This window comes from Lelliottia sp. SL45 (assembly GCF_026672535.1).
GTDB classification, from domain to species: domain Bacteria; phylum Pseudomonadota; class Gammaproteobacteria; order Enterobacterales; family Enterobacteriaceae; genus Enterobacter; species Enterobacter nimipressuralis.
In genome coordinates this window covers 690,518-746,028 of record NZ_JAPPRH010000001.1, presented here as the reverse complement: position 1 = coordinate 746,028, position 55,511 = coordinate 690,518, and the positions used below count along the sequence as shown (strand labels likewise).

65 protein-coding genes and 2 pseudogenes (2 of these 67 running past the window's edge) are annotated in these 55,511 nt (G+C 55.4%); 45 read left to right on the top strand and 22 right to left on the bottom strand.

The features are described from left to right. From OVA10_RS03635 to OVA10_RS03620, 4 genes and pseudogenes are all read right to left on the bottom strand, one after another. A protein-coding gene (locus OVA10_RS03635; protein WP_248859380.1) for a DUF3748 domain-containing protein crosses the window boundary here: on the bottom strand, positions 1-235 show its beginning. Its footprint begins 992 nt before the window's first position; the window shows 235 of its 1,227 coding nt (coding positions 1-235); its start codon is at positions 233-235; the stop codon falls past the left edge of the window. Positions 236-286: 51 nt separating this feature from the next. Continuing rightward, positions 287-1,622 (bottom strand): annotated as a pseudogene (locus OVA10_RS03630) (MFS transporter). A gap of 86 nt (positions 1,623-1,708) precedes the next feature. Then, positions 1,709-2,842, bottom strand: coding sequence for a galactonate dehydratase (gene dgoD / locus OVA10_RS03625; RefSeq protein WP_268195376.1), 1,134 nt, complete (start codon positions 2,840-2,842; stop codon positions 1,709-1,711). A gap of 230 nt (positions 2,843-3,072) precedes the next feature. Further along, positions 3,073-3,675 carry a helix-turn-helix domain-containing protein gene (locus tag OVA10_RS03620; RefSeq protein ID WP_268195311.1) on the bottom strand — a complete coding sequence of 201 codons (603 nt, stop codon included), beginning with the start codon at positions 3,673-3,675 and terminating at the stop codon, positions 3,073-3,075. Between the two features lie 180 nt (positions 3,676-3,855). Between OVA10_RS03620 and OVA10_RS03615 the strand changes: the two genes are divergently transcribed. The 16 genes from OVA10_RS03615 (at position 3,856) to OVA10_RS03540 (ending at position 12,274) form a co-directional block, all read left to right on the top strand. Next, positions 3,856-4,092 carry a helix-turn-helix domain-containing protein gene (locus OVA10_RS03615; protein WP_268195309.1) on the top strand — a complete coding sequence of 79 codons (237 nt, stop codon included), beginning with the start codon at positions 3,856-3,858 and terminating at the stop codon, positions 4,090-4,092. A 38-nt stretch (positions 4,093-4,130) separates the two neighbouring features. Then, a complete protein-coding gene (locus OVA10_RS03610; protein ID WP_268195307.1) occupies positions 4,131-6,083 on the top strand; it encodes a Mu transposase C-terminal domain-containing protein in 1,953 nt (650 codons plus the stop codon). Between the two features lie 34 nt (positions 6,084-6,117). Next, positions 6,118-7,011, top strand: coding sequence for an AAA family ATPase (locus OVA10_RS03605; RefSeq protein ID WP_268195305.1), 894 nt, complete (start codon positions 6,118-6,120; stop codon positions 7,009-7,011). An 11-nt stretch (positions 7,012-7,022) separates the two neighbouring features. After that, entirely contained in the window at positions 7,023-7,265 is a 243-nt protein-coding gene (locus OVA10_RS03600; protein WP_268195303.1) for a hypothetical protein, read from the top strand. 76 nt (positions 7,266-7,341) lie between these two features. Further along, on the top strand, positions 7,342-7,977 hold the full coding sequence (locus tag OVA10_RS03595; protein ID WP_268195301.1) for a DUF3164 family protein: 636 nt from the start codon (positions 7,342-7,344) through the stop codon (positions 7,975-7,977). Further along, positions 7,977-8,168: a hypothetical protein gene (locus tag OVA10_RS03590; RefSeq protein WP_268195374.1), complete on the top strand. Its 192-nt coding sequence runs from the start codon at positions 7,977-7,979 to the stop codon at positions 8,166-8,168. Before OVA10_RS03595 ends, OVA10_RS03590 begins: the two co-directional genes overlap by 1 nt. Before the next feature lie 92 nt (positions 8,169-8,260). Further along, on the top strand, positions 8,261-8,710 hold the full coding sequence (locus OVA10_RS03585; RefSeq protein ID WP_268195300.1) for a hypothetical protein: 450 nt from the start codon (positions 8,261-8,263) through the stop codon (positions 8,708-8,710). Further along, the gene (locus OVA10_RS03580) at positions 8,707-8,925 is read left to right on the top strand and encodes a hypothetical protein (protein WP_268195298.1); all 219 of its coding nucleotides are present in this window, start codon (positions 8,707-8,709) and stop codon (positions 8,923-8,925) included. Before OVA10_RS03585 ends, OVA10_RS03580 begins: the two co-directional genes overlap by 4 nt. Continuing rightward, positions 8,922-9,293, top strand: a complete 372-nt coding sequence (locus tag OVA10_RS03575) for a DUF5406 family protein (protein ID WP_268195297.1) — start codon at positions 8,922-8,924, stop codon at positions 9,291-9,293. The genes OVA10_RS03580 and OVA10_RS03575 overlap by 4 nt, the downstream gene beginning before the upstream one ends. Further along, positions 9,286-9,930: a DUF4406 domain-containing protein gene (locus OVA10_RS03570; protein WP_268195296.1), complete on the top strand. Its 645-nt coding sequence runs from the start codon at positions 9,286-9,288 to the stop codon at positions 9,928-9,930. The genes OVA10_RS03575 and OVA10_RS03570 overlap by 8 nt, the downstream gene beginning before the upstream one ends. After that, positions 9,927-10,406 (top strand): regulatory protein GemA, encoded by a 480-nt coding sequence (locus tag OVA10_RS03565; protein ID WP_268195295.1) that lies wholly within the window; start codon positions 9,927-9,929, stop codon positions 10,404-10,406. Before OVA10_RS03570 ends, OVA10_RS03565 begins: the two co-directional genes overlap by 4 nt. Further along, a complete protein-coding gene (locus tag OVA10_RS03560; RefSeq protein WP_268195294.1) occupies positions 10,393-11,031 on the top strand; it encodes a helix-turn-helix domain-containing protein in 639 nt (212 codons plus the stop codon). The genes OVA10_RS03565 and OVA10_RS03560 overlap by 14 nt, the downstream gene beginning before the upstream one ends. Then, on the top strand, positions 11,028-11,243 hold the full coding sequence (locus OVA10_RS03555; protein ID WP_268195293.1) for a hypothetical protein: 216 nt from the start codon (positions 11,028-11,030) through the stop codon (positions 11,241-11,243). The genes OVA10_RS03560 and OVA10_RS03555 overlap by 4 nt, the downstream gene beginning before the upstream one ends. Next, positions 11,224-11,487, top strand: a complete 264-nt coding sequence (locus OVA10_RS03550) for a hypothetical protein (RefSeq protein ID WP_268195292.1) — start codon at positions 11,224-11,226, stop codon at positions 11,485-11,487. The genes OVA10_RS03555 and OVA10_RS03550 overlap by 20 nt, the downstream gene beginning before the upstream one ends. Further along, complete coding sequence (locus tag OVA10_RS03545) at positions 11,480-11,689, top strand: hypothetical protein (protein WP_268195291.1); 210 nt, start codon at positions 11,480-11,482, stop codon at positions 11,687-11,689. The genes OVA10_RS03550 and OVA10_RS03545 overlap by 8 nt, the downstream gene beginning before the upstream one ends. Before the next feature lie 18 nt (positions 11,690-11,707). Further along, positions 11,708-12,274: a hypothetical protein gene (locus OVA10_RS03540; protein WP_268195290.1), complete on the top strand. Its 567-nt coding sequence runs from the start codon at positions 11,708-11,710 to the stop codon at positions 12,272-12,274. 37 nt (positions 12,275-12,311) lie between these two features. On the opposite strand, the gene OVA10_RS03535 is transcribed toward OVA10_RS03540, so the two are convergent. Genes OVA10_RS03535 through OVA10_RS03510 form a run of 6 tightly spaced genes read right to left on the bottom strand, consistent with a single transcriptional unit; the run spans position 12,312 to position 16,348 of the window. After that, positions 12,312-13,448: a baseplate J/gp47 family protein gene (locus tag OVA10_RS03535; protein WP_268195289.1), complete on the bottom strand. Its 1,137-nt coding sequence runs from the start codon at positions 13,446-13,448 to the stop codon at positions 12,312-12,314. Positions 13,449-13,450: 2 nt separating this feature from the next. Then, on the bottom strand, positions 13,451-14,458 hold the full coding sequence (locus OVA10_RS03530; RefSeq protein WP_268195287.1) for a phage late control D family protein: 1,008 nt from the start codon (positions 14,456-14,458) through the stop codon (positions 13,451-13,453). Beyond that, positions 14,446-14,667, bottom strand: a complete 222-nt coding sequence (locus tag OVA10_RS03525) for a tail protein X (protein ID WP_268195285.1) — start codon at positions 14,665-14,667, stop codon at positions 14,446-14,448. The genes OVA10_RS03530 and OVA10_RS03525 overlap by 13 nt, the downstream gene beginning before the upstream one ends. Beyond that, the gene (locus tag OVA10_RS03520; protein WP_268195283.1) at positions 14,651-15,082 is read right to left on the bottom strand and encodes a phage tail protein; all 432 of its coding nucleotides are present in this window, start codon (positions 15,080-15,082) and stop codon (positions 14,651-14,653) included. Before OVA10_RS03520 ends, OVA10_RS03525 begins: the two co-directional genes overlap by 17 nt. Further along, a complete protein-coding gene (locus OVA10_RS03515) occupies positions 15,060-15,692 on the bottom strand; it encodes a hypothetical protein (protein ID WP_268195281.1) in 633 nt (210 codons plus the stop codon). Before OVA10_RS03515 ends, OVA10_RS03520 begins: the two co-directional genes overlap by 23 nt. Next, complete coding sequence (locus tag OVA10_RS03510) at positions 15,689-16,348, bottom strand: hypothetical protein (protein WP_268195279.1); 660 nt, start codon at positions 16,346-16,348, stop codon at positions 15,689-15,691. The genes OVA10_RS03515 and OVA10_RS03510 overlap by 4 nt, the downstream gene beginning before the upstream one ends. Before the next feature lie 126 nt (positions 16,349-16,474). Between OVA10_RS03510 and OVA10_RS03505 the strand changes: the two genes are divergently transcribed. The 12 genes from OVA10_RS03505 to OVA10_RS03450 all read left to right on the top strand — a co-directional run bounded on the left by OVA10_RS03505 (position 16,475) and on the right by OVA10_RS03450 (position 27,839). Further along, positions 16,475-17,038 (top strand): phage protein Gp27 family protein, encoded by a 564-nt coding sequence (locus tag OVA10_RS03505; protein WP_268195277.1) that lies wholly within the window; start codon positions 16,475-16,477, stop codon positions 17,036-17,038. Then, on the top strand, positions 17,016-18,641 hold the full coding sequence (terL, locus tag OVA10_RS03500) for a phage terminase large subunit (protein WP_268195275.1): 1,626 nt from the start codon (positions 17,016-17,018) through the stop codon (positions 18,639-18,641). Before OVA10_RS03505 ends, terL begins: the two co-directional genes overlap by 23 nt. 3 nt (positions 18,642-18,644) lie before the next feature. Next, entirely contained in the window at positions 18,645-19,298 is a 654-nt protein-coding gene (locus OVA10_RS03495) for a phage baseplate assembly protein V (RefSeq protein ID WP_268195273.1), read from the top strand. A 112-nt stretch (positions 19,299-19,410) separates the two neighbouring features. Then, the gene (locus OVA10_RS03490) at positions 19,411-19,797 is read left to right on the top strand and encodes a GPW/gp25 family protein (RefSeq protein ID WP_268195271.1); all 387 of its coding nucleotides are present in this window, start codon (positions 19,411-19,413) and stop codon (positions 19,795-19,797) included. A gap of 86 nt (positions 19,798-19,883) precedes the next feature. Then, positions 19,884-21,716, top strand: a complete 1,833-nt coding sequence (locus OVA10_RS03485; RefSeq protein ID WP_268195269.1) for an Ig-like domain-containing protein — start codon at positions 19,884-19,886, stop codon at positions 21,714-21,716. A 6-nt stretch (positions 21,717-21,722) separates the two neighbouring features. Further along, complete coding sequence (locus OVA10_RS03480; protein ID WP_268195267.1) at positions 21,723-22,229, top strand: hypothetical protein; 507 nt, start codon at positions 21,723-21,725, stop codon at positions 22,227-22,229. A gap of 9 nt (positions 22,230-22,238) precedes the next feature. After that, entirely contained in the window at positions 22,239-23,174 is a 936-nt protein-coding gene (locus OVA10_RS03475; protein WP_268195265.1) for a hypothetical protein, read from the top strand. Positions 23,175-23,230: 56 nt separating this feature from the next. Next, entirely contained in the window at positions 23,231-23,758 is a 528-nt protein-coding gene (locus tag OVA10_RS03470) for a hypothetical protein (RefSeq protein WP_268195263.1), read from the top strand. 43 nt (positions 23,759-23,801) lie between these two features. Then, on the top strand, positions 23,802-24,968 hold the full coding sequence (locus tag OVA10_RS03465; RefSeq protein WP_268195261.1) for a major capsid protein: 1,167 nt from the start codon (positions 23,802-23,804) through the stop codon (positions 24,966-24,968). A 3-nt stretch (positions 24,969-24,971) separates the two neighbouring features. Beyond that, positions 24,972-25,442: a hypothetical protein gene (locus OVA10_RS03460; protein WP_268195259.1), complete on the top strand. Its 471-nt coding sequence runs from the start codon at positions 24,972-24,974 to the stop codon at positions 25,440-25,442. Continuing rightward, positions 25,378-26,517, top strand: coding sequence for a phage portal protein family protein (locus tag OVA10_RS03455; RefSeq protein WP_268195257.1), 1,140 nt, complete (start codon positions 25,378-25,380; stop codon positions 26,515-26,517). The genes OVA10_RS03460 and OVA10_RS03455 overlap by 65 nt, the downstream gene beginning before the upstream one ends. After that, the gene (locus OVA10_RS03450; RefSeq protein WP_268195256.1) at positions 26,514-27,839 is read left to right on the top strand and encodes a phage head morphogenesis protein; all 1,326 of its coding nucleotides are present in this window, start codon (positions 26,514-26,516) and stop codon (positions 27,837-27,839) included. The genes OVA10_RS03455 and OVA10_RS03450 overlap by 4 nt, the downstream gene beginning before the upstream one ends. Before the next feature lie 32 nt (positions 27,840-27,871). Here OVA10_RS03450 and OVA10_RS03445 read toward each other — a convergent pair whose 3' ends face one another. From OVA10_RS03445 to OVA10_RS03435, 3 genes are all read right to left on the bottom strand, one after another. Next, complete coding sequence (locus OVA10_RS03445; RefSeq protein ID WP_268195254.1) at positions 27,872-28,603, bottom strand: DNA-methyltransferase; 732 nt, start codon at positions 28,601-28,603, stop codon at positions 27,872-27,874. Between the two features lie 47 nt (positions 28,604-28,650). Further along, entirely contained in the window at positions 28,651-30,858 is a 2,208-nt protein-coding gene (locus OVA10_RS03440) for a hypothetical protein (protein ID WP_268195252.1), read from the bottom strand. A gap of 108 nt (positions 30,859-30,966) precedes the next feature. Then, on the bottom strand, positions 30,967-31,734 hold the full coding sequence (locus OVA10_RS03435; protein WP_268195250.1) for a hypothetical protein: 768 nt from the start codon (positions 31,732-31,734) through the stop codon (positions 30,967-30,969). Between the two features lie 117 nt (positions 31,735-31,851). On the opposite strand from OVA10_RS03435, the gene OVA10_RS03430 reads away from it, so the two are divergent. From OVA10_RS03430 to OVA10_RS03405, 6 genes are read left to right on the top strand one after another with little or no spacing between them, the layout of a single operon-like run. After that, complete coding sequence (locus tag OVA10_RS03430) at positions 31,852-32,454, top strand: phage tail protein I (protein ID WP_268195249.1); 603 nt, start codon at positions 31,852-31,854, stop codon at positions 32,452-32,454. After that, a complete protein-coding gene (locus tag OVA10_RS03425; RefSeq protein WP_268195247.1) occupies positions 32,451-34,067 on the top strand; it encodes a phage tail fiber protein in 1,617 nt (538 codons plus the stop codon). The genes OVA10_RS03430 and OVA10_RS03425 overlap by 4 nt, the downstream gene beginning before the upstream one ends. Positions 34,068-34,081: 14 nt before the next feature. Next, the gene (locus tag OVA10_RS03420; protein WP_268195245.1) at positions 34,082-34,648 is read left to right on the top strand and encodes a tail fiber assembly protein; all 567 of its coding nucleotides are present in this window, start codon (positions 34,082-34,084) and stop codon (positions 34,646-34,648) included. A 29-nt stretch (positions 34,649-34,677) separates the two neighbouring features. Further along, positions 34,678-35,523 (top strand): peptidoglycan-binding domain-containing protein, encoded by an 846-nt coding sequence (locus OVA10_RS03415; RefSeq protein WP_268195243.1) that lies wholly within the window; start codon positions 34,678-34,680, stop codon positions 35,521-35,523. After that, the gene (locus OVA10_RS03410; protein ID WP_268195241.1) at positions 35,511-35,690 is read left to right on the top strand and encodes a hypothetical protein; all 180 of its coding nucleotides are present in this window, start codon (positions 35,511-35,513) and stop codon (positions 35,688-35,690) included. Before OVA10_RS03415 ends, OVA10_RS03410 begins: the two co-directional genes overlap by 13 nt. Next, entirely contained in the window at positions 35,687-35,890 is a 204-nt protein-coding gene (locus OVA10_RS03405; RefSeq protein ID WP_268195239.1) for a hypothetical protein, read from the top strand. The genes OVA10_RS03410 and OVA10_RS03405 overlap by 4 nt, the downstream gene beginning before the upstream one ends. Positions 35,891-36,097: 207 nt before the next feature. On the opposite strand, the gene OVA10_RS03400 is transcribed toward OVA10_RS03405, so the two are convergent. The 8 genes from OVA10_RS03400 to dnaA all read right to left on the bottom strand — a co-directional run bounded on the left by OVA10_RS03400 (position 36,098) and on the right by dnaA (position 45,488). Next, positions 36,098-36,715: a 2-dehydro-3-deoxy-6-phosphogalactonate aldolase gene (locus OVA10_RS03400; RefSeq protein ID WP_100778273.1), complete on the bottom strand. Its 618-nt coding sequence runs from the start codon at positions 36,713-36,715 to the stop codon at positions 36,098-36,100. Then, positions 36,699-37,577 (bottom strand): 2-dehydro-3-deoxygalactonokinase, encoded by an 879-nt coding sequence (locus tag OVA10_RS03395; protein ID WP_268195238.1) that lies wholly within the window; start codon positions 37,575-37,577, stop codon positions 36,699-36,701. Before OVA10_RS03395 ends, OVA10_RS03400 begins: the two co-directional genes overlap by 17 nt. Further along, positions 37,574-38,263: a D-galactonate utilization transcriptional regulator DgoR gene (gene dgoR / locus OVA10_RS03390; protein WP_100778275.1), complete on the bottom strand. Its 690-nt coding sequence runs from the start codon at positions 38,261-38,263 to the stop codon at positions 37,574-37,576. Before dgoR ends, OVA10_RS03395 begins: the two co-directional genes overlap by 4 nt. Before the next feature lie 223 nt (positions 38,264-38,486). Continuing rightward, the gene (gene yidA / locus OVA10_RS03385; protein ID WP_248859378.1) at positions 38,487-39,299 is read right to left on the bottom strand and encodes a sugar-phosphatase; all 813 of its coding nucleotides are present in this window, start codon (positions 39,297-39,299) and stop codon (positions 38,487-38,489) included. Positions 39,300-39,472: 173 nt separating this feature from the next. After that, positions 39,473-41,887 (bottom strand): DNA topoisomerase (ATP-hydrolyzing) subunit B, encoded by a 2,415-nt coding sequence (gene gyrB / locus OVA10_RS03380; RefSeq protein ID WP_100778277.1) that lies wholly within the window; start codon positions 41,885-41,887, stop codon positions 39,473-39,475. 28 nt (positions 41,888-41,915) lie between these two features. Next, positions 41,916-42,989, bottom strand: coding sequence for a DNA replication/repair protein RecF (gene recF, locus OVA10_RS03375; RefSeq protein WP_100778278.1), 1,074 nt, complete (start codon positions 42,987-42,989; stop codon positions 41,916-41,918). Next, complete coding sequence (dnaN, locus tag OVA10_RS03370) at positions 42,989-44,089, bottom strand: DNA polymerase III subunit beta (protein ID WP_100778279.1); 1,101 nt, start codon at positions 44,087-44,089, stop codon at positions 42,989-42,991. The genes recF and dnaN overlap by 1 nt, the downstream gene beginning before the upstream one ends. Before the next feature lie 4 nt (positions 44,090-44,093). Continuing rightward, entirely contained in the window at positions 44,094-45,488 is a 1,395-nt protein-coding gene (gene dnaA, locus OVA10_RS03365; RefSeq protein ID WP_100778280.1) for a chromosomal replication initiator protein DnaA, read from the bottom strand. 292 nt (positions 45,489-45,780) lie between these two features. Between dnaA and OVA10_RS26100 the strand changes: the two genes are divergently transcribed. The 10 genes and pseudogenes from OVA10_RS26100 to OVA10_RS03320 all read left to right on the top strand — a co-directional run bounded on the left by OVA10_RS26100 (position 45,781) and on the right by OVA10_RS03320 (position 53,624). Further along, on the top strand, positions 45,781-45,861 hold the full coding sequence (locus OVA10_RS26100; RefSeq protein ID WP_420171573.1) for a hypothetical protein: 81 nt from the start codon (positions 45,781-45,783) through the stop codon (positions 45,859-45,861). Between the two features lie 227 nt (positions 45,862-46,088). Continuing rightward, on the top strand, positions 46,089-46,229 hold the full coding sequence (rpmH, locus tag OVA10_RS03360; RefSeq protein WP_003023858.1) for a 50S ribosomal protein L34: 141 nt from the start codon (positions 46,089-46,091) through the stop codon (positions 46,227-46,229). Between the two features lie 16 nt (positions 46,230-46,245). Next, positions 46,246-46,605, top strand: a complete 360-nt coding sequence (rnpA, locus tag OVA10_RS03355; protein ID WP_095284128.1) for a ribonuclease P protein component — start codon at positions 46,246-46,248, stop codon at positions 46,603-46,605. Beyond that, complete coding sequence (yidD, locus tag OVA10_RS03350) at positions 46,569-46,826, top strand: membrane protein insertion efficiency factor YidD (protein ID WP_100778281.1); 258 nt, start codon at positions 46,569-46,571, stop codon at positions 46,824-46,826. Before rnpA ends, yidD begins: the two co-directional genes overlap by 37 nt. A gap of 2 nt (positions 46,827-46,828) precedes the next feature. Next, on the top strand, positions 46,829-48,475 hold the full coding sequence (yidC, locus tag OVA10_RS03345; protein ID WP_102105120.1) for a membrane protein insertase YidC: 1,647 nt from the start codon (positions 46,829-46,831) through the stop codon (positions 48,473-48,475). A 72-nt stretch (positions 48,476-48,547) separates the two neighbouring features. Next, positions 48,548-49,913, top strand: a pseudogene (gene mnmE, locus OVA10_RS03340) (tRNA uridine-5-carboxymethylaminomethyl(34) synthesis GTPase MnmE). A 111-nt stretch (positions 49,914-50,024) separates the two neighbouring features. Then, complete coding sequence (locus OVA10_RS03335; RefSeq protein ID WP_123429748.1) at positions 50,025-51,200, top strand: MFS transporter; 1,176 nt, start codon at positions 50,025-50,027, stop codon at positions 51,198-51,200. Then, a complete protein-coding gene (yidZ, locus tag OVA10_RS03330; RefSeq protein ID WP_100778284.1) occupies positions 51,169-52,152 on the top strand; it encodes an HTH-type transcriptional regulator YidZ in 984 nt (327 codons plus the stop codon). Before OVA10_RS03335 ends, yidZ begins: the two co-directional genes overlap by 32 nt. Positions 52,153-52,273: 121 nt before the next feature. After that, positions 52,274-53,020, top strand: coding sequence for a 4'-phosphopantetheinyl transferase family protein (locus tag OVA10_RS03325; protein ID WP_100778285.1), 747 nt, complete (start codon positions 52,274-52,276; stop codon positions 53,018-53,020). Positions 53,021-53,057: 37 nt separating this feature from the next. Next, the gene (locus OVA10_RS03320; RefSeq protein ID WP_102105123.1) at positions 53,058-53,624 is read left to right on the top strand and encodes an NADPH-dependent FMN reductase; all 567 of its coding nucleotides are present in this window, start codon (positions 53,058-53,060) and stop codon (positions 53,622-53,624) included. Positions 53,625-53,662: 38 nt separating this feature from the next. On the opposite strand, the gene adeP is transcribed toward OVA10_RS03320, so the two are convergent. Next, on the bottom strand, positions 53,663-55,000 hold the full coding sequence (gene adeP, locus OVA10_RS03315) for an adenine permease AdeP (RefSeq protein WP_142503673.1): 1,338 nt from the start codon (positions 54,998-55,000) through the stop codon (positions 53,663-53,665). Between the two features lie 166 nt (positions 55,001-55,166). Between adeP and yieH the strand changes: the two genes are divergently transcribed. Continuing rightward, on the top strand, positions 55,167-55,511 hold the 5' portion of the coding sequence (gene yieH, locus OVA10_RS03310; protein ID WP_123429750.1) for a 6-phosphogluconate phosphatase. It continues 321 nt past the right edge of the window; only the first 345 of its 666 coding nucleotides appear in the window; it begins with the start codon at positions 55,167-55,169; the stop codon falls past the right edge of the window.

The following is a 55,511-nucleotide window of genomic DNA, read 5'->3' as shown; positions in this document are numbered from 1 at the left end:
TAAAGACGTACTGTTCCTCAAGAGGATGAACGGTCACCACGCCCACGTGCGCGCCATTTTTAGCGCGGTAAATAACCTCGGTTTCGCCCGTCTTCACGTTGACTCGCTCGATCGTTTCGCCCGTAAAGGACGCGCCGGACGGTCGCACGTCAAACGCCAGCCATTGGCTGTCAGGCGTCCAGGTATTGGTATTCGTGAGTTGATGATGACGGGGAGCGAAGGTGATTTGTTTCATGGAGAGACCCTGATGCGCGGTTATCGCATCAGGGTAAAGCATCGCGAAGATTTAGCCTACTCGTTTAACATCGCCGACCAGCAGGATGTAGGAGAGCGCGCCAATCAGAGTGATAACGGAGATGTAGGTCAGAGCAGGCGCAAAGCCGTGCGCCTGCGCCAGATAGCCAATGACCAGCGGAACGGTGATACCGCCTAACCCGCCGGCAAAGTTAAACACGCCTCCGGTGAGGCCAATCAGACGCATCGGTGCCAGTGAGGAGACCAGCGACCAGGTGATGGACGCAAAACCGTTTCCGAAGAAGGCCACCGCCATCAGCACGGTGATCCACACCGGGTCATTGGTGTAGTTCGCACCCATAATGCAGGTGGAGAGCAGCAGGCCGAAGATGATCGGCAGCTTGCGCGAGAATCCAATCGAGAAGCCTTTGCGCACTAACATATCGGCGATCCAGCCCGACAACAGGACGCCCACGAACGCTGCCAGGAACGGAACCGTGGTCATGAAACCGGCTTTCAGCGCGGTGATGCCTTTTTCCTGGGTCAGATAGTTCGGGAACCAGGTCAGGAAGAACCACAGGGTAGACGCAATCGCGAACTGCCCGAGATAAACCCCCACCAGCTTGCGGTGGAAAACCAGTTTCCAGTCACTTTTGGTCAGGCGGGTGCGCCCCTTGTTTTCAATCTGCGCATCGCCATCCACCAGACCGCCGCCCTGCTCGATGTAATTCAGTTCAGCTGTGGTGATGCCTTTGGTTTTACGCGGTGACTGATAGACCTTAAACCAGACAAACGACCAGATAATCCCGATGCCGCCAGTGATGATGAACACCCAGTGCCAGCTCAGCGACTCCTGAATCCAGATCAGCAGCGGTGTGAGGAACGCCAGGCCTACGAACTGTCCGGAGGTGTAGAACCCCACCGCCGAGGCGCGTTCATGCTCCGGGAACCAGCTGGTCACCATGCGGTTGTTGGTCGGGAAAGCGGGCGCTTCGAAGATCCCGGTGATGGCACGCAGGCCAATCAGCGACAGCAGTCCGGTGGCAAAGCCCTGGAACAGGGTGGCAACGGACCAGCCAAAAATCGCGATGCAGTAGGTGGTGCGAGAGCCTAAGCGGTCCAGCACACGTCCGCCTGGGATCTGGCACAGGGTATACATCCAGGCAAACGCCGAGAAGATGTAGCCCATCTCGGTTTTCGAAATGCCAAACTCTTCCTGAATATGCGCGGACGCCACGGCCAGGTTGGCGCGGTCAACGTAGCAAATCACCACGGTAATAAAAATCATCAGCAGCGTCAGGTAACGACGACGGCCTGTTTTTGCGGTAGTCACAGAAATATCCATTAATCTGTCTCCAGATTTTGGGCATAGCGATACACGTCACCATGCCCTGTAAGTTACAGAGGGTTATGTTTTTGTGGGTAAGAATTTTTGCCCGGGAATATGGCGCTGACCGGGCTTACGAAATGGTGATCACCACTCCGCTACGCTACCATCCGAATATCGCCACAGCGGGTTACGCCAGTCGGAGGCGTTTTTACTCAGCTCAATCACTTTGGCTTCGTCAATGTCCACGCCAAGACCCGGTTTGGTTAACGGTTTGAAGAACCCGCCTTCCATGTTGAAGTCTTCTTTGTTTTTCACAAAATCGAGCAGCTCAGCACCTTTGTTGTAATGGATGCCCATGCTCTGCTCCTGGAATACCGCGTTACGCGAGACGAAGTCCACGTGCAGACAGGCGGCCAGGGCAATCGGTCCCAGCGGGCAGTGCGGCGCCAGCGCCACGTCGTAAGCTTCGGCCATACCGGCGATTTTGTAGCATTCGGTGATACCCCCGGCGTGGGACAGATCCGGCTGCAGAATCGCCAGGCCGCCCGCTTCCAGCACGCGTTTGAATTCGAAGCGCGAGAACATACGTTCGCCCGCCGCGATGGGAATATGGGTCTGCGCCGCCAGCTTCGGATAGTATTCGGCCTGCTCCGCCAGTACCGGCTCTTCGATAAACAGCGGGCGGTACGGCTCCAGCTCTTTGATCAGCACTTTCGCCATCGGCGCGCTGACGCGACCGTGGAAATCGAGGCCAAACTCAATCTCATTGCCAAAGGCTTCGCGGATTTGCGCCACCGTATTCACGGCGTTATCCACCGCCCGGGAGCTGTCAATGACGCCCATCTCTTCGCAGCCGTTAAGCTTGAAGGTATCAAAGCCAATTTTGCGCAGCGTTTTGATGCCGTCGATCACCTCTGCCGGACGGTCACCGCCGACCCAGCTGTAGGCTTTAATTTTGTCGCGCACCAGACCGCCCATCAGCTGCCAGACAGGGGCGTTCAGCACTTTGCCTTTGATATCCCACAGCGCCTGATCGATACCGGCGATGGCGCTCATCAGGATCGGGCCGCCGCGATAAAATCCACCGCGGTACATTACTTGCCACAGGTCGTTAATACGCGCCGGGTCCTGACCGATCAGGAACTCTTTCAGCTCATGCACCGCCGCTTCAACGGTACGCGCGCGGCCTTCAATTACCGGCTCGCCCCAGCCGACGACGCCTTCGTCGGTTTCGATTTTTAGAAACATCCAGCGCGGGGGTAAACGGTACGTGGTGATGTTGGTATGTGATTTGGTGGAGTCTTTTACATAATAGAGAGAAGAAAGGAACTTAACTTAACTGATTGTTATGCATGTTATTTACAGCTACGTCTAGTAAAACGGCTTTTGCATAACATTCTATTAAATTTCGTCAGTTTAGCGATGTCTTTTGCATTAAGTAAATGGAGGTTGTACAACCCAGAAGATTCAGCAAACGAAGTGAGACTACACCCGGCCTGACCGGATGTCTAGCCAGCCTTGTTTACTGATTGCTCTGTCAGAGGTGCCGCACGTTCGTTCCCTGCGAAATTATCGTATATCTCTCTCAGCCTTGGAGCTGGTACTGATTTTAAAAGCAGAGCAATCTCTTTAATTTCATCGCATGCAGTCAATAGTTCCTGAGAATCTTTGTCCACCAGCAGTAGGGCGAATTCGGCCCCTTTTCTGTTGAGTGTCTTCCGAATGCTTTCCAGCTCTTCGCAATCCAGCGCGCTCAGAATTTCTGAAATCACTTTTAGCTGATCATCTTTGTCGTAAGCTGCCTGCGATGCCTGCGATGCCTGCGATGCCTGCGATGCCTGCGATGCCTTGGCACGCTTGCTGATATTGATAGCTTCATCAATCATTACAGGGGCTGCGAGCCACTCGATGGAAACGCCTTCAGCCGCTGCAATTCTAGCCAATACATCAGCTCTTGGTATTGATGACCGATATAAGTAGTTGTTTATATTTGAAGTTTTAACCCCCCAGGCATCTGATACTTCTTGTATTGTCCTGCCATTCATTAATGAAAGTATTTTTGGCGCGATACTTTCTTTCCTCTTACCCTCAAAGGAAAGCGATTCTGCCATTTCTCTCTCTTTTTTCTTTCCGTGTATCATATTGAAAAACCTATATTTTATTTAATTAGCCCAATTCACTTCAAACAAAAGAAAGGAAATAATTGACTTTCTTTCAATTGAGAGTAAAACTTTACCCATAGAGATAACCCCGCGGGGTTATCTGGGTGGATAACTTTTTAGGATAAACGAATGTCGACAACAAATGAAGGGCACCGCACTGACTGGCACCCACGCAAGATTGTCTTCGAGGTGCATGAACGAGGGAAAACCCTGAGATCCATCTCCCTGGCAGCGGGTCTGGCAAAAGACACAGCAAAAAATGCTCTCTATCGAGAGTGGCCTAAAGGTCAGCGGATCATTGCTGATGCACTTGGAGTTGCACCTGAGGTCATTTGGCCAAGTCGCTATAACAAAGAAGGTGTGTGATGTATCTCACTGCGAATGAATTAGTAGGAATTGACGGTATGCCCGGCACAGTCCAGGGCGTCAGACTGCGTTTAAAGCAGTTGCAGGTCAGTGCTCCTGAATTTGTTCGTCGCAGAGTGGGTAGCAAAGCGTTTGAATACCACATTGACTGCTTACCCGCTCCGGCTCAGCAGCAACTTAAGAAGCGCGAAACCAAAGCGCTGCTGGCCCAACAGCCAAAAGCCCCGGTTCCTGCTGTAGCAGTTACCGACCTGTCAAAGGCACAGCGTGACTGCGCCGATGCCCGCGCCGCACTTTGCCAGGCGGTGCTCGATCTGGAAGTGAGCGTCGGCCTTCCGCGCAGCAAGGCCATCGCTGAGATTGTCAGCGCTGCCCGCCTGGGTTCTCTGTCGCCACATCTGATGGCCGCAGTTGCCCATGCTAACGCCCGTAAAGGCGCTGGTCGCACCATCGGCACTCGCAGCCTCAACGAATGGGTGCTGGCGTACTGCCGGGCTGAAGATTCAACGGAGGTGCTGCGTCTGCTGGCTCCACGCCCTACGCACCTGAAGGTGCAGCCGCTGCAGGTGCCATGGTTTCTTGGCTTTATGGTGCATTACCGCGACCCGAGAGGCTTTTCCGTTGCAGAAGCCTATCTGAAGTTCAGCGAGAACTGGCAGGAACGCTTTAATGGGCAGCCTGCAATGCTGGCTGCAATTCCGAGCATCGACGCGGTACGCCGCATGATGGCGAAGCTGGGCAAGATTGAGAAGCTGCGTGGACGTGTAACCGGTAGCGCATGGCGTGCCCTGCAGCCGTTTGTGCGACGCGACTGGTCAGTGCTGCAAACCAATGACGTATGGATCGGCGATGGTCATGGCATGAAGATGACTGTCCGTCACCCTATCCATGGCAATCGCTTCAAGCCGGAGCTGACGCTGATAATTGACGGCGTAACCCGATACGTTGTCGGCTGGAGCATCAGCTTCTCTGAGAACGTCATCGCCATCTGTGATGCGCTGCGCCATGGCATCAGTAAAAACGGCGCTCCGCTGTTCTATTACTCCGATAACGGTGGTGGTCAGAAGAACAAAACGCTTGATACCGATATCACCGGTATCCTCCCCCGACTGGGGGTTGGTCACGAAACCGGTATTCCGGGCAATGCCCAGGGACGCGGCATCATTGAACGTGCGCACCAGACAATTCTGATACGCGTGGCGCGTGAGTTTGCCACTTTCAATGGCAAAAGCGCCGATCGTGAATGGGTGCGTAAGACCGCTGTCGCCATTGATTCAGCAGTGAATGCTGAGCAAAAAGGGAAAGAGCTGACTACACAGCAGCGTAACAGCCTCAAAAAACTCCCGACGTGGGACGATCTTATCCGGGAGGTGGAGAAAGGCGTCGAGTGGTACAACAACTGCCACCAGCACGACGAACTGCCGAAGCGTGAGAACGGCAAGCACTACACTCCGGCGCAATACCGTGCCGAACAACTTAAAAAAACGCCGCTTCATTATCTGAGTGACGCGGAGTTGCATGAAATGTTCAGACCTTCATTTGAGCGTCAGGCAACACGTGGAGAAGTGAAAATTTTCAATAATATTTATTTCTCTCAAGCGTTGTCAGCGCATGAAGGTGAGAAGGTGATCGTGGCTGTCGATATTCACGATGCCAGCAAGGTCATCGTTCGCAAAATGGACGGCACATTTATTTGCGACGCTGAGTGGGATGGTAATAAACGCGCCGCCTTCCCGGTATCGATGGCCGATGATGCCCGCGAAAAACGTGGAAATACCCGTGCGAAGAATGTTGAGCGCAAGCTGGAGCAAATTGAGGCTGAACGCAACCCGCATCGCACTATCGAACACGCACCAGACTTTAGTCTGCTGGGAGGTCTGAGACCGGCACCAGAGCCTGAATTTGTAGAAGTTGATGAAGAACCCGTCTTTTTCTTCCCGTCCGAACGGGCGAAGTGGGAAGAAGAACAACGCAGAAAAAAAGCGGTTTAAGGCTTTTTAAACAGATTTTAAAAGAGGTTTAACGATGAGCAATTACGCAGAACAGTTGAGTTCCCTGATGAGCCGCCGTGGATGGAGCCAGGGGGATATCGCAAAAAAAATCGGCATGAGTAATGGCGCGGTAAGTTCTTACCTCAGCAACTCATACAAGGGCAATATGAATAATATTACGGATAAGGTTGTCAGTCTTATTCGCAAAGAGAATAAAAAAGACGGTCTTACCAGTGTTCAGACCGGGTTTGTGATGACCGAAATGGCAGTACGCATGGAATATGTAGCCGATTTTGCCCGCGATGATGGCGATATTGTGGCGATTATTGGTGGCGCAGGGCTGGGCAAAACCAGCTTCCTGATGCACTACGCCAACAAACATCCGGACACGATCCTGATTGAGACCGACCCCAGCTTTACCGCTCGTGGAATGCTTGAAGAACTGTGCAAGAAGCTGGACATCAAGAAAAAAGGCAACATGCACACCCTGACCGAGGCTATCGTCGACAAGCTGAAAGGCTCAGACCATGTTCTGCTGATTGATGAGGCTGAGCTGCTGCCTTACCGGGCGCTGGAAGTGGTCCGTCGCATCCACGACAAAGCCGGGGTGGGTGTGATACTGGTTGGCCTTGAACGCCTGCTGACCAACCTCAAGGGCCGTCGTGGCGAATTTCTCCAGTTGTACAGTCGTGTCGGTTGTTGTCTCAATATCGGTAATGAGCTGACTGTTGATGATATTCATGCCATCACGCGGCAGGTTATCTCCTACAGCGATGAGTCGCTCTTATCAAAATTTTATGAGAAATCAGGTGGCAATGCCCGACGCCTGGCGAAGTTAATCTGTGGCTCCATACGGATTGCAGATGGATATAAAAAGCCTGTCAGCGCTGCAATTGTTGATGAATTTGCCAAAATGCTTATCAAATGAGGGACAACAATATGATGACCGGCACAGCATTATCTTCCCGCATTCAGGCCGCTCAAAATGTCCGGCGCTGGTTGCAGGACAAGGGATGCCAGGAAGTAGCCGCCCGCTTGTTTAACCACAGGGCGTTGATTGAAGTCTCCTGCCCACCAGCAGAGCTGCTGCACAAAGCGCAGCGTATTACCGAAAGCTATGCTGGCGTCACCCGTAGCGTCTGGACGGTGTTTTATAATGGCTGCCAGATTATCTGGCGTTAATTAACCGATGTATTAACCGTATTAAATACGCATTTTTATTAACTGAACTATTCACCCACTGATAAGGGCATTAATTATGACTCACGAGAATATCGCGGCATCCGCACACCTGATTGATGGCAAATACATGAAAGACCGCAAAGGCCGCCTGGTGCCGGTTGACCTTGTTCCTGCACACGATTTTGAAATGGACGCCTTTGTCCGTTCCTGTATCGCCGGTGCTTTCGACCTGCAGCAGCAGATGATTGAATTCAAGCGTCGCGTTTATGGCGACTGTGATGCGTTTATCAAACTGCTGGATGAGAAGTTCAACGTTAAACGTGGCGGTCTGAAAGGCAACGCCAGCTTCACCACCTATGATGGTGCCCTGCAAATTACCATCAGTATTAACGATCTGGTGACATTCGGCCCGGAGATTCAGTCTGCGAAGTCACTGATTGATGAATGCCTTGAGGACTGGAGTGAAGGTGCCAACGAAAACCTGCTGGCTATTATCAGAGATGCCTTTGTCGTCGATCAGCAAGGCAAGCTGAGCATGTCCCGCATCGTCAGTCTGCTGCGCATCGACATTAAAGACGAACGATGGCAGAAAATTAAAAATGCTATCAGTGACGGACTGGTGGTGAATGGCACCAAAACGTACCTGAACTTCCGCCAGCGCAACGCCGAAGGAAAGATGGTCGATATTCCGTTGGCGATGGCGGCGCTGTGATGAACGCACAGGGGTTTAACCAGCGCTATCCGGTCGGCAGTCATTTTATTTATCAGCCCTTGAAGACGCTTCGCGGCGGCAAGTCAGTCAAAACGGTGGATGTCGCAAGAGACCTCAATGAAGCGACTGTCGTTGAAATTAATGTTGAGCCTTATTTCGCTAACATTAAATCACTGACGCCCGCAGGCTGAATATAAAACTGATTTAAACCGATATTAATCATCTTTTAATTATGGCGTAAACCCGCAGGGGCTGGCTTACGCCAAATTCAGGAAAACATAATATGAAAATAAGCAAGCAGCAGTGGTCCGGTATTGAGGAAACGCTGAAATCCGGCCTTCTGGTTAAATTCACTTACCAGGGGCAGAAAGTCGGTGTTCGCAGGATGGCAATCAGCGAAACAAAACTCGCCTATGTGGTTTTGGCGGGTGATGTGCCACTTATGGGGTGCTTCAAAGAAGGTGAGTCGAGATATCACCCGCTTTCTAACGTGTTCCTGCGCAAGCGCACCATTAATCCCCATGCATCAACAGTGCGTCGCCTGTCGGCTCAGCGTGGCGGCAAGACGTTCCTTAAGCGCAAGGATTACCGCTACCTGACTGAGGAGCGTATCGAGGTCACGGATTCGTTTTTCCCTACGGCCCGGACGGTAGTTTCTCACTTCCGAAAAATTGAAGGGCTGGAGGTTATCCCGGAGAGCGTGCCAGGAACCCGTAACGGAGGTGCAGGATGATACTCGGTGTTCGTGGGGCAAATTACCAGATACAGCAGGGCATGAATGAATACACCCTGACTGATAACAGTACCGTCACTGAAACACCCTCACTGCCTGCCAGTTCGCGCTGGAAGTACTGGGATGCACGTCAACGCCGCATTCTGGATAAAACCACGCAGAAAGCGATGAAGGATGCAGTAAATCGTCACAAGAAAAAATGGGGTTATAAATGAAAAAGCAAACTGAAGAATGCACTGAATCAAAAGCGATTGATTTCGATCCTAATTTTACCCTGTGTGGTCGAGAAGCAAAACAGGTGGTCCGCCTGACGTTTGGTCAATGGCAATATCGTGGCTCTTTCAATATCACCGTTTGCGGAAATATTACGGGACTTAGCATCATTAAATATGCAGTCGAAAACCTTTACGAATCGCTGCCATACAGGGAAGACCCGTTTGGAGAAGGTGGCTATGCTTCCATTCAACTGGGTGATTTATCTGTTGAGGATGAAGACCAGAGGGAAGATGAATGGCTGGCAGATATGCTCATTCGTGCCGAAATCATCAGTTTTGAAACTGCTGGGAGAAGCGGTGATGAATAAAGTTACACATAAAAATATCCCCTACCAGCAAGGAAGGGATTCGGAAGAGGCATACCAGCTTGTCGCCGAAGCCTGGCGACTGATGGATGCCAAAAGCCCGAAATCAGTAGGCTGGCATTTACGCGCATCCAAATTCCTGAATGCTGATCGTACTGCCGTACAACCCGAAATCGTCAATGATGTAGTTATAGCTGAGTTTGCAACCAGACTCGCCAGCGCTTTTGACCGCCATATTGCTGCCGCTGGGTTGACTGACCACGATAGCGTCACCATGCGGGAATGCAAAGATGCCATTGCGCATATTATAGAGCAGTGCGCTATGCAGCACTTCCAGACGCCGTCACCGTCTAAGGTTTATATTGCGGGTCCAATGACGGGACTGCCTGACTATAACCGTGATGCTTTCTTTCGAGCTGAGGCTGAGCTTATTCACCACGGCCATACTGTACTTAATCCGGCAGCGCTGCCTGACGGGCTGACGCAGCATCAATATATGGATATTTGCCTGGCAATGCTTCGCAGCGCTGACAGTATTTATCTGTTGCGGGGCTGGGAACAATCCCGTGGTGCTAAAGCTGAAAAGGCCATGGCCGAAAAGATGGGTATGGTGATTGAGCTTCAGGGGAAGGGCGTATGACAACGGCAAAACGCTATTCCTTCAGCAACCGTAATACCTACTACGGTCTCATCCATAAAGGCGCAATGCGGATGCTGAAGGCTGAGTTCGGTGAGCATTCAGCCGCTGAGCTGGACGGGGCATATCGCATGCTGCTTGAGCGTGAAACCGGGCAGCGTTCATGCAAAAACCTGACGTGGGCGCAGCTCGATGCGTTGTATGTCTCGCTGCGTGACGCGGGCTGGCTGGAAGACACCCGTAACTATCGCCCCGGTGGTAGCGCACCTGACCGCCCCACCGATGCGCAGTGGGCCAAACTGGCGGCATTATGTCGCCAGCGTGGCTGGAAGCAGGGGCTGAAGTCCCCCAATCTGGCCGCGTTCGTAAAACATACCGTCCATGTGGATAAGGTGCAGTTCCTGACGAAATCGACCATCACCCTGGTGATTACCGGGCTGGAGAAGTGGCTCAAAGGAGGCAGTCATGGCAACAGTTAAGCAATGGACGGAAACGGAGATGGCCTTTCTGAAGCAAAATTATGGGCATATACCCGTCAGCGATATTGCTGCCGCTCTCGGCCGTACAGAGAGCGCGGTGGGTTCAAAAGCCAGTAACATCGGCATCAGCACCCGCAGCAAAGCTACACAGCCGATTGAAGAGGTCAGAAAGCTGAAATCTGAGGGTATGACCATCACCGGGATTGCTGAAAAGCTGGGCCTGACCGCCAATCAGGTGAATCACTATCTTTATAATTCGCGCTACGGCCATGCTGGTTACTCCCCGAGAGGCCGTATCACCTGGACGAAAGACCGTATCGGGCAGTTGATTCAGATGGCAAAAGCCTGCACTTCCGTTAACGAGATGGCGAAACAGTTAGGGGCAACACCTGCGGCCATCCGGGTAAAGGCTTCTACGCTGGGGTTGGTGCTGCCAAATGGACAGAAACGCTATTCTCAACTTGATGTTGATCTGGCTTACCAGATGAAGGCAGCAGGCTTCTCCGTGCGTAATATTGCGGCAAAACTGGATGACCCACCCATTTCGGTTCATACCGTTCGTCGCATACTGTCCAATGAGTCGCCATCGTGGGAAATGCTACGGGCCAGGAAGGCTACATTATGATGAGCGGTCTTATTGGTTTTGTGCTTCTTGTCAGTCCCTGCGGCCATGATGCCTGTGAATACATCCCGGTGACGGAGCGTATTTACCCGCACTTAATAGCATGTGAGCAGATGCGATCCCGTCTGCTCAGCGTGCGCCAGGCAGCAGTCCTGACCTGTAACGAGGTCAGGCGGGAATCTTCCGGAGGTAACAATGACCAGCATCAATCCTGACCATGTTGTGACTATTGTCAGCCCTGACACGCTAGAAGAACTTACCGAGTTGCTGGAATCCCGCTGGCCTGACCGCCGGATTCCAGCTGCGGAGTTCCACCAGCTTGTTGAAGGGATGCCAGAGATTAACTGGCGGGTATGGCTCTCCCATACTGGCCTCGGCCGAAACTGGTATAATACCCGAGAAGTGGCTGAGGTTTTATGGAGAGTGGCGTATGAAAGTACATGTGACCCCGATGAGTAAGTTCGACAAGACGCTGGTAACCCCGGCGTCATTTCGCATGGTGGAATGTTGCAAGATTATCGGCGAAAGTCAGCGCAACATGTACCGCCGTATCAAGCGCCGCGAGTTCTTTGCAACCCGTCTGCACTCCTGGCTGGTCTTTGTGATCGTGGATGAGGAAAAGGCAAAACAGGCACGACCTCAGCTTGATTTGTTTGATTAATACAATGGATGGTAAAGCGTGGTTAAACGTATTGTTCGAGTTGTTTTATTTTCAGTTGTTGGCTTTGGTCTTCTCTTCGCCTTTGCAGGATTTATGGCAAAAAAAGGCAAAGAAATGAAAACATTCCAAGACATCACTCTTGGAAAAACTCATCGTGAATTAAAAGTTGCAAATATATGTAAGCTCGAATATCCGATTGGTGTTCCATCGTTTAACAGGAATGTTAACAGGGTTAAGTACGATATCTGTGATGATTATCAGGTACTTGGTCAGAAGAGAAGAGTTCACTTCGAGTTTATTGATGGCAAGCTTACCCAGGCTACTATTTTCATGGGGTTTGATGACTGGAAAGCCGCCATACCTGCTCTTGAAAAACAGTATGGTAAAGCCAGCAGAACAGTAGACTCAGATGATGTTGAAGCACAATTTAATGATTCGAGGATTTCTTTCACTAGGGTGTATTTTGGAAAGTCTAAAAACATCGCTTACCACTTCCAAAATTTGGGTGGCAGTTTCGAAAGTATAATTTTGCAAATTCCTGATCACGATAAAATCTTTGATGATGTGAAATATAAAGACCTTTAACACAAACGCCCCATACGGGGCGTTTCTTTTGTCTGCCTCACCCCGTCTCAATCTCCTCATCCACCAGCGTGACGTTGATCTTCCCGATGGTCACCACCGGAAATTGCTCATCCGGGATTTTCTGATACTCAAGCGTCGTTGTGCAACGGTAGACGCCTGCGATGGTCTGGCCTGCCGCTTCCAGCGCTTCCGGTACAATGTCCCGCCCCAAACGGTTTCGCCAGGCCTGCGTCAGCGCATTCACGCGGGTCGTTATCTGGCGCGTGATTTGTTCCGCCAGCGACGCCGCGCTGCGGTAAATTTCCACGTTCAGCTCGCCGCTGGCCTCCACGGCTGAAGAGTCCATGACGGTGATCCGGTCCCCCAGCGGCCTTACCGTTCTGTCCGACAGCGTATCCAGTATTGCCTGCTTCAGTGCCGCATCCGGCACCACGCCGCCTTCCAGCACCGCGCTAATAAAGATGTCGTTCGGCTCGGGACTCCATACCGCCACGTCGGTGATGGCTGGGCTGGTGCTGCGCACAAAGTAGCGGTAGGCATCATACGGTCCGGCCACGCTGAAGCGGCTCGGGGACAGGTAGATGCGCGAGGCAAACCGGTCGTCTTTCTCCGTATCCGCGCCACCCTGTGAAGTGGTGATGTTGCTGACGGCGGTCACGTAAGGGTTTTGCGTCACGATGGTGCTGATTTCCCCCGGTAAAAAACCGTTGCCGGCAAGCCCCGGCATGGCCGCCGTGAGCGAGGTCGTGATATCTGCGTCCGTTGCGCGAACGGCAAGGTCTTCCGTTGTGCGAAACAGCGTTGTCCCGTCCCTTGCCATCACCTCATAACCGGCCACCAGCACGAAATCCGGATGGTTCGCGCTAAGGGTGAGTACGGCTGATGTGGTCGCCGATGAGGCAGGCAGGCGCGTGGTGCCGACCAGCACCCCGAGGTTGTCCAGGTCATCGCCGGAAGCGTACCCCAGCAGGTTCTGCGCGGCGGCCTGGTTAATGTCATCCACCAGCAGCTCACGTTCAAAAGCGAGCTGTTCCAGCAGGAAGGTCTCCGGATCGTTGGTATCCGGATAATGACCTGTGATGCCCTGATATTTTTTTTTGATACGCGCCAGCGTGCCATCGTAGTCAGGTTCGGCGATAGTCGGCGGCGGGATTTGGGGAAAACGGTTATCCATGGTTATGCCTTAATAAGTTTGACGGAGGCCTGCCAGGCGGCCGCGCTGATACTGGTGGTCTGTTCGCTGACTTTCCATTTAGCGGGCAGCTTGCCGACGCCCTCAAGATGTACAGGCTGGCCCACGGCTATCGGGGTGTTTATCAGGACCAGACGAGATTCTGCCTCATGTTTGTCGCCGCCCCCGCTGGCATTTGACTGCGCTATCTGTCGCGCCTGAGCCTCATCAATAAAGCCCTGGTCATACAGCTTCAGCGTGTGCTCCTCGTCCGTGGCGTTGCCGGTACGATACACCTCAGCCTTTTTGCTTTGCGGATTGTAGTAATGCACCTCCACGGCGGAGGTAGTGTTGCGGGTGCTGCTGGCCGTGATGTCCGCACTTTTGACCACCGAGCGGTCCTGCAGATTGAGGGTCAGCACCGGCAGGGACGGCGTGCCGACATATACGGATGCATCTTTCAGGGACACGGGCGCATTGTACTGGGCAGAGAGGCGCTGGAGCAGTGCCCGTGCGCTTTCGTTGCGCTGTTGCACCAGCGCAATAATGGTGTCCGGGCTGTTAAACTGGCAGTCCATTCCGGCTTCACCGGCAAGCGTGGTACAGAGCTGCTTCAGGCTGATGTTCTCCCAGGTGCGGTTGTTCACCTGTTCAATGCGATCAGATGCCTGGCCGCCAGCTGTTGCCCCAATCACCACCTGGTCCGGGCTGAAGCGAAACTGAATATCATCAATGGTAAAACGCCCCCAGCGCCAGATGTGGCGCTTACCGGTCAGCAGGTCAAGCCAGCTCATACCCGGCTTCAGCACATCCCCCGCCTGCGGATACCAGGCGTTGCTGAATATCTGGTCCTGATTATTGAGCGTCAGCGAGATTTTGTCCCGGCCGGCACTCTTCTTGCGCTGGCTTTCGGTGTAGGTGATGGACATCACGTAATCGCTGAGATCCTGCGTGACGTTACGCCCGGCCCAGTCCAGCAGGACAACCGTTTTTACCGGGTTCAGCGTTGCCACGGGGCCACCTCTTCGGTCACCACGTTTTCCACCGTCAGCTCCGGCACGGTCACGGGGTATCCCGCCGGCAGCACAAAGCCCGTCTGCGCCTTAACGACGGCCGGGTTGGCATGGCGCAGGCTGATGACGGCCTCTTCACTGACCGCGCCGTAGATGCGATAACAGAGCTGGTCCCATCGCTCCCCCTGCAGGCTATGCGTGTTTCTCACCGCGCACCTCCACCAGTTGCAGGCTGTAACGTACCGAGACGATCACACCTTCCGGCGTGGTATCAGTCAGGGTTTCCCGGATTTCCTTCAGCGCAAACCGTCCGCGCGTATCGCTGCCAATAACCAGCGCACGGGGGACCTGGTTCTGCGCCATCGAGAGCAGCGTCTGGTACCCATCCGTGATGTTCGTGAAGCGGTTATGCAGCGTGATATCCAGTGAGATGGAGCGCTCATCCTCGCCGCCGGCCTGATGTGCCGGATAGCCATTGATGACCTTCTGGGCCTGCCACGTCCAGCGACGGGTATCGCTGAGCTGGCCGGGGGCGTTGTGGGTCTGGAATACCACGTCCCCGAATGCCCCCCACTGGGTGTGCTTTGGCCGGTTGTTCTGGTCACTGACCGTGGTTATTGCCATCGGCATTCTCCTTTTTTTTGTCGCTGTTGCAGTCACCTACCAGCAGGGGGTCTCCGCCGCCGTCTGGCTGATAGCGAACACAGCGCAGTCTCGGATTGGTGAACAGGCGGTGCAGGGTCAGCACGTATTTCGCCGTCCACAACTCGGTATAAAAGTGCATGGTGCTGCTTTGTTTGTCGTTCTGCGCCGCGTTTTCGTAATTAGACATCACCCGGCGAACCTCCGTCAGTTCCCCGTCTCCGACAATGCGGGTGCGCAGGAAGTCATTCGGATCGTCGCCGGTAATGGCGGGCAGGTCTTCGGTTACGTTGCGGATAAGCACCACGTCATCCTGCAAAAAACAGTGCATCCCGATCCCCGTTTCCGCAATCTGCCCGGTCAGCCAGTCGCCGCTGTTACCCCCTGATAGCTTCAGGGTGATTTGCAGCGTCAGGATCAACTCGAAGGGCGTAAAATCCGTGGTCAGGGCATTGCCAGGCAAAGGCAACATTGACATGCCAGTCTGGGCGATACGCAGCGAACGCCGTGACAGGGCGTTGTTTGGCTCGCTGATGGTGGTCATGTTCAGGCGCTTTTCCAGCCACTCCCGCAACTTATCGATGGCAATCATTCATTCCCCTTCATGATGTAGCGTTGCCCCAGCTCTTTCAGCATTCTGACCTGCTCCTCCCTCAGCACCATAAACTCACGCTTTGGCACGGTGATGCTTTTTTTACGGTAGAAAATCAGGTAAAAACTGAAGCGTTTTTTGGTCCGGGCGTTGCGCTTTCGGGCCTTTCCTTTTCCTGCTGCAATCTGTACCCCGAAGCCTTTCTTCCCGTCAGGACAGCGGCCAATCAGTGCACCGGGTCGCCAGATAAGCTGCCAGCCGGCGGACTCCAGCCAGCTCAGCGTCTGCTTTACCCCCCATGAGTCCACGCGTTGTTTCACGTCTCGGCTTGCTGGCAGGATCAGCTTCTGCGCGTTTCTGGCCGTTACCGTGCCGCCGTTGTTAATCAGCGCGGCGTGCTTCTTGTTGGTTCCGATCACAAACCCGTTATCCACCAGCTTAAAGGTGATGCTGGCGCGGGTTTCACCGGTATTGAACAGGGGCTGCGAGCCGCTATTTTTCAGCGCCTGCGTCAGGGGGGCGTTAGGGGCATAATTCCCGTCACGCATATTCGACTGCACCATGCCCACGGCCACTGGTGCCAGCACCTGATTCATGTTGTCCACGCGGGTGGACATCGTTTTCAGGGCGAGTCTGAAGTCATCTAAACCGGCCATAATCTCTACTCCGTTTGTGTCTCTGTTGCTGAGTGTATCCCTGAAGCTGCGCCCTGCTGGCAGTACTGCCACGCGCGCGCGGTAAATGACGTACCCTGAAGGCAAGTAATTCAGGGATATATCATCATGGGCCGACGTTCAAAGATTGACATGTTCGGGCTGGTTGAGCGGGTTCTGGGGCTTTACCAGCGCGATAAAAAAACCATCAGAGAAATAGCGTCCATTCTGAAGAAGGACGGCTTCGACGTGTCCGGGGCGGCCATTCACCGCACCCTCAAGTCGAATGAAGAAACCGCGCTCAAAATGCGCAAGGCAGCCGAAGAAGCGCAGGTGCTGCTGGCGGAGGTGCGCAACAACCCCGGCACCGACATCGTAGAGGTCTGCCAGCAGATGATGGCAAACCACCTGCTGGAGTACATCCGGGACATTGACAGCAACGACATCACGTTTAAAAGCACCAGCGACATGATGAAGGCGCTGACCAACATCAGCTACGCCCAGGCCAACACAGGCCGTTTGCGGATGGAGTTCAGCGCGGGCGTCAGTGCAGCCAAAGCGGCCATGGAGGGCAAGCTGACGGAGCTGCTGGAAGAGGAATATCCGGACGTGCTGCGCCAGCTGCTGGACGCGCTCGACCGCATTGAGATCAACCGACAGGACATTGCCCGTGCCAGAAAGTCTCTTCAGTAACCGCATTGCCCGTGAGAACGTGCGCCTGCGTCTGGATGCCCAGGCCCGCAATGACGGTCTGCGTGAGCAGGTGGACACCGAGACGGCTGAACGGGATGCCGCCCGCGCTGAGCGCATGGCGAAGGCCCGGACGGATTTTGCCTTCTTCTGTCAGGAGTATATGCCGGCCGCCTTTCCGACGCCGTTTGCGGACTACCAGCTGGCACTGGCCCGCACGGTCTCCACGCGTACCCTCAGCCGGGCGGATGAGCATCTGTTCAGGTCGCTGACGCTGGACGCCGACCACGCCTATATCGTGGGGGAGCAGTCACAGTACGAAGGTATTCTGGACATCGAGCCGCGTGACCACGGTAAGACCACCCGCAACACGCAGGCCATGCCGTTGTGGCTGGCCCTGAATTTTCCCGGATCGTTTATCGTTATTTGTGCCGCAAGCCAGGACGCGGCGCAGGATATGATGGACGGGGTGAAAAAGAACCTTGAGGATGACGAGGTCATCATCGAAGACTACGGCGAGCAAAAGGTCCGGGGTAACAAATGGGCGGCCCGCAAAATCCAGCTGGCGAACGGCAGCGCTATTGCCGCAGTCGGTGCCGGTCAGTCCCTGCGTGGGATCAAGAATAAATACCAGCGCCCGACGCACATCATCTGCGATGATCTGCTGAAGGATGAGGACGTGGACTCCCCGGTGATGCGTAAAAAGCTCTACCGCTGGTTCAAGCGCGTCATTCTCAACCTCGGTAAAGGGGCGCTGACCATCGTTGCCAACACCATCATGCACCCGGAGGATTTGCCGAGCCAGCTGCTCAAGGAGATAGCTGAGGGCAAGCTGGAGGACTGGCTGGGTCTTCGCTTCGGGGCGTTGACGCCTGACGGGAAGGCCCTGTGGCCCGACCGCTGGCCGCTGTCGGTGCTGTTGAAAAAGAAAAAGCAGCTGGGGGATATGTTCGACACCGAATGGATGAACCAGCCAGTGCCGGAAAGTGAGAAAGCTTTCCATGAGGAGGATATTCACTACTGGCAGCCGCGTGACTTCAGCCTGGCGGACTGCGATATCGTGATGGGCGTTGACCCGGCAACGGGCCAGAAGAAAGGTGACTATTCCGCCATCACCATCACAGCGAAGCATCGGGCTACCGGCGTAGTGCGAGTGCTATTCAGTAAGGGCTGGCGCGAATCCGATCTGGCGTTTGCCCGGCGTATCTGCGACGTGTACCGCCTCCATCACCCGACAAAGGTCTTTTTTGAAAGCGTTGCCTTTCAGGCCATTTATAAGCGTGAGGTGATGCGCGAGGCCAGCCGCCAGTCCCTGCGTATCCCGATGGTGGAATTTAAAGGTGGCAACAAGGAGATGCGCATCCGCTCTCTGGCTCCCCTGGTGGAGAACGGCATTGTGCAGCTCTCTGAGCGCGGGCAGGAAATGCTCAAAGAACAGCTGCTGGCCTTTCCGCGCGGTCATGACGACTGCCCGGACTCGCTGGAGATGTGCGTGAGTGCCCATGAATCCCGCTTTGTCGGCGGTGCACCTGTGAAGTCTCAGCCTGTCTCCTCCGGTATTCGTCAGCTGTCGCGTTTTGTTAAGCGCTTTGGGCGCACGAGGTGATTCATGCTGCAAAACGTCAATAACCTTGAGTGGGACACGCAAGATTTAAATGCCCGCCTCAGCCGCATGGTGCAGTTCGGTGAAGTGGTACGGGTTGATCCAAAGACGCGCCGCACGCAGGTGATGTTCCCCGCCCTCAATGGCGTTACGCTCTGGCTGCAGACGGGCGTCCGCCGGGCGCTGGGCGTCAGCGCCGTGCACACCTACACTCCCGGCGAGCAGGTTATCTGCCTGTTCCATCCTTCCGGGGACGTCACCAGCGGGGCGGTGCTGATGGCGCTGCACAACGATGCGGACGCCCCCTGGACGGACTCCGCCGACATCGAGGGCGTGAAATACCCGGACGGCTCGCAGTTCAGCTATGACATGGCAAACCGCCAGTTTGATGTGTCGCTGGTCGACGGAAGCGTGGCTATCCGGATGACCGAAGCGGGGATCGTGGTCAAAGGAAAGGTGATCTTTGAAGACCCGGTGACCTGTAATAAGACGCTTGATGCTGTGGGGGATATATCATCCCAGGCAAACATCGGAGCGGCCGGTGAGCTGTCCGATAAGCACGGTTCCGTGTCAGAGGTGCGCGATACCTTCAACGGACATGACCACGATGAGAACGGTGACGGCGGTGGCACTACCGATTCACCGAATCAAAAAATGTGATTGTCTCAGCGGCGCTGTGAGCGTTTTTATTCTGTAGGTGGTGCAATGACGCCACCTATAGGGTTTAAATTAAAATTTAAAGCATTTAAAAGGGTTATTCAGGGGGTTGCAAATGAGCTTTGCCATCAGTCTTTCGCGAGGCGGCAGAAACAGCACGCTGGTTGAAGATATCGACCAGGCCATCAGCATTATTCTGTTCACCCGTCCCGGTGAGCGGATTTACGATCCGGCCTACGGTTGCAAGCTGCTGAACCTGCTCGATGCCCCGCACTATTTTCTGCAGCTGGCTATCGTGTCAGTGGTGGAGGCGATTGAACGTTATGAGCGCCGGGTGGACGTGATGCGCGTGGACATCGGCGTCAACGATAGCCTGCTGGACGGTGCGGCGCTGGCAAAGGGACTGATTCAAATCCGGCTGACCTGGCGACTGTCCGTCAGCGGGCTGGTTCAGACCCGCATTTATCAGAGCGACGGACGTATCTTCCCGCTGGCCGCTTAACCCCTTCGCTCCCTTCTGGCAGTACTGCCACCTGCCTGTCGCTCCTGCGTCATAATCACCCCGACACTTACTTACGGGGTTCTGTTATGAAGATTACCAGTGCACCATCACCGGCCTTAAAAACGACATTAAAACCGGTGGCACGCTATTTTCGGCTTCGAGGCTCCACCACCTCCTTTCTGCACGGCGTGGAAACCACCGAGGTGACGACCGGAGCCGGGACGGTTATCGAGGTTGCCAGCTGCGTTATCGGTATCGTCGGGACGGCTGAGCTTGCAACACCTGGCGAACTTGCCCTGGTGCGCAATATCGATGACGTCAAGTCGAGCATCGGCCCAGGCTCCATCTATAACGCCCTGCGTCGCATCTACGACAACTATGTTTCCAGTCAGACCATCATCTGCCTGCCGCTGGGCAAGGATGATGATTTTACTCAGGCGTCCCTCGCGCCCTCGGGCGTCAGCACAAGCTCGGCCAGCATCACGTTGTTCAACGACAGCGCACTGACCTCTCCGGGCTGGATTATCACCAACCCGCACTGCCTGCCGCTGACCTTCACCTCCGGTGATGAAGGCGTGATGATGGTGGGGGCTGACGGTACGCCTGTTCCTGTGGCTGAAGGCGATACCACGCTGACGGTGACCGTAGGCGGCGGTGATGCGTACACCTCTGATGTGATCACGATCAGTGTGACCGTGGCAGCAGACGAGGATATTCCGGCGGGGCTGGTGCCATCAGAAGCGACCTTCAGTAAAGGGGCTACCACACTCTACGTGGCACAGCCGGGCATGCCGGTAGCACTGACGAACCCGGCTAACCAGAGCGTTCGCTGGTCCGGCAGTGACGATGCCGTTGCGCAGGTTGAGCCGCTGACCGGCATGGTGACGCCGCAGGCTGCAGGCACCATGACGCTGACGGCCACGCTGGGTGCCACGGACACCGTGATGGCCGGTACGCTGACCTGCACCGTGACGGTGGAGGCCGCGCCGGCTAACCCGCTGCTGGCTTCTTTTATTGGCAGCCTGTCCCTGTTCCGCGCCTCGCGTCAGAAATTTGGTTTTACCCCCAAAGTCATGATCGCGCCGGGCATCCTGGATATGGAGGGCGCACTGGGGCCGGCTAACTCGCTGGGCAACCAGCTTCGCGCCGTCTGGTTTGCTGACGTGCCGGCAGGCTTCAGCCGCCCGGAAGAGGCGTATGCCTGGAAGCAGAGCAACGCCGTGTATCCTCGCATCGCCATCAACTGGCCCCGCGTAGCCGTGCTTGATAAAGACGGCAGCACCGTATGGGACTGGATGGCACCGGCGATGGCTGGCCTGTGCTGCCAGCTCGACAAAGGGCTAGCCTCGGCTGAGTTTGAAACCGGCTACTGGTGCAGCCCGTCCAACTACGTCCTGCCGGACGTGCTGGGGGTGGAATACCTGCTGGAATACATCCCGAATGACCCGGACTGCGAAGTGAATTACCTCAACAGCCAGGGCATCAGCACCGTCATTAACCAGCTCGGGGGCTGGCGTGCCTTCGGCAACCGCCTGACCGCGTGGCCGCAGACATCATCACCCACCACCTTTATCAACTGGCGGCGTGTAACGGACATTATTGAAGACAGCATTGAGTGGTTCACAGTGCAGTACCTTGACCGCCCGATGTTTACCCGACCAACAGACCTGTCCTCCAGCCTGCTCGGCATCATCATGGACGGTGTGAATGGTTTTCTGCGCAGCAAAATCGGTACGGCGCTGGTGTATGGCCGCTGCTATATCGACCCGGCAGAAAATACGCTTGAGACCCTGCAGCAGGGCATCATCCGATACCGTTATCAGATTACGCCGCCGGTGCCCATCGAGCACGTGCAGTACACCAGTGAGATTTACATTGGCGGGCTTGAGCAGGCCTTCCGCAAACTTATCGGAGGCTGATAAGCCATGGCAGAGAAGAACGTTATCTGGCGCAATCAGAGCGTCATGCTGAACGACACCCTGTATATCGGGCGTATCAGTAAGGGCAGCATGTCGCTGGAGCGCAAAACCACCACGCTGTCCTCCATGGGCGGTATCGGGGATGTGGCGGTGCCGAACGGCAAGTTTAACGCCAGCACGGCTAACCTGGAGTTTAACAACCTGGCGACGGCCGATGCGCGTCAGCTGTGCGGCAATGACGGTTTTATCCGGCTGCGCCTCTCCGGTGAGTGCCGGGTGACGGACAGTAACACCGGCACCCGAACCGTTAACCGCGCCACCACGCTGATTAACGGCTTTGTGACCAACCCGCCGGTCAACCTGTTCAACAACGACGAACCCTACACGGCCAACATCAGCGTGCTGTACGTCCAGGTCTCGGATGAAAGCGGCTTAGTGCTCGAAATCGACTGGGACAATGGCACGGTTTACCCGGATGACCAGCCATCAGAAGGCTTCACCATCACTATCTGAGGATAAACCATGGCACGACGTCGCACACTCAGCCTCATCACCGCAGGCGTGCAGAAAAACGGTAAGCCGGTCGACCTCAACACCCTCCGGCAGGTTGTAAAAAACCACAATGAACAGTCCCGTGCGCCCATCAGCGCAGGCCATCCGGAAAAGGATGCGGACAAAGTTAAGGCGCTCGGGCGCGTCAGTTATCCCCGCATAGAGGGGGACGAGCTGGTCGTCGAGCTGGTCTACACCCCGGAACTGGAGGCCCTTGAAGACTCAGGGGAGTTCGAAGGTTTCAGTGCAGGTATTTACCCCCGCCCGGATAACGGCGAGTACTACCTGCACCATGTGGCCGTGCTGGGGCAACTTCCCCCGGCGGCTGATATTAAAACCCGTGACGTGGTGAATCTCTCGGTCTCAACCCCGGAAGAGATGATCACCCTGTCCGCCACTGTTAAATCGGAGCTGTATATGCCAATGAACAAAGAAGATAAAGACGCGTTGCTGGGGGAAATCGGCACGCTCATCGATAGCAAGCTGAAGGGACTTAAACCAGCTGGCGATAAGGGCACCAAAACCCCAACAGGTCCGGGGGGGGATGACAAAACCGTCACCGACCCGAAGGTCACCGCTATGGAACAACAGCTCACTGCCATGCAGGAGAACACCAAAACCGACCGCATCGCACAAATCACCGAACTGGCTGACCAGAAAGGTCTCAGCGACGACGAGAAAAAACCCGTTCTCGCCATGCTGAACGCCCGCAGCGCCATTGAGCTGTGCGACAACAGCGAAGGCGGCATCTTTGCCAGCACGAAAGCCATGCTCAGCGCCCGCCCGGACAAAGCCGAAAGCACCACGCGGGGGGCATTGTTTGATCCGCTGGAGTTCTCAGACCACAAGGGCAATACGGTGAAGGTGGACGATCCTTCCCTGCTGGCCCTGAAAACCGGCTTTTAAACGGCATTTTCTGCCGCTTTAACCCTGTATTAAACGCGCTTTAAGGAGTAGTCGTTATGACCCTGTTTTCAAGCAAAAGTAATGAAATCAATGCCAGCGGCATCGTGGGGGGCGGTCATCCGCCCGTTATTCACAACTGGCCCATTCCGGCGGGGCTGGTCATTCGCGCCGGTCAGGTGCTGGCAAAGCCGCCCGGCGGCAATGTCGTTGTCTGGGACGGTGCAGTATCCGGTGGTGATAACGGCGGGCTGACCGCAACCAGTACGGCAACCAGCACCGCTGACAGTACTGCCACCAGTACCGTCACTCAGGATGACATCACCAAGGATGTTTCCGCCGTCGATACCGACGTAACCACAACCGTTGATACGGAGGTGGTTACCACCATCAGCGGTGCAGCAGGTGGCGGTGGTGTGCAGCTGGCGATTGCGGTCAATGATCCACTGGAAGGGGATACTGGTGTCATCGTGCTTATTCACGGCTGCTATCTCTACAGCCGGGCACTGGTCGGGGACGCACCACCCACCGTCGCGCAGTGCGACCAGTTGTCCGCCGCCGGCCTGTATCCGGAAAATGTCTGGTAACGCCCGGCGCGTTGCTGACACCACACATTAAGAGAGACTTCAAATGGAAATTATTGACTTATTGCGCAAGTGTTTTGGTGCAAATGCCGTGGCCGTACTGCTGGGAAGCCGTCAGAACCTGCCGTCCCCCATCCGTAAACAGTTCTTTGCTGACGGCGGCCAGTGGCCGCTGGCGTCCATCAGCATGGCAGAGCTGCGCAGCCTGATCACCAACATCCCGGTTGTGCGACGTGGCACCACCGCCTACTCACTTGACCGGGGCAAGGACGGGCTGATGAGTATCGAGCCGCAGGGTATCGATATGTCGGACTTCATCACGGCCGCTGCACTGAATAACCTGAAAGTGCTGGGCGTCTCCGGTGTACAGGCCTACGCCAACGGCATCATGAACCGCATGATGAACACGGCGCAGGTGACCACCGAAGCGCTGTGTGCCCAGGCATTAACCGGCGTGATTGCTTATCCGATGAAATCCGAAGGGGGACAACTCGATGTCTACGGCGTGGACTACGGCACCCCGACGGCGCTCCCGGATGTGGACCTGACCAAAGCCGGCAGCAACATCATGGATGTTTATACCCAGCTGGATGACCTGCATAAAGCGCTGCAGATGCAGGGTTATGGCGGCAGTGTGAGTATTGCGGCAGGAAGTCAGGCTTTCTCAACCATTCTGAAGCTGGCCGAAAACTCAAAATCCAACATCCTGCAGGTGAACGTCTCCGTACAGGGTGAAGTGAACATTGGCGGCTACAGCATTAAGCTGCAGTCCGGTATGCACAGGGACTTTGACCAGAGCATGGTGCCGAACATCCCGGCCAATGCCCTCGTGGCTGTGGACACCTCCGCCGGGAGCTGCGTCAAATACCTGGCACTGGATGATATCGACAACGGCCTACAGCCGATGCCGTTCGCCAGCACCACTGAAATCATGAAAAACCCGTCAGGGATGGAGATCGTAGGGCGCAGCAAGCCGCTGCCGATTGTGGCCGTCGGTGCCATCGTGTGGGTGAAAGTGCTGCCGGACACGGAAGTGGCGAAGGTGAAAGGCAGGCTGCAGATGGTGAAAGCGGATCGACAGACATCGATGGAAGATGTGATCCGCGCCCGTCACGACAAAGTGATGTCTGAAGCGAAGAATGCCCCTGAGGTGCAGGACCACTTCGGCATCAGCTTTGACCCGTCAAAACTGGATGCACAAAGGGACGACTAAGCGATGACCCTCAACGAGCTGAAGCAGTTGATTACGGTAGCCGAAGTCGAAGCGGCGCTGGATGAGCAGATATTTAACTCACTGACGTTCAACCAGCACGGCGAAGGACGCGTTAACGTGCCGTATGCCGTGGCTGCTGCAGCCCGCTGGGGGTACTCCCGCATTCTGGGAGCCGGGGCAGAGCGTAAAACCTTCAGCGCAGATACGCTGGAGGTTATCCGGGAAGCCCTGATTAAACGCGCTGTTTACGAGCTGGGCCGCACCTCAGAGTTTAAGGAAAACTTTGATATGGACCGGGATGATGCCGACACGATGTTTGATGCAGCGTTAGGGCGCGGTGACGGCAGCAGTAGCAGCGGAAGCGATAACGGATCATCCACCGGCTTTGTCGGTGCAGCAGGTGTCCAGTATGACCAGGTACATAAGCCCCGCAACACAGCTCTTTACCCTTTTACCAGCAGGCGGCGTTTCTGACGCCTTCTCTGGCTACTATCCTCTGCCGGTCAGCCCAGGCGCTGCCGGCAATCAGTTCTCCGACTATTACTGGATGTGCATCGATGCGATGCTGCAGGACGAAGAGGTACAGGCGGACCTCGAACTTCGCCATGCCACCAGTATCATGACCCCCTACACCGTCGAAGGCAGCAGCAGCGATATTGCGTTTGTTAATGACGTTCTCGCCGACCTCGATCTGGAGGTGCTGATGGAGCAGTGCCTTTTCCATGCCGATTACGGCTTCAATCTGGTGGAGCTGGACTGGGTGAACGATGGCGGACTTATCCGTCCCGTATTGTCCGAGCGCCGCCATCCCCGCGCCTTTCGCTGGAGTAAAGATGCACAGCTTCTGTACTCCGCCAGCGGCGGCACCGGAATGGATTTTCAGGCTGTACCCGAAGGCAAAGTCATCCCGGTGGTGCGCAACGGCTCGCGGGAAAAGCCCTACGGAGAATCCGTGCTGGAATCCGCCTGGCCCATCTGGCAGACCAAATGGTCGCACGTCGAACAGCTTGAGCGTCTGGCGGCCAAATACAGTGTCCCGTCGACGGTGGCACTGGCGGATGAAGGTATTTCCGACCGGGAAAAACTGCTGGATATCGCGGCGAACATGGCGGCCATCGACGGCGGCGGCAGCGTGGCGCTGTCTGGCGTTAAATCCGTGGTTGAGCTGACGGCCAGCGGCAAGGCCTCCGAACTGATGGGCGTCATCAAGGACTACGACAACAAGCTGGCAAAGCTCATCACCGGCCAGACGCTGACCAATGGCAGCCAGAAGTTCGGGTCGCGGGCGCTCGGCGAGGTGCAGGAACGCGCGGCCTTTCGCATCATGATTAATGATGCCCGGACCGTGTATCGCGCCCTGAACCGCACGTTGCTGAAATGGGTATTCGCTTTCAACAAGCGTCCCGGCAGCGTGTCGCTGCATTTCGACCGCAAGCGTTTTAACGCCGAACTGGCGGCGCTGCAGGGTAATTTGCCCGCTGGCCGGATAAACCTTGCCGACAATACCACGCCCGGCCAGCTGAAGCGGGCTAAGGGGTTATACCTGTGACCGTGCTCAGTGACACCCAACAGCAGGAGTACCAGAACCTGCAACAACTGGAGGAGGCTGAGGAGCTGGGGCTGATGGCCACTGCCCTGGCACTCAGCGAGGATATTGCCGCCCGGCTGGATAAAAGTACCGTCGTGACGGACGATGCCGTCAGCCAGTACGCGACGCTGTACACCGACTCCATGCTGCTGGCCTGGCTGCTGGGGCAGTATCACGTTATGCAGATGGTGGCGCAGCCGATGATGCTCGCGGACGGTGACAGCGCATCAGAGGCCGCGGACCTGGCCTTTAATGAAGCGATTGAATTTCTGCGCTCACAGGTGCCGGTGGACAGCGACACCTACCGCAATATGGAGGCGAACCTGAAGCTGCGCGGGTTTACCGTTGCAGCGGTATCGTCTGAACAGGCCGTGAACGATGTAAAGCGCCTGTATGAAGCTGCCCTCAGTACGGGGCAGACCTCCGCCGAGGCCCGTCAGAATGTGAATGCGTACCTGACGCAGGCGGGCGTATCGCCGGCCAATCCGTACTATCTGGAGCTGCACTACCGCAACAATATGATGACCAGCTACAACGCCGGGCGCTGGACGCAGGTCATTGATAATGAGGCGGTGCAGTATCTGGTCTATGCGGCCGTGCTTGATGACGGCACGACAGAGCTGTGCAGACATCTGGACAACACCGTCAAGGCAAAGGGTGATGCCTTCTGGCAGAAGTACTGGCCGCCAAATCATCATAAATGCCGTGCCACTGTCACGCCCTTCACGGAGTATCAGTACGGGCAACTGCCTGACAGCGTCAAAGAGACCTCATCGGCCATCAGCGAACAGAGCCTGAAGCAAAACAGCACCATGGCCGCAGATCACCAGTTCAAAGGCTCACCGGTCAACAGCATGTCCACGCTGCCAGCCTCGCTGATGGCACAGGCGGAGAAGTTCGATATGGTGCCGGATATCCTGCGCTACACCCAAAGCGTCAGTGGTGACGCGCTGACGGCTCGTAATGCTGTACTCAGCACATCTGTGGTTAGCACGGAGGTGGTAAAACAGGCGGTAGCGGGCAATGCGGAGCTTGATGCCTTTGCGGAGATGGCGGCCACGGTGCCGCAGAACGCGGATGAAGTCTGGCTGGGGTTTACGGAACTGTACGGCAGTGACCCGACGCTGGCGATTCAGTACCTGCTACAGGCGGATGATAGCACCTGGCTTGCAGCGTATGCACCGGCATACAGCGATGAGGGTGTGATGCAGCTGCTCAGTATAACGCAAACGGAATATGAAGCCCTCAGGGCAGCCACCCTTCCGCTGTCAGCGTCAAAATAAAGCCGCCCCGGTAAACCGGGCGGCTTCTGGCCTTACAATCCCTCACTCACTTCCTTATAAATACGCTCGCAGGCAATATCAAACACCTGTGGGTTCATCTCGATCCCCGTAAAGAAGCCTCCCTGACGCAGCACGGGAATGGCCGTTGATGCTGACCCCATAAAAGGGTCCAGTACACGAGGGATATCTCCCAGCGGTTTAATCAGGGCATCCATCAGCGGTACGGGTTTTGCGGTCATATGGAGCTTTTCAGCCGGTATCACCCTCTGTGATATCAGACCCGGCCACGGGCCACCATGCTGACATTTTGGCAGCGGGCCAATGCTGCCCCACACCACATACTCACACTGATGACGGAAATAGCCTTTATGGGGTGCCCGACTGGAGAGGGTTTTATCCCACGGGACGATCCCCCGCCAGACCACGCCGCCGCCCTGAATCACATCCGTGGTCGCCGGAAGTTGTCGCCAGTCAGTAAACAGCATGACATAGCCTCCGGAATCCACCCGTTGCGCTGCTGCGCTCAGCCAGACCATCGACCAGTGCGCCCAGGAGCGGGCATCGCGGTTATCGCCTGAAAAATTCAAATGGCCCACGATGCCGTATTTGCTGTCCGGGGCGGACTGGCGACCGCTGGCGAACGTGCCGCCGCTGCTGTAAGGGGGATCGGTTATCAGACCGTTAAAGCCCGCTTCCAGTTGCGGCAGTATCTCAAGCGCGTCACCGCAGTAAAGCGTTGCATTGCCGATCACTTCTTTTTGCATACAACCTCCGTAGTTTAAAGGGTACTTAAAAAGGGTTTAAAGCTGCGTCAGTTGCTGGTGCGCTGGTGGTCATTGGTTTTCATAATCTGACTGAGTGCATATTCCAGCATCTGAATAAGTTCCGGGTTTGACTGGCGGAGGGCATCCTCCAGCGCTTTACTGATATCGTCGGGGTTAGCAGACATTGCCTGAATCTGTATCTGTGGGGCGTAGCTCAGTTCGACGATGGGGGCGCTGCCGGCATCATTGGCCGCAGTCAGTTCCGGCGCTGTGGGGAGTGCCTCCGTCTGCTTGCGAAACACCTCCTGGGATTTATCGTCCTCATCATCCTCATTCCACCAGTCGTAAAGTGACTCGCCCAGCTTTTCGCCGCCCCAGTAGCCCAGCGCACCGCCCACAATTCCCCCGATAGCCGTACCTATCACAGGAACAACCGAGCCGACGAGTGCTCCGGCTGCGGCCCCAGCGCCAACACCGCCGAGTGTGCCGGTGACATCACCCGCCACGCCCCGCATATCGCCTTTTTGATAATCATCCCATGCGCTGTATGCACCGCCGCCCAGTGCCGCCAGAGGGCCAAGAAAGCGAGCGCCTCCTCCCAGCATTCCGCCGACTCGCCCGGCACCACCTGACAGCATTCCGCCAATGCGGGAAAGAAAACCGCCGCCGGCTGCAGCACCTCCCCCCATACCGAGCAAAGAACCTGCCCCCCGGATCATCCTACCTGCACCTTTGATATTCCCCAGCAGCATTCCGCCCATCAGCATTTCAACCCCCATCTCTGCGCCACCCTGATGTTCGGCCGTCATGCTCGTCAGTTTCATTGTGGTGTCATGGATCGCTTTGGAGAAACCATCAAGATGACTGGTGGCATCCGCCGTTGCCTGTCCGAGCGCGGTCATGGTGGCCATTTTATCCGCTTCAAGCTGTTCTGTTTTGGTCAGGAACAATGAAGGGTCAACGTCGAAATCCTTACGGTAATCTCCAAGGTAAGCGCCCGGTGTGGAGATGGCTTTGCCGATAGCGGCAGGGGCATCTTTGGATGCGTCTTCCGTCAGAATGGTACCGCCGATATGCTGTGATATTACACCCAGTGCGGCAGGATCGGTTTTGGCTACATCACCGAGAATGCTGTATATATTCCCCACATCAGCGGATACATTTTTTCCGGCTGACTGGTTTTTTTGAAATTCAGACAGGGCTGAACGAAGTTTATAGCGCAGCCCCTGGTCTTTGATTTCCTCAATATCGCCTTTCTTTTTTTTACCATCACCAAACAGCGCCTCATACACAGCCGGGTCGGACAGCTTCGCCGTCCAGGTCTCTTTCAGGCTATCGAGCACCTTGTCATAGCTGAACACGCCGCCCTCTGTTGTGCCGGCAATAAGCGCTGCAGCAATCTGTTCGCCGTTCATGCCCCGGCTGATAAGGTTGGTAACGTACTCCTGGAAGCTATCCATCATTTCGCCGGCATCGCCCCGACCATTCTTGAACACCTTGTAAAGCAACGCGCCAGCATCGTTACCGGACATGCCAGTCGCCATCATCTGGGTCATGGCGCGGTTAATGGACTCCTGGTCTATCTGGCCCTCCATCAGATTGCCCAGTTTCAGAGCCGCACCGGTGGCTTCATAGTTTTTGTCGCCGTGCAGCTGGTTCTGCCGGTTAAACCACGTCTGTGTCCCGGCTACTTCGCCAGCCGCGACTTTATAGGTGCCTACCATCCGGGAGCGGAAATCTCGGGCTTTCTGTCCGTAGATGTCCTCCATGCTGAAGTTGGACTGCTTCTGCATCAGCTTACGAATTTTTTCTTCATCACCCCCTAGCGATAAAAAACCCTTCAGCATACCCGCACTGGCGACGGCCGTGACGCCGCCTTTAACTAAATCCCCAAATCCGGATCGCTTCTTCATCTCCTGATTAGTTTCGCGTATCTGGCGGGCAAGTCGTTCTTCATCACGGGTGATGTTATTAATATCGACGCCAGCCTGACGCAGGCTGCGGGATAATTTCTCCAGCTCTTTTTCCTGTTTACGAATATCGTCCGTGCTGGCATTGCCCTGACGCATTAAATCTTCAAGGGCACGGGAGGCTTTTTTATATGCGCTGACATCGTCATACGTTTTTTGCAGTTCCTGCGTATCGCGGTCCAGGCGGTTGACCTCCGCATCAATCTGTTTGGCTTTCTGGGAAAACAAATCCTTGATACCCACCACCAGTTCCAGAGTAAAGTCACTGCCGCTATTTCCCGCCATCGTTCGCTACCTCAGTTAAATACAATAATTCCTGCCACGTCAGACCCATCACTTCGGCATAGCTGGCCCGCTGGAAGCGGGGATGGGTCAGATAATTAATCGCCTTTTTTAACGTTTCGCCCCTGACGCGGATGAGGCCGGCGTCTTTACCAGTAGCCGGTTAAGCAACAGCAGGTCGGGATAAATCAGGTTATCGACCAGATACTCCAGCGGCACCTCACACTGGTTAGTGACCACCGGGTGATCGTTCTCGTGAGCGAAGGTGCCAAACTTAAGGGTGGATGCGGCCGTGCCGGCCATGATGATGTCTGTAAAGCTGTGACCCCAGCGCTCCACCGAGAAGCCCCTGGCCTGGACGTGGTCACGCACCACCGGGCGGCGTTGCCGAAATGCTGCATTGAACGTCATGCCGTTCATCTGATAGGTCTGGTGAAGCGGCACAATGTCATGCGTGCTCACCATTGTTTTGATGGCTTCCGGCTTGAATGGGTGCTCCACGCCTTTGCCCATGAGGGCGTTGATACGCAGCAGGTCGCTGTAATCAAAATTATCCAGAATAAAGTCCACCGGCAGCGACACCGGGTTCGCCAGGACCGGCTCGCCGTCGCCGTTCTCCGGAGCCTGCCAGACACCGAACTCCATAACCGCAGACGCTACGGATGAAATCACCACGTCGATGATTTCAGAGTCGAAGTTTTCGACGCAGTAGCGGCAGGCGGAAACGCGGTCAGCCACCACCGGAATACTTTTGCGGCGTGCAGCATTGATTTTATGCAGCTGGTGGCGCTGGCGGTATTCATAATCCAGCAGCAGCGGCACCATATTGTGCTTCTCAATATTCATCTGCAGTTCTGATTTTTCAGCATTGTCGGACATGTGTATTTCCTGAATGAAAGACGGTATGCATCCAGTGTAATTCACGTCCCGAACCGCACTGGCAGTACTGCCAGCCGCCTCAACCTCCGGTGCTATTATCGCTTCATGGAGGTAAACATGATCCCCTCAACGCTACTTAAAAATAAATCCATAAAGGCCGTGAGCCAGATTAGCCAGGACGAAATGGCGTCCCTGAAAATGCTTATCAGCCAGCTCAATATCATGGATGTAGATAATGTGCCGCCGCAGTTCTTGCCCTTTCTGGCGTCGTGGTTCCGGGTGGAATACTGGGACGACAGCTGGTCTGAGGCACTGAAGCGCGAGAAAGTGAAGCTGGCACTTTCCGTCTTCAGAAAGCTCGGCACGCCAGCGGCCGTTGACCAGACGCTGGACTTTTTGTCCAGCGCTTATGGTATCCCCATGACGCTGGTGGAGTGGTTTGAGAAAACTCCGGAAGGACCGCGGGGGACATTTGAAATAAATCTAGACACCGGAAATAGCTGGTCGGAATTAAACGACGATATATACAGCAAAATATTTTCTGGCGTAGAGCGAAATAAACGTAAGTCCCAGCACTGGGGAATGAATATATCCTCCACCCGCGAGGGTAATATTATTTTAGCCGGTTATATGGTAGCGAGTGAGACCGTGAGATTTTCGCCCGTTGAGACTGTAGTGATAACGAAGCAACGGAAGTCAGGTAAAAGGAAACCCAAATGACCGAAAGTTTAATCTTAACCCAAGTCGGTGCCGCTGAAATTGAGGCGGCATACCAGGCGGGTACGGTAGTGAATATTCTCACGGCGGTGTTTGGTGACGGCGGCGGTGCAACTGTCACGGCGGACCCGTCTGTCACCGCGCTGGTGGGCCAGTTCGGCGAGGAGCCTTTCAGCAGTGGCGGCAGCGATGTCGGGATGATTGCTGGCTCCGTCGTTATTAAAGCTAAAACTTATCCGGGGCAAACGCTGCGCGAGTTTGGGCTGATGAGTGAAGCCGGCACGCTGATTGCGTATGGCGCTTACCCGGACACGCTGCTTCCGGCAGATACTGACAGCGTGGTGAAAGAAGTCACCGTGTACTTTGTGATGCCGCTTGTTCATGCCGAATGTGTGACGCTGGAGGTTGACCCGAATATTGCGATCATCACGCAGGAGGAAGGTGATAAGCGCTACTACCGTCGTGCGCTCAGGCTGCAGGAAGTTCAGGATGAGGGTGCAGCAGCGCAGCAGGAGCTGCGGGAAAACATCGGCTGCGGCACGTCAGCAACAAAAGACATCGTCACATCCCCTACAGATACAACAGCAGGAAGGGTGCTGACCGTTGGCTATCATGGTTTGGGTGGGACAGCCCCTCGTACAGCAGTTGCTGCTTCTGATAGCTATGACAATATACCAACTGGATTACCAAGCGGTTTTTATACTCACGCTGTGAGTGGTGGGCCATATGCAGTGACATTTACATTACTCCAGGATGGCGGCGGAAAATTGAATAACCGCCACCTGATTATCCCTATGGGGGTAAATAATAAAATCGCGGTGCGATTTGATGGTGCGAGCGGAGAGGGTAGCAAGGATTATCAGTATTTCTTCACTGATAAGAACAAGCCCTCTGCAACGGATTGCGATGCCGTATCCGCAACCAATGGCGGGACATTCCAGAAAGCCATTGCCGTCAAAGGAAATGGCGCAAACGTCATGCTATGGCCGCTGTCTGCGGGTCAGCCGAGCTATCTTTTAGGCAAGGATTACAACGGCGATAACACGTTTTATGTGGGGCGAGGAAGCGCCAGCTACAACATGTCGTTCTTTAACTACAAAGGCGGCAGCGGAATAGTGTTGGCTGAGGATGGCTCCGTCGCATTGAATTTAGCGAATGGTAAGCCACTTACAGTTCCAGGTCAGATTAAATCCTCTGGTGAAGTTCAAAGCACAAGCGCAGACAGCTTCCGAATTGCTTACGGCAATTACGGTACTTTCTGGCGTAATGATGGCAACACTCTCTATCTGATGCTCACCAATTCCGGGAACAGTTTCGGGCCATACAATAGCCTGCGTCCGCTCGCCGTAAACCTTGCCACTGGCGACATCACCATCAATAAGCTGGCGCTGGTTAATTACGCCAACTTTGATGCGCGTTATATCCAGAACGCCCAGTACGGCGCTGAACGCTCACAGGGAACGCATGACAGTCTCGCCACATCCAAAGTCCCGGCAGGGCATGTAATGACGGGCATCAAGTCAAACTATAACGATGGCAACTGGGAGGTCGACACCATTTACTTCAAGCCGACCCAGAAATATATCAACGGAGCCTGGGTGACCATCTCAGGTTAAGAAAGGAAAGATATATGCAGCACATTAAAAATTTCAGAACGGCGCCTCCCACCGCAAAGCAACTGAAAAAGTTCAGCAATGCAGAGGGGGATATTCCGCTGTTTCTGCGCTCAGAAGACGGACAGGACTGGTACGAATGCCAGCAGAATTTTGCAGATGATACGGTCAAGCTGATGTATGACGCGAACGGCGTTATACAGGCGGTCGTGGACAAACCCGTTCCTGGGCGGGGCAATACGTTTGCGGTTTCGATGTTGTGGCCAGAGGATATGTCAGTAGCCGAAGTCACTACCCTGCCGGACGGGTTTGAGACCGACAGTAAGTCATGGAAGTTTGGCGACGAGGGCATCTGGCAGGATGTGGCAGTACTGACCGATGCCCTTCATAGCGAAAACCCACGTCGCTACTCCCGACTACGCCGCGAGGCGGTCAGTGAAATCGTCATGCTGCAGTCCTGCGCCGAAACCGGGCGAGGACGTCCGGATGACGAGGCCCGTATCCAGACCCTGCGCACGTATCTGGCCGACCTGCGCGAGACCGACCTGACCGCCGCAGAGCCGGACTGGCCTGCACTACCTTAAATATCGACGTATCAACCGGAGTTATTGCCATGCACAAACCACGCAGAATCAAACCCTCGGGCTTTTCGCTTCAGGCCTTTCATAACCGTATGAACGCCGTCTGGTTTAACGGCCGCATGTCGGAAGTACATCGCCCCTGCCTGTCCGGTTTTACCAGTATCTACCTTATCCGCAACCGCATCACGGACGAGCCAGTGCCCGTCAGCTGGCTGGCCTACGTGCTTGCCACTACCTACCACGAGACTGCTTCCACCATGCAGCCCATCGCCGAGTATGGTCTGGGTGACGGTCGCCCCTACGGTGAGCCGGACCCGGTCACCGGTCAGACCTACTACGGTCGCGGCTATGTTCAGCTCACCTGGAAAGATAACTACCAGAAGGCCGAAGACGTGGCGATGGACCTCTTTACGCTGGAGAGAAACGTCCCGCTGGTGATGCAGCCTGACCTTGCCATGAAGCCAGTGTATGCCGCCCAGATTGCCTTAAGCGGCATGGCACAGGGCTGGTTTACGGGCAAAAAGCTGGGTGACTACCTCACGGCCACGCAGACCGACTACCTCAACGCCCGGCGCATCATCAACGGCACGGACAAGGCTGACCTGATAGCGTCATACGCGAAGGAGGCGGAGGCGGCCATCCGGCTGGCGCAGGGTGAACACATCGCCCGCAGCACCATCAGGAACGGCAGCCAGGGGGATGACGTGCGCGAGCTGCAGCTGGCACTGGGCGAAGACCCGGACGGTGTTTTCGGCTCGGGAACCGAGGGTAGCCTGAGACAATTTCAGGCCGCGCACGGGCTGTTCGCGGATGGTATCTGCGGAAGCAAAACATGGAACTCGATTGATGAAAAGGTATACGGGCTATGGAAAAACTGAACATTATGGTGGTAGCGCTGGCGCTAGCCCTGACGGGCTGCACGGCCTCATGGGTGCGCTACGATGCCCGCAGCACCCCCGCGAACTGCCCACCGGTGGTAAGCGTCACCAGCCTTGGCGGCAATATCACCATCAACGACACCACACAGTGCAGGACTGACAAATGAAGAGAGTAGCAGGCGCGGGCATTGTGCTGACCCTGAGTATGGCCGCCGTGGCCTGTTCGGGCGTTGTGACCTACATCCGGCACGAAGAGAACACCGGGAACATTCAGTGCAGCGGCGATGCCGGTTCGCATTCCGGAATCAAACGGGATAACAGCGTGTGCAACGCCACGTCAAACCAGCCGGAAAATGGGAAGGGGTAAAAAAGCCGCAGGTGATACCTGCGGCAAATCCGCAATAGAATCTCATTCCACCACCCAATGATAACTATTCTCATGTTACGATAAATCCCACCCAGTCTCGCCAAATTTCGAAATTCACGCGCTCTTTTGCATTACTAGTGTTTGCGGGTGGTATGCAAAAGCCCGCGCAAATTTATGCAAAAGCTCCCGCCGCGTGACAGGTAATTTTCATTTCACTGCCTCTCGATACGCCTTAACAAACGCGGCTGCCTGCGCTGCAGTACGCTCAACGGACTGCCCGGCGCGATAGAGATCGCTGCCAAGCCCTGCCCCTGCACAACCGGCATTCAGCCACTGCGTCAGGTTTTCCGGCGTCACGCCCCCCACGGCAAAGACCGGAACATCAGCCGGAAGTACCGCTTTCAGCGCTTTGATGTAATCCGGGCCGAAGGCCGACGACGGGAAAATTTTCAGCGCCTGCGCGCCCGCATCCAGCGCGGTAAAAGCTTCGGTGGCAGTCGCACAGCCAGGGCAGACGGTCATGCCGTAACCTACCGCGCGGCGGATGACCTCGGGCTGAATGTTTGGCGTGACGATAAGCTTGCAGCCCATACTGGCAAGTTGCTCGACCTGCTCGGGTTTTAAGACCGTACCCGCGCCAATTAACGCTCTGTCGCCAAACGCGTCCACCACTGCCGGGATGCTCTTTTCCCACTGCGGTGAATTGAGCGGGATTTCCACCGCGTCAAATCCGGCGTCGATGACTGCGCCCACGTGTGCGAGCGCGTCGTCCGGCGTAATGCCGCGCAAAATCGCGATGAGAGGGAGATTAGTTTGCCACTGCATGAGCGATGCTCCTTATACCTGCCTGGAATGCCACGTCGCCTTCAAGCGTTGAAACTTCGCGACCACAGGCGCGAAACGCCTGCTGGTAACGAGCGGTTAACGATGAACCCGCGACAAGGGTGATGTCCTGCTGCCCGGCGAACTGCTCGCCCAGGGTGGCGACTTCTGCGCCAATCAGCAGACCGGAGAGAAATTCGCTGACCTGTTCACGCGGGAGAGTCCCCAGCACGTGTGAAGCGCGAACTTCAAAAAGTTGTGGCAGAACGGCAGGCGAAGCGAGACCGCGTGCAAGCCCTGCAGCAAAAGCCTCAGGAGAGGGTTGCTGCTCCGGCAGGCCTGCTCCCACCAGCGAATGGCGCAGCAGCACGTGATGCAATTCGCCGGTCAGTACGGTCCGAAAATCGTGGATCTGCTCCGCGTCGGCCTGCACCCATTTGCAGTGCGTGCCGGGCATAACATAGACAGAAGAAGGAGAAAGAGTGCGCGCGCCGAGCAGCTGTGTCTCTTCGCCGCGCATCACGTTATGGTTATCGTCACGGGAAACGCATAGTCCGGGAATAATCCAGATATTGTCGCCAACGGACGTTAATGTCTCACCAATGGCAGAGAAATGGGCAGGAACAGATAAGTACGGCGCGACTTTCCAGCCCACGTTGCTGCCTACCATCCCTGCCATGACCACCGGTGTCGCGCCTTCGCGCCAGTTTTCAGTGACTTCTGCTAACACCGCCTGAGGGGATTTACCGTTGAGGCGCGTGACGCCTGCTTCTGATTGCCTGTTATCCAGGCATTTATCGCCTTCATAAAGCCAGGCGCGCAGATTGGTCGATCCCCAGTCAATAGCGATGTAGCGAGATGTCATGTGATTTCCTTTAACCTTCGTGTCGAGCTGGCGATCATGGCGAGCGCCGCTTGCTCTGCCGCATTGCTGTCCTGATGTCGTATCGCATCGAACAGCACTTTATGTTCCTGCAGGGTCTTGGGCATGTTGGCCTCATCCCCCATCCAGGTCCGTTCAAAAACTGCGCGCTGTAGCGAGCTGATCGCCACGCTAAGCTGCTGTAATACCGGGTTATGCACTGATTCCAGCACCGCCTCGTGATAGCGGATATCCGCTTCGTTAAAGGCGTCCCTGTCCTGGTTGTTGGCGATCATGTCGTTGAGCGCCGCTTCGATCTGGGCCAGGTCCCCTGATGTCGCCCGCTCAGCTGCCCAGCGGGCAATTGCCGGTTCCACCAGGTTTCGTACCTCGCTCATCGCACCGATGAGCTGCGGGTCGTCGTCGTTTGCCAGCACCCACTGCAGAACGTCGGTGTCGAGGTAGTTCCACTGTTTACGCGGGGCGACAAAGGCGCCGCGATAACGCTTCATTTCGATCAGCCGTTTCGCCATTAGCGAGCGAAATACTTCGCGGATGATGTTGCGCGAGGTTTCAAACTCCTCGCACAGCTCGGCCTCGGCCGGCAACGGCGAACCCGGTACGTACTTACCGCTGACAATCTGATTGCCCAGCGCGATGACGATGCGGTCGGTTTTGTTGAGAGTCATGGAGAATCCTTGTTTCTTTTGTCCATCACTACTTTACCGCGACCGATGAATTTCACCTCACTTTTGCAGTACAAACGTGAGGTCGTTCGTCAATACCGTGACCGTAATGTAGTACAATCATATTGTGTTGTACTACAATCTAGATCACAAAAAGAACAACCCATCGATCGACAGGCAAAAAAAAGCCCCGGTTAATCGCCGGGGCTGATGCGGTTGAGACGGTTTAGTTCAGCACGAACTTCTCGATCGCGTAGGCTACGCCATCTTCGAGGTTAGATTTGGTGACGAAGTTGGCCACTTCTTTCACCGACGGGATCGCGTTTTCCATTGCCACGCCCATACCCGCGTATTCGATCATCGCGATGTCATTTTCCTGATCGCCCAGGGTCATGATCTCTTCCGGCTTAATGCCCAGCGTATCGGCCAGCGATTTCACGCCGGTGCCTTTATTGACGCGTTTATCAAGGATTTCGAGGAAGTACGGCGCGCTTTTCAGCACGGTGTATTTCTCTTTCACTTCCGCCGGGATGCGGGCGATAGCCTGATCCAGAATCGCAGGCTCATCAATCATCATCACCTTCAGGAACTGCGTGGCCGGGTCCATATTTTCCGGCTCGCAGAACACCAGCGGAATGGTCGCCACGAAGGATTCATGCACGGTGTAGTAGCTGATGTCGCGGTTAGCGGTGTACAGCGTGTTGCGATCGAGCGCGTGGAAGTGAGAGCCCACTTCGCGGGACAGTTTTTCCAGATACCGGTAATCGTCATAGCTCAGCGCCGTTTGCGCGACCGTGCTGCCATCGCTGGCGTTCTGCACCAGCGCACCGTTGTAGGTGATGCAGTAATCGCCCGGTTGTTCCATGTGCAGCTCTTTCAGATAGCTGTGAACCCCGGCATACGGACGCCCCGTGGTCAGCACCACGTTCACGCCTTTCGCACGAGCGGCGGCAATCGCATTTTTAACGGCAGGAGAGATAGTGTGGTCAGGCAGCAGCAGCGTGCCGTCCATATCGATTGCAATGAGTTTGATGGCCATGAGATCCCCGATTTAAATGAGTCTGTCCTCATGCTAACGCGATTCCGCACAGAAAACAGTAAAAGAGTCGTCGAGAAAGGGGGATGGGATTTAAAGAGGAGATTCCTCTTTTGCAGGCAAAGAAAAGCCCGGTGAGGCTACGCCTACCGGGCTTACAGAATCGACGGCCTGAATTAAATGTCGATATTCGCGGCTTTCAATGCGTTCTCTTCGATGAAGGCGCGGCGCGGTTCAACGGCGTCGCCCATTAGGGTAGTGAACAGCTGGTCAGCGGCGATCGCATCTTTCACGGTCACGCGCAGCATGCGGCGGCTTTCCGGATCCATGGTGGTTTCCCACAGCTGATCCGGGTTCATTTCGCCCAGACCTTTATAACGCTGAATGGAGAGACCACGACGGGACTCTTTCACCAGCCACTCCAGCGCCTGCTCGAAGCTGGCAACCGGCTGACGGCGTTCGCCACGTTCGATAAACGCGTCTTCTTCGATAAGACCACGCAGTTTTTCGCCCAGCGTGCAGAGACGACGGTATTCGCCACCGGTCACAAACTCGTGATCCAGCGGATAGTCGGTGTCTACGCCGTGTGTACGTACGCGGATGATTGGCTCGAACAGGTGCTGTTCAGCGTTCTCGCGAACGTCAAACTGCCACATGCTGCCGTGCTGCTCGCTTTCGTTCAGCTCAGTCACCAGGGCGTTCACCCAGCGCGTCACTTTCTGCTCGTCGCTGAGATCGGCTTCAGCCAGCGTCGGCTGATAAACCAGCTCTTTCAGCAGCGTGCGCGGGAAGCGACGCTCCATACGACCAATCATTTTCTGCGTCGCATTGTACTCAGAGACCAGTTTCTCCAGTGGCTCACCCGCCAGCGCCGGAGCGTGGGCATTCGCATGCAGGGTAGCGCCATCCAGAGCGATAGAGATCTGATACTGATCCATCGCTTCGTCGTCTTTAATGTACTGTTCCTGCTTGCCTTTCTTCACTTTGTACAGCGGTGGCTGTGCAATGTAGATGTGGCCGCGTTCAACGATTTCTGGCATCTGACGGTAGAAGAAGGTCAGCAGCAGCGTACGGATGTGTGAACCATCGACGTCCGCATCGGTCATGATGATGATGCTGTGATAGCGCAGTTTGTCCGGGTTGTACTCGTCGCGACCGATGCCGCAGCCGAGGGCGGTGATCAGCGTCGCCACTTCCTGAGAGGAGAGCATTTTGTCAAAGCGCGCCTTCTCAACGTTCAGGATTTTACCTTTCAGCGGCAGAATCGCCTGGTTCTTACGGTTACGGCCCTGCTTCGCAGAACCGCCCGCGGAGTCCCCTTCCACCAGGTACAGTTCGGAGCGAGCCGGATCGCGTTCCTGGCAGTCCGCCAGTTTGCCCGGCAGACCGGCCAGATCCAGCGCACCTTTACGACGGGTCATTTCACGGGCTTTACGCGCCGCTTCACGGGCACGCGCCGCATCAATGATTTTGCCGACAACGATTTTCGCGTCAGACGGGTTTTCCAACAGGTATTCGCTCAGCAGTTCGTTCATCTGCTGTTCAACCGCAGATTTCACCTCGGAAGAGACCAGTTTGTCTTTGGTCTGAGAGGAGAATTTCGGGTCTGGCACTTTCACGGAAACTACAGCAATCAGGCCTTCACGGGCATCGTCACCGGTGGCGCTGACTTTCGCTTTTTTGCTGTAGCCTTCTTTATCCATGTAGGCGTTCAGGGTACGGGTCATGGCGGTACGGAAGCCGACCAGGTGCGTACCGCCGTCGCGCTGTGGAATGTTGTTGGTGAAGCAATAGATGTTTTCCTGGAAACCATCGTTCCACTGCAGCGCCACTTCCACGCCGATGCCGTCTTTTTCGGTGGAGAAGTAGAAGATATTTGGGTGGATCGGCGTTTTGTTCTTGTTGAGGTACTCAACAAACGCCTTGATGCCGCCTTCATAGTGGAAATGATCTTCTTTACCGTCGCGCTTATCGCGCAGGCGGATGGACACGCCGGAGTTCAGGAACGACAGCTCGCGCAGACGTTTTGCCAGAATGTCGTATTCGAAGTCAGTGACATTAGAGAAGGTTTCGTGGCTCGGCCAGAAACGCACGGTGGTCCCGGTTTTTTCCGTTTCGCCAGTGACCGCCAGCGGTGCCTGTGGCACGCCGTGGGTATAAACCTGGTGATGGATTTTACCTTCGCGGTAGATAACCAGTTCCAGCTTCTGCGACAGGGCGTTAACAACGGAAACGCCCACGCCGTGCAGGCCGCCGGACACTTTATAGGAGTTGTCATCGAATTTACCGCCTGCGTGCAGGACGGTCATGATCACTTCCGCAGCGGATACGCCCTCTTCCGGGTGAATGCCGGTCGGAATACCACGGCCATCATCCTGTACGGAAACGGAGTTATCGCCGTGGATGGTGACGATAATATCTTTACAGTGACCCGCGAGCGCTTCGTCGATAGCGTTATCCACAACCTCGAATACCATGTGGTGCAGACCGGTGCCGTCATCGGTATCGCCGATATACATACCTGGGCGCTTACGCACCGCATCCAGTCCTTTCAGGACTTTGATACTGGAGGAGTCATAAGAATTCGACATCAACGTTTCTCGCTCATTTAATCTTGGGTTAATCCGTTATTTTACCCTTTTCCACGGTGAACATCTTCGAATTTTTGTCCGACATGTCCATAACGTGTTCAGCGCTAATGGCGCTGACGAAAACCTGCGACTGCGTGGCTTTTAAGCGGCTGGCAAGCAGCCCGCGCCGTGCATCGTCGAGTTCCGAGGCAAAATCATCTATTAGATACAGGCAACGTCGCCCACTCTCGCGAGTTAAAAACTCACCCTGCGCCAGGCGCAGTGCGCACATCAAAAGCTTGAGTTGCCCGCGCGACAGCGTGTCTTCCACCGGCGCACCGTCGGCGCGAATGCGGAAATCCGCTTTGTGCGGGCCGTGTGCGGTGTAGGTCAGCATACGGTCACGCTCGAAGCCTTTCTCCAGTACCTCGGCATAATCCGTCTCTTTCTCCCAGCCACGCTGGAAGGAGAAGGTCAGAGAAAACTCGGGCAAAAACTGTTTACAGGTATCAGCCATATCTTCGGCGATACCTGCGCTGTATTCGGCACGCCAGCGGCTGATTTGTTCCGCAAGCGGAACCAATTCCATATCCCACGGGCGCAACTGGGCATAGCGGGTCACCTGACGCAGCGCGGCGTTGCGCTGTTTAAGCAGCCGTTTCAGGTTGCTCCAGGCAGTAAAGAAACCCGCTTCGTTGTGAAAGCATCCCCAGTCGAGGAAGGCTCTTCGATATTTGGGGCCGCCATTGAGTAATGTAAACCCCTCAGGCGTAATCAGCTGCATGGGCATCAGCAGCGCCAGTTCAGCCACTTTATGGCCGTCGGTGCCGTCGATACGCACTTTGCTGTCGCCCAGCTTGTCTTTCGTCAGGCCAATCGAGGTTTCACGCTCGCTGCCCTGAAGTCGTCCGTGCAGCACGAATGCGTCCTGCTCGTGACGAATAACGCGACCAATCTGCAGGCTGCGAAACGCACGACCATGGCCAAGCGTGTAGATGGCTTCCAGCACGCTGGTTTTGCCGCTACCGTTCGCGCCAACCAGGAAATTAAAGCCGGGGGATAAAGCGAGATCCGCGCTTTCGATGTTGCGAAAGTCGCGGATCAGCAAGCGGGTGAGCGACATTACAGTCTCATTGGCATGACAACATAAGCCGCGCTTTGGCTGGCAGCATCTTCAATCTGTACGCTTGAAACCGAATCGGTCAGCAGAATGCGCACGTTTTCGCATTTGAGCGCATTGAGCACATCCAGCACGTAGCTAACGTTAAAGCCGATTTCCATTTCGGTTCCGGCGTAGGTGACGTCCAGAATCTCTTCTGCCTCTTCCTGCTCCGGGTTGTTGGCGGTGATTTTGATCTGGTTTTCACTCACATACAGGCGCACGCCGCGGAATTTCTCGTTAGAGAGGATCGCCGCACGGGCAAAGGCCTGTTTGAGAATATCGCAGCCCGCTTCCAGCGTTTTGTCGGGATTTTTCGGCAATACGCGGCGATAATCCGGAAAACGACCGTCAACCAGCTTCGACGTGAAGATAAAATCACCCACGTGAGCGCGAATATTATTGCTGCCGATCTGCACGCGCAGCGGAGTATCACCGCCGTCGAGCATACGCATCAGCTCAATCACACCTTTACGCGGGACGATCACCGAATGGTTGGGCAGCGTCACGCCAATCGGCATGGAACAGACTGCCAGACGGTGGCCGTCTGTCGCCACGGTACGCAGTTCTTCACCTTCGGTTTCGAACAACATGCCGTTTAAGTAGTAGCGAACGTCCTGATGCGCCATCGAGAACTGGGTCGCTTCAATCAGACGTTTCATCGTCGCCTGCGGCAGGGTGAATTCGACTTCACTCTGCCAGTCGTCCAGATTCGGGAAGTCCGCGGCAGGCAGTGTAGAGAGCGAGAAACGGCTGCGACCAGAGCGAACCAGAATACGGTCGCCTTCCAGCTGGACAGCAATTTCAGCGCCTTCCGGCAGCCCACGGCAGATATCAAAGAATTTACGCGCCGGAACGGTGGTGGCACCCGCATCATGCGGTTGAGAAAGTGTCACGCGCGCGACCATTTCCATTTCGAGGTCTGTTCCGGTCAGCGACAGCGTACCGTCAGCGACCTGAAGCAGCAGGTTTCCAAGAATAGGCAGCGTCGGGCGGCCACCTAATGGGCCACTCACCTGTTGCAGCGGTTTTAATAAATGTTCACGTTCAACGGTAAATTTCATAGCATCACGATGATAATGTTCTGATTAAATTGGAGAAATCTTCTTTTATGTCGTGGCTTTCTTCGCGTAACTGCTCGATCTTGCGACAAGCGTGCAGCACGGTCGTATGGTCACGGCCACCAAACGCATCGCCGATTTCCGGCAGACTGTGGTTGGTTAATTCCTTCGCCAGCGCCATCGCCATCTGACGCGGTCTCGCCACCGAGCGGGAACGACGTTTAGACAACAAATCTGCCACTTTGATTTTGTAGTACTCAGCCACGGTCTTCTGAATATTGTCGATAGTGACCAGTTTTTCCTGTAACGCCAGCAGATCGCGCAGCGCTTCACGCACAAAATCGATGGTAATCGCCCGGCCAGTAAAGTTGGCGTTGGCGATCACGCGGTTCAGTGCGCCTTCGAGTTCACGCACGTTTGAGCGCAGACGCTTCGCAATAAAGAACGCCACTTCACCCGGCAGGCGAATGTCGTTTTCATCGGCTTTTTTCATCAGGATCGCGACGCGGGTTTCCAGCTCCGGTGGCTCGATCGCCACGGTCAGGCCCCAGCCGAAGCGGGATTTCAGACGATCCTCAACCCCATTGATCTCTTTCGGGTAACGATCCGAGGTCAAAATGATCTGTTGGTTACCTTCCAGCAGGGCATTGAAGGTGTGGAAAAACTCTTCCTGGGATCGTTCTTTATTCGCAAAGAACTGAATGTCATCGATCAGCAGCGCATCAACAGAACGGTAGTAGCGTTTAAACTCTTCGATCGCGTTGTTTTGCAGGGCTTTTACCATGTCCTGAACGAAGCGCTCGGAGTGCATATACACCACTTTCGCATTGGGCTTACGCGCCACAATGCCGTTGCCCACCGCGTGTAACAGGTGAGTTTTACCGAGACCCGTGCCGCCATACAGGAACAGCGGGTTATAGGCGCCGCCTGGGTTGTCCGCAACCTGACGAGCCGCCGCACGGGCCAGCTGGTTCGATTTACCCTCAACGAAGTTATCGAAGGTGTGCTTCACGTTAACGTTGGAGCGGTAGGTGGGTTCAGCCGGAGCCGGAACGTTGTCCCAGCCAGAACGCGCGGGCTGAATAATGCGCGGTGTCGGGACGTGAATCTGGGCCGGAGCCGCCACGTTTACCGTCTCTCTGACGGTTTGCGTGACCGGTTTAGTACCGACTTCAAAACGCAGCTGCGGGGCATCAGTGCCGCAGAAATCATTGAGCAATCCATTGATATTATTTAGGTATTTATCCCTTACCCAATCGAGCACGAAACGGTTTGGCGCATACAAAGCCAGCGTGTTATCGCTCAGTTCCGCCTGCAACGGGCGGATCCACATACTGAATTCTGTGGCTGGTAACTCATCCTGCAATCGGGCAAGACACTGCTGCCAAAGCGAAAGTGACACGGCGGACTCCACTCGAACAATAAAAGAAAGATACTGAATATTCGTGATTGTTGGCACACGTCGACAAGACCCTGTGCAAAGGGTGACGTGCGAATTGCTATCTGCAATTTTTACCTGACCAGACCCCTTTGGATCCCGATCAGGACCGCGGATCATAGCCTAAACTGAGCCAGAGATCTTCTGTTTCTCACAGATTCTTCCCGATTTATCCACAGGAAGATCCGAAACCGGGTAAGTGTAAACGATCCTGGAGGGAGTGCCCCACGATTTAGCCCGCATATTGGAAAAATTAATGAGCACAGACAATTTTTTGCTTAAAAGATCTAATGATGATCCTGGACGATCCTTGCGCTTTGGTTGGGAGGTCGTATAATCCCCCACCCGGCGCGTGATGCTCGTCCTCCGCGCGGGACGCTGCTCATTTTCCACACGAAATCGTGCGGAAATACGCGGGAAATAAGGAAAGAGAATTGACTCCGGAGTGTACAATTATTACAATCCGGCCTCTTTAATCACCCACGCTGAGGCGTTAGTCGTTCGATAATCGTTCGGGTATACGCGAAAGTCAGTGAATTTATTCAAGTTTAGGTAGAAATCGCCATGAAACGCACTTTTCAACCGTCTGTACTGAAGCGCAACCGTTCTCACGGCTTCCGTGCTCGTATGGCTAATAAAAATGGTCGTCAGGTTCTGGCACGTCGTCGTGCTAAAGGCCGTTCTCGTCTGACCGTTTCTAAGTAATAAAAGCTAACCCCTGGTGGTTAAGCTAGCATTTCCCAGGGAGTTACGTTTGTTAACTCCCACTCATTTCACTTTCGTCTTCCAGCAGCCACAACGGGCTGGCACGCCGCAAATCACCATCCTCGGCCGCCAAAATTCGCTGGGGCATCCCCGCATCGGTCTAACTGTCGCCAAGAAAAACGTTAAGCGTGCGCATGAACGCAATCGGATTAAACGTCTGACGCGTGAAAGCTTCCGTTTACGTCAACATGAACTGCCTTCAATGGATTTCGTGGTGGTGGCTAAAAAAGGGGTTGCCGACCTCGATAACCGTGCTCTCTCGGAAGCGTTGGAAAAACTATGGCGCCGCCATTGTCGCCTGGCTCAAGGGTCCTGATAGCCTGTATTCGGGTCTATCAGCGCCTGATCAGTCCGCTGCTCGGGCCGCATTGTCGTTTCACTCCAACCTGTTCCAGCTACGGAATTGAGGCATTGCGCAGGTTTGGAGTGATAAAAGGCAGTTGGTTGACGGTGAAACGCGTATTAAAATGCCACCCTTTACACCCTGGTGGTGACGACCCCGTCCCACCCGGACCATTTGATACCAGAGAACACTAACGATGGATTCGCAACGCAATCTTTTAGTCATCGCTTTGTTGTTCGTGTCTTTCATGATCTGGCAGGCATGGGAGCAGGATAAAAATCCTCAACCACAGCCGCAACAGACCACGCAGACAACGACCACCGTAGCGGGTAGCGCCGCCGACCAGGGCGTACCGGCCAGTGGCCAAGGGAAGCAGATTACGGTGAAAACCGATGTGCTTGAGCTGACTATCAACACCCGTGGTGGCGATATTGAGCAGGCACTGCTGCTGACTTACCCGAAAGAGCTGAAGTCAAACGAGCCGTTCCAGCTGCTGGAAACGACGCCTGAGTTCCTGTATCAGGCTCAGAGCGGTCTGACCGGTCGTGATGGCCCGGACAATCCGGCTAATGGCGCTCGTCCGCTGTATAACGTCGACAGTGACACCTTTGTACTGGCTGATGGTCAGAATGAACTCGCGATCCCGATGACTTACACTGACGCCGCGGGTAACACCTTCACCAAAACCTTCACCCTGAAACGCGGTGAGTATGCGGTGAATGTGGGCTATAACGTGCAGAACGCCGGTGAGAAACCACTGGAAGTTTCCACGTTTGGTCAGCTGAAGCAGTCCATCAATCTGCCGTCTCACCGTGACACCGGAAGCAGCAACTTTGCGCTGCACACCTTCCGTGGCGCGGCGTACTCCACGCCAGATACCAAGTACGAGAAATACAAATTCGACACCATCGCCGATAACGAAAACCTGAACGTCAGTGCTAAAGGCGGTTGGGTTGCGATGCTGCAACAGTATTTCGCGACAGCGTGGGTGCCAAATAACAACGGTACCAACAACTTCTACACTGCGAATCTGGGCAATGGTATTGCGGCTATCGGCTACAAATCGCAGCCGGTTCTGGTTCAGCCTGGTCAAACAGGTCAACTGGCCAGCACCCTGTGGGTCGGTCCTGAAATTCAGGACAAAATGGCAGCCGTGGCACCGCATCTGGATCTGACCGTCGATTACGGTTGGTTGTGGTTCATCTCTCAGCCGCTGTTCAAACTGCTGAAGTGGATCCACAGCTTCCTGGGTAACTGGGGCTTCTCCATCATCGTTATTACCTTCATCGTTCGTGGCATCATGTACCCGCTGACCAAAGCGCAGTACACCTCCATGGCGAAGATGCGTATGCTGCAGCCGAAGATTGCGGCGATGCGTGAGCGTCTGGGCGATGATAAACAGCGTCAGAGCCAGGAAATGATGGCCCTGTATAAAGCAGAGAAAGTAAACCCACTGGGTGGTTGCTTCCCGCTGCTGATTCAGATGCCAATCTTCCTTGCGCTGTACTACATGCTGATGGGTTCCGTTGAGCTGCGCCACGCGCCATTTGCTCTGTGGATCCATGACTTGTCTGCACAGGACCCGTACTACATCCTGCCGATCCTGATGGGCGTGACGATGTTCTTCATTCAGAAGATGTCGCCGACCACCGTGACCGACCCGATGCAGCAGAAGATCATGACCTTCATGCCGGTCATCTTCACCGTGTTCTTCCTGTGGTTCCCGTCAGGTCTGGTGCTGTACTATATCGTCAGCAACCTGGTGACCATCATCCAGCAGCAGCTGATCTACCGTGGTCTGGAAAAACGTGGCCTGCATAGCCGCGAAAAGAAAAAATCCTGATTCGGTAAGAGAACGCTAAAATAAGGGCGGTCATTTGACCGCCTTTTTTATTTGTATTTGACGAGACATCCCATGAGCCATAACGACACGATCGTCGCCCAGGCAACCCCACCGGGACGCGGTGGTGTAGGCATTCTGCGTATCTCCGGCCTGAAGGCGCGCGAGGTGGCCGAAGCCGTGCTGGGCAAACTGCCAAAGCCCCGTTACGCCGACTACCTGCCGTTTAAAGATGCAGACGGTACCGCGCTGGATCAGGGCATCGCGCTCTGGTTCCCAGGTCCGAACTCCTTTACCGGTGAAGACGTACTGGAGCTGCAGGGCCACGGCGGTCCGGTGATCCTCGACCTGCTGTTAAAACGTATTCTGACCTTGCCGGGCCTGCGTATTGCTAAGCCGGGCGAGTTCTCCGAGCGTGCGTTCCTCAACGACAAGCTCGACCTGGCACAGGCCGAAGCCATTGCTGACCTGATCGACGCCAGCTCTGAACAGGCGGCACGTTCTGCCCTGAACTCCCTGCAGGGCGCATTTTCCGCACGCGTGAACCATCTTGTGGAAGCACTCACTCACCTGCGAATCTACGTGGAAGCTGCCATCGACTTCCCCGATGAAGAGATCGACTTCCTCTCCGACGGTAAAATCGAAGCGCAGTTGAACAGCGTCATGTCCGATCTCGACGCCGTGCGCGCCGAAGCGCGACAGGGCAGCCTGCTGCGCGAAGGGATGAAAGTGGTTATCGCCGGTCGCCCTAACGCCGGGAAATCGAGCCTGCTGAACGCCCTGGCGGGCCGCGAAGCGGCGATCGTGACGGATATTGCCGGCACGACCCGCGACGTACTGCGTGAGCATATTCATATCGACGGTATGCCCTTGCACATTATCGACACCGCCGGTCTGCGCGACGCCAGCGACGAAGTGGAGCGCATCGGTATCGAGCGTGCGTGGCAGGAGATCGAGCAGGCTGACCGCGTGCTGTTTATGGTCGATGGAACCACCACCGACGCCGTTGATCCCCGCTGAAATCTGGCCGGACTTTATCGCCCGTCTGCCCGCCAAACTACCGATTACCGTGGTGCGTAACAAAGCCGATAAAACAGGCGAAACGCTGGGTCTGAGCGATGTGAATGGTCACTCACTCATCCGTCTGTCGGCGCGTACCGGCGAAGGCGTGGATGACCTGCGTAACCATCTCAAACAGAGCATGGGCTTTGATACGAGCATGGAAGGCGGTTTCCTGGCCCGTCGCCGTCACCTGCAGGCGCTGGAACAAGCGGCTAATCATCTCGATCAGGGCAAAGCACAGCTGCTCGGTGCCTGGGCGGGTGAACTGCTGGCGGAAGAGCTGCGTCTTGCGCAGCAGAGCCTGAGTGAAATTACCGGTGAGTTTACTTCCGACGATTTGCTGGGCCGCATCTTCTCAAGCTTCTGTATCGGGAAATAACCTCCCACCTCAAAGGTGATTTCCTCCTGGGAAATCACCTTTGTCCAAATGGCAACTCGCTTCTTCCCGTTTCTCCCCCTATGCTTCCAGCCTGCCGATCATGGGGGGTTTATGGCGCGTTTTCTGTTTTGTAGTTTTGCACTGGTTCTGCTTTATCCATCGGGCATTGATATGTATCTGGTCGGCCTGCCGCACATTGCGCGGGATCTGGGGGCCAGTGAAGCGCAACTGCACATCGCGTTTTCCGCCTATCTCGCAGGGATGGCGTCGTCGATGGTGTTTGCCGGTAAGATTGCCGACAAAGCCGGGCGCCAGCCGGTGGCGATTACCGGTGCGGTGATTTTCGCCCTGGCTTCGGTCCTCTGCTCAATGGCGCAGGACAGCACGCTGTTCCTGACCGGGCGCTTCATTCAGGGCATTGGGGCGGGCGGCTGTTATGTGGTCGCGTTTGCCATTCTGCGCGATACCCTGAGTGCGCAGCGCCGCGCGAAGGTGCTTTCGATGCTTAACGGTATCACCTGCATTATTCCGGTGCTGGCGCCGGTGATCGGTTATCTGATTATGCTCAAACTGCCGTGGCAGAGCCTGTTCTGGACGATGGCGGTGATGGGCCTGCTGGTCTTTATCCTTTCTATCACCGTGCTGAAAGAGACGCATCCTGGCTCGCATCACGCGGGGAATGCCGCGACGATTCACCCGGCCGAAAAGCTCCTGAACCGCTTTTTCATCAGCCGTCTGCTGATCACCACCTTAAGCGTCGTGGTAATCCTCACCTATGTAAACGTTTCCCCGGTTTTACTGATGGAAACCATGGGCTTTGATCGCGGGGAATACTCCTCGGTAATGGCCTTAACGGCGATGGTCAGCATGGCGGTCTCGTTCTCGACACCGTTCGCCCTTAACGTCTTCAGCCAGCGCAGCCTGATGCTGACCTCGCAGATCCTGTTCCTGATGGCCGGTGTGGTGCTGGCAACCGCAAGTTCCCACGCCATTATGCTGGCGGGGATTACCCTGATCTGCGCCGGTTTCTCGGTAGGGTTTGGCGTCGCGATGAGCCAGGCGCTGGGACCATTCTCCCTGCGCGCCGGTGTGGCCAGCTCTGCGCTCGGTATCGCTCAGGTGTGCGGTTCGTCCCTGTGGATTTGGCTGGCGGCGGTGATAGGTCTTAATGCGCTGAATATGCTGATCGGGATTCTGATTGGCTGTAGCATGGTCTGCATTCTGTTAATCATGGCGATACGGCCCGCAGCGCACTATGAAGAAGCCCATCAGCAGTCTCGATCTTAACCTCCTGCTGTGCCTGCAGCTGTTGCTGCAGGAACGCAGCGTCACGAAAGCAGCAAAACGGATGAACGTCACGCCGTCTGCGGTCAGTAAATCGCTGGCGAAACTGCGCGACTGGTTTGACGATCCGCTGTTTGTGAAAACGCCGCTGGGCCTGCTGCCCACGCCGCTAACGGTGAGTCTTGAGCAAGATCTGACGGACTGGATGCAGATAGGCAATCAGATCCTGGATAAACCCCACCACGATTCCCCCTGCGGGCTGAAATTCGAGCTGGCGGCGGAAACGCCGCTGATGCTGATTCGCTTTAACGCTCTGTTAGAGCAGGTGAATCAGCGTTATCCGCAGGCCACCGTGCGGATGCGGCATTGGGATTACGACTCGCTGGATGCCATCACGCGCGGCGAAGTGGATATTGGTTTTACCGGGCGCGAAACGCATCCACGCTCGCGCGAACTGTTAAAGCTGCTCCCGTGGTTTATCGACCACGAAATCCTCTTTAGCGACCGCCCGTGCGTCTATCTGCGCGAAGACCATCCGGCGCTGCAGGAAGAGTGGAATCTCGACACCTTTTTACGCTACCCCCACATCAGCATCTTCTGGGAGCGCAGCGACACCTGGGCGCTGGACGAAGTGCTGAAAGAGATGGGCCGCGAGCGCAACATTGCCCTGAGCCTGCCGGGCTTTGAGCAGTCGATGTTTATGGCGGCACAACCCGACCACAACTATATCGCCACCGCGCCGCACTACTGCCATCACTACAATCAGCTCCACCAGCGTAAGCTGGTGAGTCGCCCCATTCCCATCGACGACGCGCAGGCCGAAAAGCTCAACGTGCCTTTCACCCTGATCTGGCATAAGCGCAACAGTCACAACCCGAAAATCATCTGGCTGAAAGAGACGATCAAAGCGTTGTACTGTGATTCTCTGCGCCAGAGATCCGATTTTTCCCTCTAAAAATGTAAAGTTCGGTCCCCGGGCTTCTCATTAGTGGATTTACCCATTAAAAGAGAGGCTCAGTTAAGCGATAATCATGTAACCGTTTAACCTGTCTCTGACCATTATCATGGAGCGAAAAATGGCAACGCATTTTGCAAGAGGGATCCTGACCGAAGGACGACTGGTGTCTGTCAGACTCTCCTCTTCCTGCCACAACGAGGCGCGCAAGCTTCCGGATCACCGACGCTCGCGCTTTTTGGCCTCCAGGGCGTTACTGTCCGAGCTGCTGTTTATGCTCTACGGCACCAGCGAACTGCCGGAGATGATCACCCAGCCTGAAGGCCGCCCTGTTTTTGCTGACCCGGCGCTACCGCGTTTTTCCATCGCCTACACGGGAAATATTGTTGGCGTGGCCCTTACAACGGAAGGCGATTGCGGACTGGATATGGAACTCCAGCGCGCGACTCGCGGTTTCCACGGCCCTCACGCGCACGACGCCTATCCTTTATCGAGCAATGAAAAGCTGTGGGTGCGTAATCAAAACGACCCCAATGAAGCCAAAGCGCAGCTCATCACCTTGCGTCAGAGTATTCAAAAGCTCTCCGGCTGTGCGGCAGACGACGCCAGCCTTCTCCAGCTGCTCCCCGGTTCAGGACGCCTGCGCGCAACCAAAGCGGCGCGCGTGGAAGCCCTCAGCGACGCCGAAGACGTGCTGATCTGGTCGATTGCTGTCACGCCTGCGATTGAGCGCCTGAAGATCTGGGAATTTGACAGCCGACACGGATGGCATAGCCTTCCTGATGTTCCCGCGCGCGCCAACGAACCCGCCGCGCGCCTGATGAGATTAACCAGTTTACCGGCAGAAAAAGCACTTACCCTTAACTGACCCGCTGATGGGCCATCATGATGAAAAAGGAGTAATCATGTCTGATACGTTGAAAGTTGTTACGTTACTGGGAAGCCTGCGCAAAGGTTCATTTAACGGGATGGTTGCCCGCACGTTGCCTAAGCTGGCACCGGCAGGAATGGAGGTCTCCGCGCTGCCATCGATCGGCGATATTCCTCTGTATGACGCCGATGTTCAGCAGGAAGAAGGGTTCCCGCAAAGCGTAGAAGCGCTGGCTGAGCAAATTCGCCAGGCCGATGGCGTGGTCATTGTGACGCCGGAGTACAACTATTCGGTGCCGGGCGGGTTGAAGAATGCAATCGACTGGCTTTCCCGTTTACCTGAGCAGCCGCTATCCGGCAAGCCGGTGCTGATCCAGACCAGCTCCATGGGCGCGATTGGCGGCGCACGCTGCCAGTATCATCTGCGTCAGATTCTGGTGTTCCTGGATGCAATGGTGATGAACAAGCCGGAATTTATGGGCGGCGTGATTCAGAACAAAGTGGATACGCAGACGGGCGAAGTGGTGGATCAGAGCACGCTGGATCATCTGACCGGTCAGTTGACCGCGTTTGGGGAGTATATTCAGCGGGTGAAAGCGTAAGGGAATCAGCCCTTTCCCGGCGGGAAAGGGCTTTTTGTTTATTTCGCGTCAATAAACACAATCTTCAGCACAAACAGCAGCGCCACCACGATCACGCATGGGCTAAGTTCGCGGAAACGACCGGTACCGATTTTCATCACGCAGTAGGAGATGAAGCCCAGAGCGATACCTTCGGTGATGGAGAAGCTAAACGGCATCATCACGGCGGTAATAAACGCCGGAACCGCTTCGGTTAAATCTTCCCACTTCACGCGCGACAGGCTCGACGTCATCAGCACGCCAACGTAAATCAGTGCGCCAGCGGCCGCGTACGGTGGAACCATCCCCGCCAGCGGAGAGAGGAAGATCACCAGCAGGAACAGCAGGCCCACGACGACGGCGGTCAGACCGGTACGGCCACCGACGGAGACGCCGGACGAGGACTCAATGTACGCCGTAACAGAAGAGGTCCCGATGAAAGAACCGGCAACAGACGAGATGCTATCCACATACAGCGCCTGTTTCATGCGCGGGAATTTGCCCTTCTCATCCGCCAGACCCGCTTTATCGGTCACACCGATAAGGGTACCGGAGGAGTCGAACAGGTTCACCAGCATGAAGGAGAAAATCACACCCGCCAGGCCCAGATTAAACGAACCTGCCAGATCGACGTGGCCAATCACCGTTGTCACACTTGGCGGTGCAGAAACGATGCCGTTGTAATGCACGTCACCCAGCATCCAGCCGAACAGGGTGGTCACGATAATAGAGACCAGCACCGCGGCGTGAATATTACGGGATGCCAGAATCGCGATGATGAAGAAGCCCAGCACGCCCAACAGCACGCTGTGTGAGGTCAGGTTACCGATGCTCACCAGGGTTTCCGGGTTAGCGACGATCACACCCGCGTTTTTCAGCCCCATCATGCCGATGAACAGTCCGATACCACTGGTGATGCCGACACGCAGACTCACCGGGATATTGGCAATCATCCAGTAACGTACGCGGAAAATGGTCAGCAGCAACAAGCCTACCGCGCCCCAGAAGATGGCGCCCATACCCACTTGCCACGGCAGCCCCATCGCCTGCACAACCACGAATGCGAAGAAAGCGTTCAGACCCATTGCCGGTGCCAGTGCAACCGGAAGGTTAGCGAACACGCCCATCAGGATGCTGCCGAGTGCAGCGATCAGACAGGTGGTCACGAAGACCGCGCTGGTGTCCATGCCAGCCACGCCCAGAATCTGCGGGTTAACAAAAACGATATAAACCATCGTCAGGAAGGTGGTAAAACCGGCGATCACTTCAGTGCGTGCCGTTGTGCCGTGCTCGCGCAGTTTAAACACGCGCTCAAGCAGACCCTGACCAGATGTCTGGGTAGTGTGTTGTTGGCTCATCATCAGTTTCCGAACAAGGAGGGAAAAATCCGTCGCTATCCTATACCAAAATGCGACAATAGGCGCGTTTGCGAGCGACTTTTTTTCATTGATTTTGCTTATACGGCAACGATTGCGTCCCGCAAATTGCATTACGTAAACGTTAAACTTGTTAAAAGGGAAAGGCATGTCCGGAATTGAAGCGGTATTTTTCGACTGCGACGGTACGCTGGTCGACAGTGAGGTCATTTGTTCCCGTGCGTATGTCAGCATGTTCCAGGAATTCGGCATTACGCTCGATCTTGAAGAGACGTTCAAGCGCTTCAAAGGCGTCAAACTCTACGAGATCATCGACATTATCAACGCTGAGCACGGCGTCAGTCTGGCGAAGGCCGACTTAGAACCCGTTTACCGCGCCGAGGTCGCACGCCTTTTCGACTCGGAACTGGAGGTCATCGCCGGGGCAAACGCTCTGCTGGATTCGATGGCTGTGCCGATGTGCGTGGTGTCAAACGGCCCGGTCAGCAAAATG

Coding starts and splice junctions, on each gene's coding strand:
- OVA10_RS03620 (WP_268195311.1), bottom strand. CDS start 3,675: ATGGCAGAATCGCTTTCCTTTGAGGGTAAGAGGAAAGAAAGTATCGCG.
- OVA10_RS03615 (WP_268195309.1), top strand. CDS start 3,856: ATGTCGACAACAAATGAAGGGCACCGCACTGACTGGCACCCACGCAAG.
- OVA10_RS03610 (WP_268195307.1), top strand. CDS start 4,131: ATGCCCGGCACAGTCCAGGGCGTCAGACTGCGTTTAAAGCAGTTGCAG.
- OVA10_RS03605 (WP_268195305.1), top strand. CDS start 6,118: ATGAGCAATTACGCAGAACAGTTGAGTTCCCTGATGAGCCGCCGTGGA.
- OVA10_RS03600 (WP_268195303.1), top strand. CDS start 7,023: ATGATGACCGGCACAGCATTATCTTCCCGCATTCAGGCCGCTCAAAAT.
- OVA10_RS03595 (WP_268195301.1), top strand. CDS start 7,342: ATGACTCACGAGAATATCGCGGCATCCGCACACCTGATTGATGGCAAA.
- OVA10_RS03590 (WP_268195374.1), top strand. CDS start 7,977: ATGAACGCACAGGGGTTTAACCAGCGCTATCCGGTCGGCAGTCATTTT.
- OVA10_RS03585 (WP_268195300.1), top strand. CDS start 8,261: ATGAAAATAAGCAAGCAGCAGTGGTCCGGTATTGAGGAAACGCTGAAA.
- OVA10_RS03580 (WP_268195298.1), top strand. CDS start 8,707: ATGATACTCGGTGTTCGTGGGGCAAATTACCAGATACAGCAGGGCATG.
- OVA10_RS03575 (WP_268195297.1), top strand. CDS start 8,922: ATGAAAAAGCAAACTGAAGAATGCACTGAATCAAAAGCGATTGATTTC.
- OVA10_RS03570 (WP_268195296.1), top strand. CDS start 9,286: ATGAATAAAGTTACACATAAAAATATCCCCTACCAGCAAGGAAGGGAT.
- OVA10_RS03565 (WP_268195295.1), top strand. CDS start 9,927: ATGACAACGGCAAAACGCTATTCCTTCAGCAACCGTAATACCTACTAC.
- OVA10_RS03560 (WP_268195294.1), top strand. CDS start 10,393: ATGGCAACAGTTAAGCAATGGACGGAAACGGAGATGGCCTTTCTGAAG.
- OVA10_RS03555 (WP_268195293.1), top strand. CDS start 11,028: ATGATGAGCGGTCTTATTGGTTTTGTGCTTCTTGTCAGTCCCTGCGGC.
- OVA10_RS03550 (WP_268195292.1), top strand. CDS start 11,224: ATGACCAGCATCAATCCTGACCATGTTGTGACTATTGTCAGCCCTGAC.
- OVA10_RS03545 (WP_268195291.1), top strand. CDS start 11,480: ATGAGTAAGTTCGACAAGACGCTGGTAACCCCGGCGTCATTTCGCATG.
- OVA10_RS03535 (WP_268195289.1), bottom strand. CDS start 13,448: ATGGATAACCGTTTTCCCCAAATCCCGCCGCCGACTATCGCCGAACCT.
- OVA10_RS03520 (WP_268195283.1), bottom strand. CDS start 15,082: ATGGCAATAACCACGGTCAGTGACCAGAACAACCGGCCAAAGCACACC.
- OVA10_RS03515 (WP_268195281.1), bottom strand. CDS start 15,692: ATGATTGCCATCGATAAGTTGCGGGAGTGGCTGGAAAAGCGCCTGAAC.
- OVA10_RS03510 (WP_268195279.1), bottom strand. CDS start 16,348: ATGGCCGGTTTAGATGACTTCAGACTCGCCCTGAAAACGATGTCCACC.
- OVA10_RS03505 (WP_268195277.1), top strand. CDS start 16,475: ATGGGCCGACGTTCAAAGATTGACATGTTCGGGCTGGTTGAGCGGGTT.
- OVA10_RS03495 (WP_268195273.1), top strand. CDS start 18,645: ATGCTGCAAAACGTCAATAACCTTGAGTGGGACACGCAAGATTTAAAT.
- OVA10_RS03490 (WP_268195271.1), top strand. CDS start 19,411: ATGAGCTTTGCCATCAGTCTTTCGCGAGGCGGCAGAAACAGCACGCTG.
- OVA10_RS03485 (WP_268195269.1), top strand. CDS start 19,884: ATGAAGATTACCAGTGCACCATCACCGGCCTTAAAAACGACATTAAAA.
- OVA10_RS03480 (WP_268195267.1), top strand. CDS start 21,723: ATGGCAGAGAAGAACGTTATCTGGCGCAATCAGAGCGTCATGCTGAAC.
- OVA10_RS03475 (WP_268195265.1), top strand. CDS start 22,239: ATGGCACGACGTCGCACACTCAGCCTCATCACCGCAGGCGTGCAGAAA.
- OVA10_RS03470 (WP_268195263.1), top strand. CDS start 23,231: ATGACCCTGTTTTCAAGCAAAAGTAATGAAATCAATGCCAGCGGCATC.
- OVA10_RS03465 (WP_268195261.1), top strand. CDS start 23,802: ATGGAAATTATTGACTTATTGCGCAAGTGTTTTGGTGCAAATGCCGTG.
- OVA10_RS03460 (WP_268195259.1), top strand. CDS start 24,972: ATGACCCTCAACGAGCTGAAGCAGTTGATTACGGTAGCCGAAGTCGAA.
- OVA10_RS03455 (WP_268195257.1), top strand. CDS start 25,378: ATGACCAGGTACATAAGCCCCGCAACACAGCTCTTTACCCTTTTACCA.
- OVA10_RS03445 (WP_268195254.1), bottom strand. CDS start 28,603: ATGCAAAAAGAAGTGATCGGCAATGCAACGCTTTACTGCGGTGACGCG.
- OVA10_RS03440 (WP_268195252.1), bottom strand. CDS start 30,858: ATGGCGGGAAATAGCGGCAGTGACTTTACTCTGGAACTGGTGGTGGGT.
- OVA10_RS03435 (WP_268195250.1), bottom strand. CDS start 31,734: ATGTCCGACAATGCTGAAAAATCAGAACTGCAGATGAATATTGAGAAG.
- OVA10_RS03430 (WP_268195249.1), top strand. CDS start 31,852: ATGATCCCCTCAACGCTACTTAAAAATAAATCCATAAAGGCCGTGAGC.
- OVA10_RS03425 (WP_268195247.1), top strand. CDS start 32,451: ATGACCGAAAGTTTAATCTTAACCCAAGTCGGTGCCGCTGAAATTGAG.
- OVA10_RS03420 (WP_268195245.1), top strand. CDS start 34,082: ATGCAGCACATTAAAAATTTCAGAACGGCGCCTCCCACCGCAAAGCAA.
- OVA10_RS03415 (WP_268195243.1), top strand. CDS start 34,678: ATGCACAAACCACGCAGAATCAAACCCTCGGGCTTTTCGCTTCAGGCC.
- OVA10_RS03410 (WP_268195241.1), top strand. CDS start 35,511: ATGGAAAAACTGAACATTATGGTGGTAGCGCTGGCGCTAGCCCTGACG.
- OVA10_RS03405 (WP_268195239.1), top strand. CDS start 35,687: ATGAAGAGAGTAGCAGGCGCGGGCATTGTGCTGACCCTGAGTATGGCC.
- OVA10_RS03400 (WP_100778273.1), bottom strand. CDS start 36,715: ATGCAGTGGCAAACTAATCTCCCTCTCATCGCGATTTTGCGCGGCATT.
- OVA10_RS03395 (WP_268195238.1), bottom strand. CDS start 37,577: ATGACATCTCGCTACATCGCTATTGACTGGGGATCGACCAATCTGCGC.
- dgoR (WP_100778275.1), bottom strand. CDS start 38,263: ATGACTCTCAACAAAACCGACCGCATCGTCATCGCGCTGGGCAATCAG.
- yidA (WP_248859378.1), bottom strand. CDS start 39,299: ATGGCCATCAAACTCATTGCAATCGATATGGACGGCACGCTGCTGCTG.
- gyrB (WP_100778277.1), bottom strand. CDS start 41,887: ATGTCGAATTCTTATGACTCCTCCAGTATCAAAGTCCTGAAAGGACTG.
- recF (WP_100778278.1), bottom strand. CDS start 42,989: ATGTCGCTCACCCGCTTGCTGATCCGCGACTTTCGCAACATCGAAAGC.
- dnaN (WP_100778279.1), bottom strand. CDS start 44,089: ATGAAATTTACCGTTGAACGTGAACATTTATTAAAACCGCTGCAACAG.
- OVA10_RS26100 (WP_420171573.1), top strand. CDS start 45,781: ATGAGCACAGACAATTTTTTGCTTAAAAGATCTAATGATGATCCTGGA.
- rpmH (WP_003023858.1), top strand. CDS start 46,089: ATGAAACGCACTTTTCAACCGTCTGTACTGAAGCGCAACCGTTCTCAC.
- yidD (WP_100778281.1), top strand. CDS start 46,569: ATGGCGCCGCCATTGTCGCCTGGCTCAAGGGTCCTGATAGCCTGTATT.
- yidC (WP_102105120.1), top strand. CDS start 46,829: ATGGATTCGCAACGCAATCTTTTAGTCATCGCTTTGTTGTTCGTGTCT.
- OVA10_RS03335 (WP_123429748.1), top strand. CDS start 50,025: ATGGCGCGTTTTCTGTTTTGTAGTTTTGCACTGGTTCTGCTTTATCCA.
- yidZ (WP_100778284.1), top strand. CDS start 51,169: ATGAAGAAGCCCATCAGCAGTCTCGATCTTAACCTCCTGCTGTGCCTG.
- OVA10_RS03325 (WP_100778285.1), top strand. CDS start 52,274: ATGGCAACGCATTTTGCAAGAGGGATCCTGACCGAAGGACGACTGGTG.
- OVA10_RS03320 (WP_102105123.1), top strand. CDS start 53,058: ATGTCTGATACGTTGAAAGTTGTTACGTTACTGGGAAGCCTGCGCAAA.
- adeP (WP_142503673.1), bottom strand. CDS start 55,000: ATGAGCCAACAACACACTACCCAGACATCTGGTCAGGGTCTGCTTGAG.